This window comes from Aquincola agrisoli (genome assembly GCF_036621135.1).
Classification (GTDB): domain Bacteria; phylum Pseudomonadota; class Gammaproteobacteria; order Burkholderiales; family Burkholderiaceae_C; genus Aquincola; species Aquincola agrisoli.
Genome location: NZ_JAZIBG010000020.1, coordinates 274,210 through 331,880 on the forward strand (window position 1 = coordinate 274,210; position 57,671 = coordinate 331,880).

Here is a 57,671-nt window from a genome sequence, read left to right on the forward strand (position 1 = left end):
CGGAGCGCTGGGCGCACGTGCCGCCCCGGGCTTCTTCGCGGCTTGCCCGCTGTTGGCCGCTGCCTTGCTGCCGCGATCGCCTGCACCGGGCTGGGCGCGGTCGGCCAACTTGCGTTTCTGTTCCTCCGGCAGCGCCTGGTAGCTCTCCCAACGGGCCTGGCGTTCCGCGGCAGGGCTGAGCTGGCGCGCCTCTTGAAAGTTGACGCGGGCCTGGCCCCGTTCGCGGGGCGACAGCTTCGCCCATTCGTTCATGCGCTGCTGCATGCGCGAGCGTTCTTCCTGCGACATGCGCGGGAAGCGGGTGGCGATCTCCAGCCACTTCTGCTGCCGGGAGGCTTCGATGCCGCCCCATTCGTCGGCCAGCGGTGCCAGGGCTGCGCGCTGCGCGGGGGTCAGCCGGGACCAGGGCATGCCCTCGCCCTGGGCAGGCTGGGCGACCGCCGACGCGGCGGCAGCCAGCAGCACGGCCGCCAGCAGGCCGTGAAGGCCCTGCCGGCATGCGCGTGCAAGCAAAAGCGGTGACACCCGTGTCACTCCTGGGGCGCTTTGAGGAATTCGAGGAAACCCGGGTCGCTGTACGCGTCAGGGGGCAGGTCGTCGGACAGCAGGGCAGTGTCGACCTCGACGGCTGCTTCCAGCTGCGACTGGCTCTGCCATTCCTGTATCAGCAACAGGCCGCCGGCGAGGACAAGCACCGGAAGCGCGGACGCCATGCGCACCCACCAGCCGGAGCCGGACGTGCCATGGCCGAGCCGCAGCGTGCCCTGGCCGCCCACGGCGACGAGGGGTTCCGCGGCGACACGGGCCGCGCGTGCGCGCAGCAGCGCCTGCTCGCGGGCGAATCGCAGCCGTGCGTCGATGTCGGGCGGTGTGGCTGCGGCGGCCTCGGACAAATGCGCTGCGATCCGGCGCGCAAACCGTTCTTGCAACGATTCGGCCGAAGGGGGGGTGTTCGTCATGGTGCAATTCCCTTGGAGCGCAGGGCCTTGGCCAGTGCGTGTACGGCCCGGGAGCAGTGCGTCTTGACACTGCCCTCCGAACAACCCATCACCGACGCCGTTTCGGCCACGTCAAGTTCCTCCCAGTAACGAAGCAGGAAAGCTTCGCGTTGACGGGCCGGCAGTTCGCCGACCTGTAAATCGATCATCTGCAGGATCTGCGCCCGCGACACGCTGTCCGCCGCGCTTTCGGCCCCCAGGCTGCCGTCGGCGCCCTCGAGCGCCTCCAGCAGATCGAACTCGCCGCCCTCGTCCTCGGAGGCCTCGAACGTCGACAGGTTCCGTACGACGGCGTTGCGCACCTTTTGCCGCCGGAACCAGTCCATCGTGGCGTTGGAAAGGATGCGCGGGAACACCAGCGGCAGCTCCTCGGCCGGCCGGTCGGCATACTTTTCCGCCAGGCGGATCATGGAGTCCTGGACGATGTCGAGCGCGGCATCGTCGTCGCGCACCGCATAGACGGTGCGCTTGAACGCGCGCTTTTCGACGCTCTTCAGGAAGTCGGAGAGTTCTTTGTCTGTGGCCAAGGGCGGGCGAGAGCTGCTGCCCCATCGGAGGCGGCGCGGATTATGGCATCGCCCCTGTTGGGCTCGCCAGGCTTGCCTGGCGCCTCTGTTCGTGGTGTCATAATGTGCGGCTTCGCACATCTTGCCGGTGGGCATGCCGATCTGGCGCGTCTTCCGGCAGCACAGGCTCCACATCCACCTCACAAGGGCGTGAAGAGGGGCACCGATGGTTTTTCGTCAGAGAAATTCGCAAAGGTCAGACATGGACATCTCCCCCGCTGAAATCAAGCGCGCCGCCTCGGCGCAGCCTTCCCCCTCGCAGGCCCCCGCGGCCGATCCCAACGGATCCGAAATCCTGGTGCGCTGCCTCCAGGCCGAGGGCGTCAAGTACCTCTGGGGATACCCCGGCGGCGCCGTTCTCTACATCTACGACGCGCTGTACAAGCAGGAGACGATCCAGCACGTGCTGGTGCGGCACGAGCAGGCCGCGGTCCACGCGGCGGACGGCTACGCACGCGCCACGGGCGACGTGGGCGTCGCGCTGGTCACTTCCGGCCCTGGCGTGACCAACGCCGTGACCGGCATCGCCACGGCCTACATGGACTCCATCCCGATGGTGATCATCACCGGGCAGGTGCCGACGCCGGCCATCGGCCTGGATGCCTTCCAGGAGTGCGACACCGTCGGCATCACGCGACCGATCGTCAAGCACAACTTCCTGGTCAAGGATGTCCGCGACCTGGCGATGACGATGAAGAAGGCATTCCACATCGCGCGTACCGGGCGCCCCGGGCCGGTGGTGGTGGACATCCCGAAGGACGTCTCGCTCCATACCGCCCCGTTCGCCTATCCCGACAAAGTCGAGATGCGTTCGTACAACCCGGTGCGCAAGGGCCATGGCGGGCAGATCCGCAAGGCTGTGCAACTGCTGCTGCAGGCCAAGCGGCCCTATATCTATACGGGCGGCGGCGTGATCCTCGGCAACGCGTCGGCCGAGCTGCGCGAGTTGACCGCGCTGCTGGGCGCGCCGGTCACCAACACGTTGATGGGCCTGGGTGCCTCGGCGGCGAGCGATCCGCAGTTCCTCGGCATGCTGGGCATGCATGGCACCTACGAAGCCAACATGACCATGCAGCACTGCGACGTGCTGCTGGCCGTGGGCGCGCGCTTCGACGACCGCGTGATCGGCAACCCGAAGCACTTCGCGTCGGTCGAGCGCAAGATCATCCACGTCGATATCGATCCGTCGTCGATCTCCAAGCGCGTGCGCGTCGACATCCCCATCGTCGGCGACGTGAAGGACGTGCTGGTCGAGCTGATCGCGCAGATCAAGGAAGCCCAAGCCAAGCCGGATACGGCCTCCATGAGCGCCTGGTGGAGCCAGATCAACGAGTGGCGCAAGCGCGAGTGCCTGCGCTACAAGCCGAGCACCGAGGTCATCAAGCCGCAGTACGTCATCGAGACGCTGTGCGAGCTGACGCGCGGCCGCGACGCCTACATCACGTCGGACGTCGGCCAGCACCAGATGTGGGCCGCTCAGTACTTCCGCTTCGAGGAGCCGCGCCGCTGGATCAACTCCGGTGGCCTGGGCACGATGGGCGTGGGCCTGCCTTACGCCATGGGCATCAAGCTGGCCAAGCCCGACAGCGACGTTTTCTGCGTCACCGGCGAAGGCTCGATCCAGATGTGCATCCAGGAGCTGTCGACCTGCTTCCAGTACAAGACGCCGGTCAAGATCCTGTCGCTCAACAACCGCTACCTGGGCATGGTGCGCCAGTGGCAGCAGCTCGACTACGAGGGCCGCTACTCGCACAGCTACATGGACGCGCTGCCCGATTTCGTGAAGCTCGCCGAGGCCTATGGCCACGTCGGCCTGAAGATCGAGAACCCGGGCGACGTCGAGGGCGCGCTGCGCGAAGCGATGAGCCTGAAGGACCGCACCGTCTTCCTCGACATCCGCACCGATCCCACCGAGAACGTCTGGCCGATGGTCAAGGCCGGCAAGGGCATCAGCGAGATGCTGCTGGGGTCTGAAGACCTGTGACGGCCTGAACGCGGGGCAGGGCGGCGGCGTTACCGCGCCGCGGCCCGTGCCTCGCGGAACGGCCTGAACGGTTTCAGCCTGATCTGACCTTTTCTTCAACCTCGAACAGCGTGGCCAAGGGCCGTCGGTTACCGCCGCCGGTCTGAAGAGCGCGCAGGACGAACGCACATGAAACACGTCATTGCCCTGTTGCTCGAAAACGAGCCGGGCGCTCTTTCGCGCGTGGTGGCCCTCTTTTCCGCCCGTGGCTACAACATCGAGAGCCTCACGGTCGCCCCGACCGAAGACGCCTCGCTGTCGCGCATGACCATCGTGACCACCGGCAGCGACGAGGTGATCGAGCAGATCACCAAGCACCTGAACCGGCTGATCGAAGTGGTGAAGGTCGTCGACCTCACCGAAGGGGCCTTCACCGAGCGCGAGCTGATGCTCATCAAGGTGCGTGCCGTCGGCAAGGAACGCGAAGAGATGAAACGCATGGCCGACATCTTCCGCGGCCGCATCATCGACGTGACCGAGAAGAGCTACACGATCGAACTTACTGGCGACGCGGGCAAGCTCGATGCCTTCATCGAGGCCATAGACCGCACCGCCATTCTTGAAACCGTACGCACCGGCACCAGCGGGATCGGTCGCGGCGAGCGCATCCTGAGGGTTTGACCCACCCCTGAGCGCCCGCGGCGCTCCCTCTTCAAGGGGGCGCCTCCAGCGGCCCGGCAAAGCCGGATCCGCGGCGGCTGCTGGATACAACACCCACCCACGAACAGATTTTTCCGAAGGAGCACCTCATGAAGGTCTATTACGACAAGGACGCCGACCTCAGCCTCATCAAGGGCAAGAACGTCACCATCATCGGCTACGGTTCGCAAGGCCACGCGCACGCGCAGAACCTGACCGACAGCGGCGTGAAGGTCACCGTCGGCCTGCGCAAGGGCGGCGCTTCGTGGAGCAAGGTCGAGAAGGCCGGTCTCAAGGTGGCGGAAGTTGCCGAGGCCGTGAAGGGCGCCGATGTCGTGATGATGCTGCTGCCCGACGAGCAGATCGCCGATGTCTACAAGCGCGACGTGGAACCCAACATCAAGGAAGGCGCGTCGCTGGCCTTCGCGCACGGCTTCAACGTGCACTATGGCCAGGTGATCCCGCGCGCCGACCTCGACGTGTGGATGGTTGCGCCCAAGGCTCCCGGCCACACCGTGCGCGCCACCTACCAGCAAGGCGGCGGCGTGCCGCACCTGATCGCCGTGCACGGCGATCGCAGCGGCAAGGCGCGCGACCTGGCCCTGAGCTACGCCGTGGCCAACGGCGGCGGCAAGGCCGGCGTGATCGAGACCAACTTCCGCGAAGAAACCGAGACCGACCTGTTCGGCGAACAGGCCGTGCTGTGCGGCGGCACCGTCGAGCTGATCAAGGCCGGCTTCGAGACGCTGGTGGAAGCCGGCTATGCGCCCGAGATGGCCTACTTCGAGTGCCTGCACGAGCTGAAGCTGATCGTGGACCTGATCTACGAAGGCGGCATCGCGAACATGAACTACTCGATCTCGAACAACGCCGAGTACGGCGAGTACGTCACCGGCCCGCGCGTCGTGACGGAAGAGACCAAGAAGGCCATGAAGCAGTGCCTGAAGGACATCCAGACTGGCGAATACGCCAAGAGCTTCATCCTGGAGAACAAGGCCGGCGCGCCCACGCTGCAATCGCGCCGCCGCCTGACGGCCGAGCATGACATCGAGGTGGTCGGCGAGAAGCTGCGCGCGATGATGCCCTGGATCAAGAAGAACCGTCTGGTCGACCAGTCGAAGAACTGATCCGGCGCAGCAGCGCCTTCGGGGCCGCGGCGGCCTGGTCCTTCACGGGCCGGGCACCGCGGCTTCTTCGTTGACGGAAGGTATGCTTTCGCCCATGAACTATCAGAACAACGACGACGCGCAGGCGCTCCAGGAGCCCGACGATGTCCGCGAGCGTCCCCGCCGCAAGGGCATCTACATCCTGCCCAACCTCTTCACGCTCGCCGCGCTGTTCGGCGGCTTCTATGCGGTGGTGATGGCGATGAACGGCCGCTTCGAGCAGGCGGCCATCGGCATCTTCATGGCCGCCGTGCTCGACAGCCTGGACGGCCGTGTGGCGCGCATGACGAACACGCAGAGCGCGTTCGGCGAGCAGATGGACAGCCTGTCCGACATGGTGAGCTTCGGCGCGGCGCCCGCACTGATCGTCTATGAATGGGCCTTGAAGGGCCTGGGCAAGGCCGGATGGATCGCTGCCTTCGTCTACTGCGCCTGCGCGGCCCTGCGGCTGGCACGGTTCAACACGAACATCGGTGTCGTCGACAAGCGCTACTTCCAGGGCATGCCCAGCCCCGCCGCCGCCGCGTTGATCATCGGGTTCATCTGGGTGATGGACGACGCCGGCATGCGCGATGCCTGGGACCTGCCGTGGCTGGCCTGGTCGGCTTTCGGGGCCACGCTCTACGCCGGCCTGACCATGGTCACCAACGTCCCGTTCTACAGCTTCAAGGACATCAGCTTCAAGCGCTCGGTGCCCTTCATCGTGATCGTGCTGATCGCGCTGGGGATCGCGGTGATCAACATCCACCCGCCCATTGTGCTCTTCGCGCTGTTCTGCGTGTATGGCCTGTCCGGCTACGGGGTCTACGTGTACCGCAAGATGAAGGGCAAGCCGGTCAGCGTGATTGCCACCTCCACGGATGAGCCGGACGAAGAAGGGCTTCATCGATAGCTTTACCCTGCATTCGGGTGCTATATTTACCATCATGTCGTTCCGCACTGCGTCCCTCTCGCTGCTGCTACTAGGCGTGCTCCAGGCGCGCTGAACGATCTCGTCCTTCTTTCCCCCGGATCACGGCCCGCCTAGCGCAACGCAGCGGGCCGTTTGCTTTTTGTGGAAATCCGGCTGCGTTCCAAGACCTCGGAGATGACCATGTCGATGTTGAAGAACCCCGCCGCCAAATACCCCGTCGCCAAACGCATCGGCCTGACCGACCGCCGCTGGCCCGATGCCGTGATCCAGCGGGCGCCCGTGTGGTGCAGCGTCGATCTTCGCGACGGCAACCAGGCCTTGATCGAGCCGATGGACCCGGCCCGCAAGCTCCGTCTGTTCGAGACGCTGGTGCGCATCGGCTTCAAGGAGATCGAGGTCGGCTTCCCCTCGGCCTCGCAGGCCGACTTCGACTTCGTGCGCATGCTGATCGAGCGCGATCTCGTGCCCGACGACGTGACCATCCAGGTGTTGACGCAGGCGCGTGATCACCTCATCGACCGGACCTTTGAGTCGCTGGCCGGTGCGAAGCGGGTGGTCGTGCACCTCTACAACGCAGTCGCGCCGGTGATGCGGCGCGTGGTCCTCGGGCTCGACGAGAACGGGGTGGTCGACCTGGCCGTCCGGCATGCCCGCATGATCCGCGAGTGCGCGCAGCGTCAGCCGGACACCCAGTGGGCGTTCCAGTACTCGCCGGAGATGTTCTCCAACACCGAGCTGGCGTTCAGCAAGCGCGTCGTCGATGCGGTGACGGCCGAATGGCGTGCCACGCCGCAGCGGCCCTGCATCATCAACCTGCCGTCGACGGTGGAGTGCTGCACGCCCAACGTGTTCGCCGACATGGTCGAGTGGATGCACCGCCACCTGGAGCGGCGCGACGGCATCGTGCTGTCGGTCCATCCGCACAATGACCGGGGTACCGGCACCGCGGCCGCGGAGGTCGCGCTGATGGCGGGCGCCGACCGGCTCGAGGGCTGCCTGTTCGGCAATGGCGAGCGCACGGGCAACCTCGACATCGTCAACGTCGCGCTGAACCTCTACACCCAGGGCGTGCCGCCGGAGCTCGACTTCTCGGACATCGACGCGATTCGCCGCACCGTCGAGCATTGCAACCAGTTGCCTGTCCACCCGCGCCATCCGTATGTGGGTGATCTTGTCTATACATCCTTCTCGGGCTCGCACCAGGATGCGATCAAGAAGGCCTTTGCGGCGCGGCGCGACGGCGATGTCTGGGACATGCCCTACCTGCCCATCGATCCGATGGACCTCGGCCGCAGCTACGAGGCGGTGATCCGCGTCAACAGCCAGTCTGGCAAGGGCGGCATCTCGTTCCTGCTCGAGAGTGAATACGGCCTGGAGTTGCCGCGCCGCCTGCAGATCGAGTTCAGCCAGGCCGTACAGCGCGTCATGGACACCGAGGGCAAGGAGCTCACCGCCGCCGACCTGTGGGCGCTCTTCGAGCGCGAGTACGGCCTGACCGCGCCGCACATCGAGCACGTTCAGGTCGGGGAGCGCCCCGACGGCCAGGTGCAGGTGGTCGCCGAAGTCGTGCAAGGCAGCCAGCGGCGCCGGCTGGAGGGCAGGGGCAACGGCCCCATCGACGCCTTCGTCGATGGCCTGCAGGCGCTCGCGCCGGTGGCCGTCGAGGTGCTGGACTACCATCAGCACGCCATCGGCGGCGGTGCGCAGGCACGTGCGGCCGCGTACCTGGAACTGCGCATCGACGGCGTGACACGCTTCGGCGTGGGCATCGACGCCAATACCATGACTGCTTCGATGAAGGCGGTGCTGGGCGCCGTGCTGCGCACGACGCGCTTCGTGCCCGCCGAGGCACATGCACTCGCCTGACATCCACCGACAGCAATTCGCCATCCGAGGAGACCGCCATGGCCGACAAGCTCATCATCTTCGACACCACCCTGCGCGATGGCGAGCAATCGCCCGGCGCGTCGATGACCCGGGACGAGAAGCTGCGCATCGCACGCCAGCTCGAGCGCCTGCGCGTCGACGTGATCGAGGCGGGTTTCGCGGCCTCGAGCAATGGCGACTTCGAAGCGGTGAAGGCGATTGCCGACGCGATCAAGGAATCGACGGTGTGTTCACTGGCACGCGCCAACGATCGCGACATCGGCCGTGCCGCCGAGGCGCTGAAGGGTGCGGCACGCTCGCGCATCCACACCTTCATCGCGACGAGCGATCTCCACATGGAGAAGAAGCTGCGCATGACGCGCGAGCAGGTGCTGGAGCAGGCGAGGCTGTCGGTGCGCTTCGCGCGCAACCTGACGGGCGACGTGGAGTTCTCGCCGGAAGACGGCTACCGCTCCGATGTCGACTTCCTCTGCCGGGTGCTCGAGGCGGTGATCGACGAGGGCGCGACCACGCTGAACATCCCCGACACCGTCGGCTACGCGATCCCGGAGCTCTACGGCAACTTCATCCGCACGCTGCGCGAGCGGGTGCCCAACTCGGACAAGGCCGTGTGGTCCGTGCACTGCCACAACGACCTCGGCATGGCCGTGGCCAATTCGCTGGCGGGCGTCAAGCTCGGCGGCGCGCGCCAGATCGAGTGCACGATCAATGGCCTGGGCGAACGGGCCGGCAACTGTTCGCTCGAGGAGGTGGTGATGGCGGTGCGCACGCGCCGCGACTACTTCGGGCTGGAGCTCGGCATCGACGCGACCCAGATCGTGCCGGCCTCGCGCATGGTGAGCCAGACCACCGGCTTCGTCGTGCAGCCGAACAAGGCGGTCGTCGGGGCCAATGCGTTTGCGCATGCGTCGGGCATCCACCAGGACGGCGTGCTGAAGGCGCGCGACACCTACGAGATCATGCGTGCGGAAGACGTGGGCTGGTCGGCCAACAAGATCGTGCTCGGCAAGCTGTCGGGGCGCAACGCGTTCAAGCAGCGGCTGCAGGAGCTGGGCATCGGGCTGGAGTCCGAAGCGGAGGTGAACACGGCGTTCGCCCGCTTCAAGGACCTGGCCGACCGCAAGGCCGAGATCTTCGACGAGGACATCCTCGCGCTGGTCAGCGACGAGAGCGTCACGCCGGAGCGTGAGCATTTCAGGCTGCTGGCCTTGTCCCAGCGGTCCGAGACTGGCGAGCGTCCGCACGCGAGCGTCGCTTTTGCCGCTGGCGACGTGGAGCACCACGCTGAGAGCGACGGCAACGGCCCGGTCGACGCGAGTTTGAAGGCGATCGAGTCCAAGGTTCAAAGTGGCGCGGAGTTGCTGCTTTATTCGGTCAATGCCATCACCAGCGGCAGCACAGAATCGCAAGGCGAGGTGACAGTCCGCCTTCAACATGGCGGTCGTGTCGTCAATGGTGTGGGTGCCGATCCCGACATCGTCGTGGCATCTGCCAAGGCGTATCTGGCGGCGTTGAACAAGTTGCACAGCAAGACGGAACGCGTGGCGGCCCAAGGCTGAAGCCCTCGAAGCGCCGAAAGGCGCCACTTGAGGAACGCTGCGTAAGTTTCTGATCTTGCGTGTGTTTTTTGCTTCGCCTACACTGACTTCTTGACAGGAGCCGGGTGTGGTGCACGCACTGAAATCGTTACGTTTGTTGTGTGTCGGGGGCGCGGTGGCGCTGTCCGTCGCGCTGTTGCAGCCTTCACCCGCCGAGGCGGCATCCAAGTCCTCGAAACCCGCCAAATCCGCGACCGCCAGCAAGAAGCCGGCCAAGTCGGCGGTGGTGCGCGGCAAGTCGCTGCGGCCCACCAAGGTCGTCGCCAAGCGCAAGGCGACGGTGGTCGACGTGCAGCCGGCGCGCCTGTCGTTCGGGCAGTTGTACGGCCTGCACAAGGCGGAAGATCCGCTCGAGCTCAAGTCGAGCGTGGCGCTCGTGCTCGACCAGGACACCAACGAGGTCCTGTTCAGCAAGAACCCCCAGGCCGTGCTGCCCATCGCCTCGATCACCAAGCTGATGACTGCGCTGGTCGTCGCCGAGGCGCAACTGCCGCTCGACGAGACCCTGACCATCACGCAGGACGACGTCGACACCGAGAAGCACAGCGGCTCCCGCCTGGCCGTGGGCACGCAGCTCACGCGCGGCGAGATGCTGCACCTGGCGCTGATGTCGTCGGAGAACCGCGCCGCGCATGCGCTGGGGCGCCACTATCCGGGCGGGCTGTCGGCATTCGTGTCGGCGATGAACCTGAAGGCCCACCAGCTCGGCATGAACGACACGCGTTATGTGGAGCCGACCGGGCTGTCGAGCTCCAACCAGTCGAGCGCGCATGACCTTGCCGAACTGGTCAAGGAAGCGAGCAAGCACGATCTCATCCGCCAGCTGTCCACGTCGCCCGAGCATCAGGTGGAGGTCGGCAGCCGGCTGCTGCAGTTCCGCAACAGCAACGGGCTGGTGCGCAGCGGCTCGTGGGACATCGGCCTGCAGAAGACCGGCTACATCTCCGAAGCGGGCCGCTGCCTGGTGATGCAGGCCCAGTTCGCGGGCCGCAAGCTGATCATGGTGCTGCTGGATTCCGCCGGCAAATACTCCCGCATCGGCGACGCGGAGCGCATCCGCAAGTGGGTGAGCACCGAGGTGCCGCACCTGGCCACGGCCGTCAACGCCGTCAAGACGGGGCCTTGATACCGGCGCCCCCCGCTGGGCCGCGGTGGCCCAGCGCCGAGGAGATCTGAGCGGCCGTGTCCTTCAGGCGTTCGAGCCAGGCTTCTTCGAGCCGGTCGGCGGGCGCCGAGATCGACAGGCCCGCGATCAGCTTGTTCTGGTCGTCGAAGATGCCGGCTGCCATGCAGCGCACGCCCAACTCCAGCTCCTCGTCGTCTCTCGCGACGGTCTGATGGCGCACGCTCGTCAACTCCCGCTCGAGCCGGGCGATGTCGGTGATGCTGTTGCGGGTGTGCCCGGCCAGGCCCGTGCGCGTGGCGTAGGTACGGACGCGCTGCGGATCGTCGTGGGCCAGGAACAGCTTGCCGACCGAGGTGAGGTGCAGCGGTGCGCGGCCGCCGATGGCACGCACCACCTGCATGCCAGAGCGCTCGCTGTACGTCCGTTCGATGTAGACGATTTCGTCGCCCTGGCGCACCGACAGGTTGACCGGCTGGTGGGTCAGCTTGTGCAGTTCGCGCATCGGTGCCAGCGCGGCATCGCGTACGTCAAGGCGCGCTTTCACGAGGTTGCCCAGTTCAAGCAAACGCATGCCGAGCCGATAACTTCCCGCCTGCGGACGGTCGACCAGGCGGCCCACTGCCATGTCGTTCAAGATGCGGTGTGCGGTGGACGGGTGGAGACCGGCCCGTTCGCTGATTTCCTTCAGCGAAACCGGATCCTGATGCTCCGCCAGTACATCAAGCAGCGCAAAGGCCCGTTCCAGAACCTGGATCGTTGGCGTCTGACCATCGTTTTTTCGCATATCGACATTGTGAGGCGCTTCGCTTTTTTTTGCATGACGAAACTGCGGTCTGCATGCTGGCAAATGGCCGGCTGTCTGGCCATGGCGGCCGCAGCCCTTGCCGTTGGTGCGCAGGAGCCCGCGCCGGCCGTGCCCGCTACGGCAGCCGTGGCGCCCGCGACCAGCGCTTCGTCCGAGCGGGCCGGGCCGCAATGGCTCGGCGTGCCGCGCGTCGCAGGCCGCCTCGGCCCCGCCGACATGGGCTTGGTGATCAACACGGCAGATCCCTATTCGGTGGCGGTCGGCGAGTACTACATCGAGCGCCGCGGCCTGCGGCCGGAGCAGGTCCTGCGGGTCGAGCTGCCCGTCCGGGGCGTGTTGACGCAGGAAGAGTTCCAGGGGCTGGAGCAGCAGGTCCAGTCGCGATTCGGTGCGCAGACGCAGGCCTTGGCGCTGGCGTGGACGGCGCCGTACGCCGTCCAGTGCCAATCCATCACCGGCGTGCTCGCGCTCGGGTTCGACCCGGACTTCTGCAGGCACACCTGCGGGCGTTCACGCCTGTCGCCCTATTTCAACTCGCCGAGCAGCCGCCCCTGGCGCGACCACCAGCTGCGGCCCTCCATGCTGCTGGCCGGCCGAAGCATCGAGCAGGGCAAGCGGCTGATCGATCGCGGCGTGTCCGCCGACGCACGGCTGGGCCGCCGCTGGTCCGGCCCGGCGAACGTGCTGTTCCTGTCGACCGGGGACAGCGCACGCAATGTCCGGCACACCCTGTTCCCGCCGGCGGGCCCCGTGCGGGCGCTCGGCATCGAGGTGTTCGTGGAGCAGGCGGACCGGCCGCGGGACGTCGATCGCCTGCTCATGCTGCAGACGGGCGTGGCGCGGCTGAGCGGGCTGGAAGCCTTGTCGTGGGTCGACGGCGGCCTGGCCGACCACCTGACGTCCTTCGGTGGCCTGCTCGACAAGGTCGACGGGCAGAGCACGGCGCTCGAGTGGCTGGATTCCGGGGCCACCGCGAGCTACGGCACCGTCAGCGAACCGTGCAACCACCTGCAGAAGTTCCCGCACCCGCAGGTGCTGCTGCTGCACTACGCGCAGGGCAGCACCGCGATCGAGGCCTACTGGAAGAGCGTGGCCTGGCCGTTGCAGGGGGTCTTCGTGGGCGAGCCGCTGGCCGCGCCCTTCGCGCGCGGCGATGCGCTCGCGACGCCGCTGTTGGCCCTGCGCCGCCGCCCGTAGGCAGGCGCGGCCGCCCTCATGTCGGCCAGCCGGCGGTGACCGCGTCCACCGCGAGCCGCCCCGAGCGCACGGCACCTTCCAGGGTGGCCGGGTAGGGGCCTTCGATGTAGTCGCCTGCCGCCACCAGGCCGGGGGCGATCGCAAGGGGTGGCCGGCGCAGGCCCGGCGTGCACAGGAAGGTCGCGCGGCGCTCCGCCAAGGTCCGCAGCACCGTCGGGGGGCTGTGCCATGTGCCGGGCGCAAACGCCTGCAGCGCCTGCTGCCGCGTCGCGGCCGCGGTGGCTTCCAGGCCCTGTTCGGTCCAGCGCCTCGCGCCGCTGACCACAAACGCGAAGACGCCTGCATGGTGCCCCAGCGCCCCGAGGTCGAAGACGAACTGGGCCGGCGCGTCGCCGTCGCAGGCGAGCGCCGTCATCGGCTGCGGCAGGCGCGTGCCGGCACTCTGCAGGTAGACCGTGACGATGGGCTCGTACTCGAACGCCGCTGCGGCGGCCGCCCATGACGGCGAGGCCGCGTGGGCCAGCCGGGCGGCTTCGCGCGCTGGCGCCGCGAGGACCACCGCGTCGAAGGGTTCATCGTCAACGCACCAGCCACAGGGCGTGCCGATGGTCGACAGCCCCTTGACGCGATGCCCCAGCCGCAGCGCCGCGCCTCGCTGCGCGAGCCATGCGGCGGCCGGCGCCGGCAGCAGGGCGCCGAGGCTGGCGCGGGGCAGCAGCAGGTCGGCGCTGCCCGGGCCGCTGAACAGCGCATCGCGCAGCACCCGCAGGAACACGCGCGCATCGGCCTGCTCGGCCGGCGTGTTGAGCGCGGCCACGCACAGCGGGTCGATCAGGTCCTGCCGCACCCGCTGCGGCAACCGGCGCGTCAACTGGGCGACCGTGAGCCGCTCGTCGCAGCGGAAACGCATTGCCGCCCAGCGGGTGGCCTCGGCCAGCAAGGCCATGCGCTCGCGCCAGGCCCAGCGCCGGCAGGCGAGCACGGCGCGTGCGAACGCCGGAACGGCCGGGCCGCGGGGCAGCCGCAGCCCCTCGCCGTCGGGATAGACCAGCGCGAGCGGCAGGCGCAGCAAGGCCGCATCGGGTGATGCACCCACCGCGCGCATGAGCTCGAGCGTCTCCCGGTACGCGCCGATCAGGATGTGCTGGCCGTTGTCCAGCGCCAGGCCCTGGGCCTCGACCCCGCGGGCCCGGCCGCCGCACTGCGGCGCCATCTCGAACAGCGTCACCGCATGCCCGCGCTGCGTGGCGGCCACGGCCGCAGCCAGGCCGGCCCAGCCGCCCCCGACGACCGCGATGCGCCTGCGCATCCGCTAGCGCGCTTGCCAGTTGGTGCGCATCGCGATCCAGACCTTGCGCACCGGCGTCAGCGCGATGCGCTGGTGCAGCACCTGGAAGTCGCTGGCCTCGATCTCGCGCAGCAGGGTGCGGTAGATGTTGGCCATCATCAGCCCGGGGCGCTGTGCCCGGCGGTCCTCGGCGGGCAGCATCGCGAAGGCTTCGTCGTAGAGGCGGTGCGCCCGTTCCGCCTGGAAGCGCATCAGTGCGCTGAAGCGCTCGCTGTAGCCCCAGGGGGATTGCCGCTGCAGCAGCTCGTGGGCCTTGACGTCGAACTGCTGGAGCTCGGCGATGGGGAGGTAGATGCGGCCGCGGCGCGCATCCTCGCCGACGTCGCGGATGATGTTCGTGAGCTGCAGCGCGAGGCCGAGCTTGTGCGCATAGTCCGTCGTCCGGGCCTGCGTGCGACCGAAGATGTTGGCCGCCACCTCGCCGACGACGCCGGCCACGAGATGGCAGTAGCGCGCCAGGCCGGCGAAGTCCAGGTAGCGGCTTTGTTCGAGGTCCATCTGGCAGCCTTCGATCACGGCCATCAGGTGCTCCTGGCGGACGTCGTAGTCGGCCGCGTGCGGCATCAGGGCCTTCGTCACCGGATGCGTCGGTGCGCCGGCGAACGCCTGCCCCACCTCCTTGCGCCACCAGGCGAGCTTGGTGGCCGCGACGCTGGGGTCCTGCACCTCGTCGACGATGTCGTCGACCTCCCGGCAGAAAGCGTAGAACGCGGTGATCGCTGCGCGGCGGGGAGGCGGCAGGAACTTGAACGCGTAATAGAACGACGATCCGCTTTGCGCGGCCTTGTCCTGCACGTACTGCGCGGGTGTCATGCGGGCCTCCCGGCCGGCATCGGCGCCGGGGCCATGGTCCAGGCGCGCCACAGCAGGCGCGGCGCGTCGGCCACGCCGAGGGCCGGGCGCCGTGCCAGCGTGTCGTGTCCCTGGGCGGCGATCTTGTCGAGGATGCGCAGCCCGCCCTGCACGACGAGCCGCAGCTCCCAGCCCGCGCGGCCGGGGATGCGGTGCACCAGCGGTGAGCCCGCCAGCATCCGGTCGCGTGCCCAGCCGGTCAGTTCGGCCGTCAGCGCCCGGAAGGGGGCGCTGGCCCGGCCTTGCGCTGCCTCCCGGGCCAGCGCGGCAGGCGTCAGGCCATGGCGCCGTGCATCGGCCAGCGGGATGTAGTGGCGACCCCGAGGCAGGTCCACGCTCAGGTCCTGCCAGAAGTTGATGAGCTGCAGCGCGGTGCACACGGCGTCCGACTCCGACAACGCGGCCGGCGCGTCGATGCCGTACAGATGCAGCAGCAGCCGCCCGACCGGATTGGCGGACCGCGCGCAGTAGTCCAGCAACGTGTCGCGGTCCGGGTAGAGCGGGTTGTGCACGTCCTGCTCGAAGGCGCTGAGCAGGTCCTGCAGCGCCTTGAGCGGCAGCGCGTGGCGGCGCATCGCCTGGTGCAGCGGCCCGAACACCGGCGCCCAGCGGCCGGCGGTGTCGCCTCGGGCGGCACGTTCGAGCGCCTGGCGGTAGTCGGCGAGTTCGGCCGCGCGCTGCGCAGGCCCTGCGTCGCCTTCGTCGGCCAGGTCGTCCGCGGTTCGTGCGAACCAGTAGATGGCCTGGATTGCCGGCCGCAGGTGGGGCGGGCAGAGCCAGGAGGCCACGGGGAAGTTTTCGTAGTGATCGACGCTCACGGGGCGCGATTGTCCACGGCCTTCCCGGTCGTACCGCCGATGCCGTGCGCCGATTGACAGTGCCACGCCTCGACTTCTACATTACTGACCGGTCAGTCAGTACCAACAAGAGCCCTCAGACCTCCCAGAGGACAGGACCCATGCGCACCTCGTTTCCCCTCCTAGCCGGCATGCTGGCGTCGGCGTTGCTGGCCGGCTGTTCCCGTCCTGCGGCCGAAGCCGAGCCCGTCCGTGCGGTGCGCACCGTGGTCGTGGCGGCGCAGTCCGCCGGCGGCAGTGCCGAGTACGCCGCGGAGGTGCGCGCACGGACCGAATCGCGGCTGTCCTTCCGGGTCGGCGGCAAGATCACGCGCCGGCACGTGGACCTGGGCGACACGGTGAAGGCGGGGCAGGTGCTGGCACAGCTCGACCCGCAGGATCTGCGGCTCGGCGAGACGGCGGCGCAGGCGGCGGTGCGGGCCGCGCAGGTCAATTTCGACCTGGCCGCGGCCGACCTGAAGCGCTACCGCGAGCTGCGCGACCAGGGCTTCATCAGCGGCGCCGAGCTCGAGCGCCGCCAGACGACGATGCAGGCTGCGCAGGCGCAGCTGGAGCAGGCGCGCGCGCAGGCCGGCGTGCAGGCCAACCAGGCGGCGTACAGCAGTCTGGTGGCCGACGTGGCGGGCGTGATCACCGGCGTCGACGCGGAGCCGGGTGCCGTCGTGAGCGCCGGCACGCCGGTGCTGCGCCTGGCGCACGACGGGCCGCGCGATGTCGTGTTCACGGTGCCCGAGGACCGCCTGACCTCCGTGCGCGCGCTGTTGGGCCGCCCGGGCGCGGTGCAGGTCACGCTGTGGGGCAGCGGCGAGCAGCGCATGCCCGCGAGCGTGCGCGAGGTGGCGGCGGCAGCGGACCCGGTGACGCGCACCTTCCTGGTGAAGGCCGACGTCGGCAACGCACCCGTCAGGCTGGGCCAGACGGCCACCGCGTCCATCGCGCAGGCGCGTGTCGACAACGTGACCAAGCTGCCGCTGTCCGCCGTGTTCGAGCAGCAGGGCGCTTCCGCGGTGTGGGTTGTCGATGTGCCGACGATGACCGTGCGTGCGCAGCGCATCCAGGTGGGCGGCGCGGACGGCCGGGACATCGTCGTCACCGGCGGGCTTCAGCCGGGACAGCGCGTGGTCAGTGCCGGCGTGCATGTGCTGACGCAGGGGCAGAAGGTGAGCCTCTACGCCGAGCCTGGCAGTCCGCCGGCCACCCCCGCCTCGGCCGCGTCGACGCCGCGCTGAGCGGGAGCCCTCCATGAGCGACTCTCCCTCCAACGCCGCCGGCCCTTCGCGTTTCAACGTCTCGCGCTGGGCGCTGGAGCATCCGGCGCTGACGCGCTACCTGATGATCGTGCTGCTGGTGCTGGGCGCGGCGGCGTACTACCAGCTCGGCCAGGACGAAGACCCGCCGTTCACGTTTCGCGCGATGGTGGTGCAGGCCTACTGGCCGGGCGCCACCGCGCAGCAGGTGGCCGACCAGGTCACCGACAAGATCGAGAAGGCGCTGCAGCAGGTGCCGTACGCCGACAAGATCCGCAGCTACACCAAACCGGGCGAATCGCTGACGATCTTCCAGCTCAAGGAGAGCACCCCGCCAAAGGAGGTCACCGGCACCTGGTACCAGGTGCGCAAGAAGATCGGGGACATGCGCTCGACGTTGCCGGCGGGTGTGGTGGGGCCGGTGTTCAACGACGAGTTCGGCGACGTGTACGGAACGATCTATGCGCTGTCGGCCGACGGATTCAGCAACGAGGAACTGCGTGTCCACGCCGAGCAGGTGCGGCAGGAGCTGCTCCGGGTGCCCGACGTCGCGAAGGTGGAACTGTTCGGCGTCCAGCCGGAAAAGCTGTTCATCGAGATTTCGCAACGCCGCCTTGCACAGCTCGGCCTCGACTTCAGCCAGGTCATCAGCCAGCTCGGAGCGCAGAACGCCGTCGAGGGCGCAGGCGTGCTGAACGCCGGGACGGACAACCTGCAGGTGCGCATCGGCGGGGCCTTCGGTTCCGTCGAGGCGCTGCGGCATTTCCCGATCCGGGCGGTCAACCCGGCCACGGGCGCGGCCAGTTCGCTGCGCCTGGGCGACATCGCCGAGATCCGCCGCGACTATGCCGATCCGCCGTCGGTGATGGTCCGCCACCAGGGCCGGCAGGTCGTCGCGCTGGGCATCTCGATGGCCAAGGGGGGCGACATCATCGCCCTCGGCAAGGCGTTGAAGGTGAGGGCCGCTTCGGTCCAGCAGGCGCTGCCCGTGGGCATCGAGCTCGTGCAGGTGCAGGACCAGCCGCAGTCCGTGTCCCGGTCGGTCGGCGAGTTCGTGCACGTGCTGATCGAGGCCATCGTCGTGGTGCTGGCGGTGAGCTTCATCAGCCTGGGCCTGCACACGCGGCCGCTGCGGGTGGACGTGTGGCCGGGCCTGGTGGTGGGCATCACGATCCCGCTGGTGCTCGCGATCACGTTCGTGACGATGTACTACTGGGGCATCGGCCTGCACAAGATCTCGCTCGGCTCGCTGATCATCGCGCTCGGGCTGCTGGTCGACGACGCGATCATCGCGGTCGAGATGATGGTGCGCAAGCTGGAGGAGGGGCACGACAAATTGCGCGCCGCCACCTTCGCGTACGACGTGACGGCGATGCCGATGCTCACCGGCACGCTGATCACCGCGGCCGGCTTCCTGCCCATCGGGCTCGCGAAGTCGGTGACGGGCGAGTACACGTTCGCGATCTTCGCGGTGACCACGGCGGCGCTGCTGATCTCGTGGCTGGTGTCGGTCTACTTCGTCCCCTTTCTCGGCGCGCGGCTGCTTCACACACGCAGCCGGGTGGGGGGAGGCGAGGCGGCGCACGAGCTCTTCGATTCGCCGTTCTACTCGCGCTTTCGAGCCCTGGTCGACTGGTGTGTCGCGCATCGCTGGGTCACGATCGGGGTCACCGTGCTGACCTTCGTGCTGGGCATCGTGGGCATGGGCCGGGTGCAGCAGCAGTTCTTCCCCGATTCGAGCCGTCCGGAGATCCTGGTCGAGCTGTGGCTGCCCGAGGGGTCGACCATCCAGCACAGCGACGAGGTGGCGCGCCGCTTCGAGGCGCGCATGATGAAGGCGGCCGGCGTGCAGAGCGTCACCACGTGGATCGGGTCCGGGCTGCCGCGCTTCTACCTGCCGCTGGACCAGGTCTTTCCTCAATCGAACGTCTCGCAGGCCATCGTGCTGCCGGCCGACCTGGCGACGCGCGAGCGGCTGCGCAAGGAGTTGCCCGCGCTGCTGGCGCAGGAGTTTCCCGAGGTGCGCGGCCGGGTCAAGCTGCTGCCCAACGGGCCGCCCGTCGCCTACCCCGTGCAGTTCCGCGTGATGGGCGGCGACGTCGCGCAGGTGCGCCAGTGGGCCGATCAGGCGCGCGAGATCCTGCGCGCCAACCCGAACATGCGGGGCGTGAACGACAACTGGAACGAGTCGGTCAAGGTGCTGCGCCTGGAGATCGACCAGGACAAGGCCCGTGCGCTCGGCGTCACGAGCCAGGGCGTCGCGCAGGCATCGCGCATGCTGCTGTCGGGAACATCGGTCGGCCAATACCGCGAAGGCGACCGCTTGATCGACATCCTGCTGCGCCAGCCTGCCGACGAACGCGACGCCGTGACGGCGCTCGCGAACGCCTACCTGCCGACCTCCACCGGCCGCGTGATCCCGTTGATGCAGGTCGCGAGCATCCGGATGGATTGGGAGCCGGGCGTGATGTGGCGCGAAGGGCGGCAGTTCGCCATCACCGTGCAGGGCGATGTCGCCGAGGGCATGCAGGGCCCGACCGTCACCGCCGAGCTGTGGCCGCAGCTCGACGAGCTGCGCAAGCGCATGCCGCCGGGCTACACCATCGAGATCGCCGGGGCGGTGGAGGAGAGCAGCAAGGGGCAGGGGTCGATCGTCGCCGGGATGCCGCTCATGCTGTTCATCATCCTCACGTTGCTCATGCTGCAACTGCACAGCTTCAGCCGCGCGATGCTCGTGCTGCTGACCGGTCCGCTGGGCATCGCGGGCGTCGCGGCCGCGCTGCTGCTGCTGAACCGGCCGTTCGGATTCGTGGCCCTGCTGGGGGTGATCGCATTGATGGGGATGATCATGCGAAATTCGGTGATCCTGATAGACCAGATCGAGTCCGACCGCACGCGCGGCGTTCCGGCCTGGACGGCCATCGTCGAATCCGCGGTGCGGCGCTTCCGTCCGATCGTGCTGACGGCCGCGGCGGCCGTGCTTGCGATGATTCCGCTGTCGCGCAGCGTGTTCTGGGGCCCGATGGCGGTGGCGATCATGGGCGGGCTGATCGTTGCGACGGCGCTCACGCTGCTGGCGCTGCCTGCGATGTACGCGGCCTGGTTCCGCGTCCGCCGGCCTGGTTAGAATCCGCGGTTCACAGATTCGCCGAGGGGGCGCTTCCGCCCGGAAGCCGCCCCTTCTTTCCATTGTTCAGCGCGGGTGGCGAAATTGGTAGACGCACCAGGTTTAGGTCCTGACGCCAGCAATGGTGTGGGGGTTCGAGTCCCCCCCCGCGCACCACAACGTACTCAACAAGAGAGTCGGACATCATGACGGTCACCGTTGAAACCCTCGACAAACTGCAACGCCGCATCACGCTGACGCTGCCCGCCGAAGCCATCGCTGGCGAAGTCACGTCGCGCCTGAAGAAGCTCGCGCGCACCGTCAAGGCCGACGGCTTCCGTCCGGGCAAGGTGCCGATGAGCGTCGTCACCCAGCGCTACGGCTATTCCGTGCAGTACGAAGTGGTGAACGACAAGGTCGGCGAAGCCTTCAACAGCGCGGCCAACGAAGCCAAGCTGCGTGTGGCCGGCCAGCCCAGCATCACGCAGAAGGACGAGGCGCCCGAGGGCGCGATCGCCTTCGACGCCACCTTCGAGGTGTACCCGGAGGTGGTGATCGGCGACCTGGCCAGCGCGGAGGTCGAGCGCGTGTCGTCGGAGGTCACCGATGCGGCGATCGACAAGACGCTGGACATCCTGCGCAAGCAGCGCCGTACCTTCGCCCAGCGCCCCGCCGATGCCGGCGCCGACGAAGGCGACCGCGTGACGATCGACTTCGAAGGCAAGATCGACGGCGAGCCGTTCGCCGGCGGCAAGGCCGAAGGCTTCCAGTTCATCATCGGCGAAGGCCAGATGCTGGAGCAGTTCGACAAGGCCGTGCGCGGCATGAAGACCGGCGAGAACAAGACCTTCCCGCTGCAATTCCCCGAGGACTACCAGGGCAAGGACGTCGCAGGCAAGGAAGCCGATTTCCTGGTCACGATGAAGAAGATCGAGTCGCAGGTGCTGCCGGAAGTCGACGAGGCCTTCGCCAAGTCGCTCGGCATCTCGGACGGTACCGTCGAAGCGCTGCGCGCGGACATCAAGAAGAACCTCGAGCGCGAGGTCAAGTTCCGCGTGCTGGCCCGCAACAAAGGCGCGGTGATGGACGCGCTGGTGTCCGTCGCGCAGCTCGACGTTCCGCAGGCGCTGGTGAAGAGTGAGACCGATCGCATGGTCGAGTCGGCGCGCGCCGACCTGAAGCAGCGCGGCATCAAGGATGCCGACAAGGCCCCGATCCCGGCCGAACTGTTCACCCCCCAGGCCGAGAAGCGCGTGCGCCTGGGCCTGGTGGTGGCGGAACTGGTGCGGGCCAACGGTTTGCAGGCCAAGCCGGACCAACTCCAGGCCCACATCGAGGAAATGAGCCAGAGCTACGAGAAGCCGGCGGAAGTGGTGCGCTGGTACCTCAGCGACCGCCAGCGCATGAGCGAGGTGGAAGCCGTGGTGATCGAGAACAACGTGACCGAATTCGTGCTCGCCCGTGCCAAGGTCACCGACAAGCAGCTGCCGTTCGACGAGCTGATGACGGCCTGATCTCCATCGGTCGGCACGAGGGGCGCCGCGCCGCGAGGCCGGCGCCTTTTCCATTCTTCGAGCGTGCTCTTGCAGGCCCATAATCGACCCGCATGTTCGACGCTATGTATTCTTCCAAGGACAACTCCATGAGCGCGCTTGAAACCACCGGCCTGGGCATGGTGCCCGTGGTCATCGAACAGTCGGGCCGCGGTGAACGCGCCTACGACATCTACAGCCGCCTGCTGCGCGAGCGGCTGATCTTCCTCGTCGGTCCGGTGAACGACCAGACCGCCAACCTCGTCGTGGCGCAGATGCTGTTCCTCGAGAGCGAAAACCCGGACAAGGACATCCACCTGTACATCAACTCGCCCGGCGGCAGCGTCAGTGCCGGCCTGTCGATCTTCGACACCATGCAGTTCATCAAGCCCGACGTCTCCACGCTGTGCATGGGCATCGCGGCGAGCATGGGTTCGTTCCTGCTGATGGCCGGCGCCAAGGGCAAGCGCTTCGCGCTGCCGAACTCGCGCGTGATGATCCACCAGCCCTCCGGCGGTGCGCAGGGCCAGGCCACCGACATCGAGATCCACGCCCGCGAGATCCTCAAGACGCGCGAGCAGCTCAACAAGATCTACGCCGAGCGCACCGGGCAGTCGATCGAGAAGATCCGTGCCGACATGGAGCGCGATTTCTTCCTGGATCCTCACGAATCCAAGGCCTATGGACTCATCGACCAGGTGCTCGACAAGCGCCCGTAAGCCCACGCCGTCCGCCCCCGGTCCCGCGCGAAATGAGGCCCCGAGGGGGGCTTTGTTTCCGCGCTGAGCGCCCGGTGGGCTTGGACTATCATTACCCTGCATCGACCCTTGCGTCGGTGAACCCTGCATACCCATGGCCGAGAAAAAAGGCGCTTCGAGCGAAAAGGTTCTGTACTGCTCCTTCTGCGGCAAGAGCCAGCACGAGGTGAAGAAGCTCATCGCCGGTCCGTCGGTGTTCATCTGCGACGAGTGCATCGAGCTGTGCAACGACATCATCCGCGATGAAGTGCCGGCCGATGGCGCCGCGGCCAAGACTGCCAAGTCGGACCTGCCGACCCCGGCAGAAATCAAGTCCAGCCTGGACCAGTACGTGATCGGCCAGGAAGTGGCCAAGCGCACGCTGTCGGTCGCGGTCTACAACCACTACAAGCGCCTGAAGCACATGGGTGCCGGCAACAGCAAGGATGAGGTCGAGCTCAGCAAGAGCAACATCCTGCTGATCGGCCCGACCGGCTCGGGCAAGACGCTGCTGGCGCAGACGCTCGCACGGCTGCTCAACGTGCCCTTCGTGATCGCCGACGCCACCACGCTCACCGAAGCCGGCTACGTGGGCGAGGACGTCGAGAACATCATCCAGAAGCTCCTGCAGAACTGCAACTACGATGTCGAGCGCGCGCAGCGCGGCATCGTCTACATCGACGAGATCGACAAGATCAGCCGCAAGGCCGACAACCCGTCGATCACGCGGGACGTGTCGGGCGAGGGGGTCCAGCAGGCCCTGCTCAAGCTGGTCGAGGGCACGATGGCCAGCGTGCCGCCGCAGGGCGGCCGCAAGCATCCGAATCAGGATTTCCTGCAGATCGACACGACCAACATCCTGTTCATCTGCGGAGGTGCATTCGACGGCCTGGAGAAGGTCATCCAGAACCGCACCGAGAAGTCGGGCATCGGCTTCGGCGCCACCGTGCACAGCAAGAGCGAGAAGCGGGTGTCGGAGGTGTTCCGTGCGACGGAACCGGAAGACCTGATCAAGTTCGGCTTGATTCCCGAGCTGGTCGGGCGCCTGCCCGTGGTGGCCACACTTGGCGAGCTGACGGAAGAAGCCCTGGTGCAGATCCTGACCGAGCCGAAGAACGCCCTGCTCAAGCAGTACCAGCGCCTGTTCGGGATGGACGGCGTGGAGCTGGAGATCCGCACCTCCGCGCTGCAGGCCATTTCGCGCAAGGCCCTTGCGCGCAAGACGGGTGCCCGGGGCCTGCGCTCGATCATGGAGCATGCGCTGATCGACACGATGTTCGACCTCCCCAACCTCGACGGCGTGGCCAAGGTGGTGGTCGACGAGCACAACATCGAAGAGGGCTCGAAGCCCCTGCTGGTCTACCACGAGGCCAAGGCGAGTGCCTGAGCTGCCTGCTGCACGCGCCGGCGGCGGCTGCGGCCTCCCTGGAAGCTTCTCATGCGGCCGGCAGCCCGGCCGCCTTGCAATCCATCGCTCGAGCCCCAGATCGGCTTGAGAAAGAGAGGTTTCTAAATGTCCGGACATCCCGTTCTGCCCGCGGACCCGATCACGCTGCCGCTGCTGCCGTTGCGCGACGTGGTGGTGTTCCCGCACATGGTGATCCCGCTGTTCGTGGGACGCCCGAAATCGATCAAGGCGCTGGAAGCCGCAATGGAAGCCGGCCGCCAGATCATGCTGGTGGCGCAGAAGGCCGCCGGCAAGGACGAGCCCAAGGCCGACGACATGTTCGACGTCGGCTGCGTCTCGAGCATCCTGCAGATGCTGAAGCTGCCCGACGGCACCGTGAAGGTGCTCGTCGAGGGAACGCAACGCGCCAACACGCTGTCCATCACCGAGAACGGCGAGCACTTCGTCTCTGAGGTCTCCCCGATTCCGCCGGCGGTCGACACCAAGCCGGAGATCGAGGCGCTGCGCCGTGCGGTCACCCAGCAGTTCGACCAGTACGTCAAGCTCAACAAGAAGATCCCGCCCGAGATCCTGACGTCCATCGCCGGCATCGACGATGCGGGCCGCCTGGCCGACACCATCGCGGCGCACCTGCCGCTGAAGCTCGAGGCCAAGCAATCGGTGCTCGACCTGTTCGAGGTCGACAAGCGCCTTGAAAAGCTGCTCGAACTGCTCGAGCACGAAGTCGACATCCTGCAGGTCGAAAAGCGCATCCGTGGCCGCGTGAAGCGGCAGATGGAGAAGAGCCAGCGCGAGTACTACCTGAACGAGCAGGTCAAGGCCATCCAGAAGGAACTGGGCGACGGCGAAGAGGGCGCGGATCTCGAGGAGCTCGAGAAGAAGATCGCCGCGGCCAAGATGACCAAGGAAGCGCGCAAGAAGGCCGAGAACGAGCTGAAGAAGCTCAAGCTGATGTCGCCGATGTCGGCCGAAGCCACGGTCGTGCGCAACTACATCGACACGCTGGTCGCGCTCCCCTGGGCGAAGAAGACCAAGATCAAGCACGACCTCGCCAATGCCGAAGAAGTGCTGAACGAGGACCACTACGGCCTCGACAAGGTCAAGGATCGCATCCTCGAATACCTCGCGGTGCAGCAGCGCGTCGACAAGGTCAAGGCACCGATCCTGTGCCTGGTCGGGCCCCCGGGCGTCGGCAAGACCTCGCTGGGCCAGAGCGTGGCCCGCGCCACGGGCCGCAAGTTCGTGCGCATGGCGCTGGGCGGTATGCGCGACGAGGCCGAGATCCGTGGCCACCGCCGCACCTACATCGGCTCGATGCCGGGCAAGGTGCTGCAGAGCCTGAGCAAGGTCGGCACGCGCAACCCGCTGTTCCTTCTCGACGAGATCGACAAGCTGGGCATGGACTTCCGCGGCGATCCGTCCTCGGCGCTGCTGGAAGTGCTCGACCCCGAGCAGAACCACACCTTCAGCGACCACTACGTCGAGGTCGACTTCGACCTGTCGGACGTGATGTTCGTGGCGACCTCGAACTCGATGAACATCCCGCCGGCCCTGCTGGACCGGATGGAAGTGATCCGCTTGTCGGGTTACACCGAGGACGAGAAGCTCAACATCGCCCAGCGCTACCTGCTGCCCAAGCAGGCCAAGAACAATGGCGTGCGCGACGACGAGATGGACGTGACCGAGAGCGCGCTGCGGGGCATCATCCGCTACTACACGCGGGAAGCCGGCGTGCGCTCGCTGGAACGCGAGATCTCGAAGATCTGCCGCAAGGTCGTCAAGGGCATCCAGCTCAAGAAGTACGAAGGGCAGGTCGTCATCACCGACGAGAACCTGCACGAGTTCCTGGGCGTGCGCAAGTACGACTACGGCCGTGCCGAGAAGAAGAACCAGGTGGGCCAGGTGTCCGGCCTGGCATGGACCGAGGTCGGTGGCGACTTGCTGACGATCGAGTCCGCCGTGATGCCGGGCAAAGGCAACATCATCCGAACCGGCTCGCTCGGCGACGTCATGAAGGAGTCGGTGGAAGCGGCGCGCTCGGTGGTGCGTTCTCGGTCGCGGCGCCTGGGCATCAAGGACGAGCTCTTCGAGAAGCGCGATGTGCACATCCACGTGCCCGACGGCGCGACGCCCAAGGACGGCCCCAGCGCGGGCATCGCGATGACGACGGCGTTCGTGTCGGCCCTGACCGGCATCCCGGTCAAGGCGGACGTCGCGATGACCGGCGAGATCACCTTGCGCGGCGAGGTCACGGCGATCGGCGGCTTGAAGGAGAAGCTGCTGGCGGCCCACCGCGGCGGCATCAAGACGGTCATCATTCCGGAAGAGAACGTCAAGGACCTGCAGGAGATCCCCGAGAACGTGAAGAACAATCTCGAGATCGTGCCGGTCAAGTGGATCGACCGCGTCCTCGAAGTGGCACTCGAGACCGTGCCGCAGCCGTTGCCTGAGGAAGAGCCGGTCCAGGAAACGAAGCCGGCGGCTGCCGCTGCGCCGGCCGATGCGGGTTCGACGTCGGAGGCCATCAAACACTGAGCGGCTTGCTCAGGAAATGGCTTGCGTGGATTCAGCGTGCCGAGTAGACTGCGAGGCTCGCTGATTCACCAAGTCAGCGGCACTGAAGCAGCAATGCCGAAGTGCGAAATCGGAATCCAAGCGGGAATAGCTCAGTTGGTAGAGCGCAACCTTGCCAAGGTTGAGGTCGCGAGTTCGAGCCTCGTTTCCCGCTCCAGATGAAGTTGATGCGGTTCGATGTCGGTCCGTGTCGGCACCCCGCGGGAATAGCTCAGTTGGTAGAGCGCAACCTTGCCAAGGTTGAGGTCGCGAGTTCGAGCCTCGTTTCCCGCTCCAGAGTTTCGAGAAAGGGAGGCGACCGCTTCCCTTTTTCATGTCCTGACCCTATCGTTGGGCAGTGCGGCGCGATAGCAAAGCGGTTATGCAACGGATTGCAAATCCGTCTAGTCCGGTTCGACTCCGGATCGCGCCTCCAAACACCCCCGGTCCGCCTGAACGTGAAGCCTCGCATCGCCGAGGCTTTTTTGCGTCAGGACGGGGCGGCCGGATCGAACCCGTCGGCCAGGGCTTGCCGCAGGTAGGCCACCACTTCACGTACGGCGCGGGGCGTTTGTGGGCTCCACGGGCGGATCGCATAGATCGCATCACCGAAGAAGCCGACCGGACGCCAGCCCGGCAGCACCTCGCGCAACTTTCCGGCGCGCAAGGCCGACGTCGCGCTGAAGTCGGGCACCAGCGCAATGCCCAGGCCCGACAGCGCCGCATCACGCAGCAACTCGGAGTTGTTGGCGCGCAGCGGCCCCTGAACCGCCACGCTGACACGCTCGGGCTCCGCGCCGGGCGCGGTATCGGGCTCGTCCGGTGACGAGCGCTCGAACTGCCACAGCGCCGGCCCGCTGCGCAGGTAGGCGAGGCAGTCGTGGCTGGACAGCGCCGCCGGATGCTGGGGCGTGCCCCGCTTGCGCAGGTAGCCCGCGCTGGCGACGAGCAGCGTGCGCGAAGGGCACAGCCGCCAGGCGACGTGGCTGTCGGGCGGCACGCTGGTGTGGCGCACCGCCAGGTCGAAGCCTTCGCGTGCCAGCGGCACGAGCCGGTCCGACAGTTCCAGGTCCACGCGCACGTCGGGGAAAGCCCGGTAGAAGCCCTCCAGTGCCGGCGCCACGTGTTGCCGGCCCAGCGCCACCGGCGCGGTGATGCGCAGCACCCCCCGCGGCGTGGCCGCCAGGTCGCGCACGCCCGCGAAGCTGCGCTCGATCTGCTCGAAGGCGGCGCGCGTGTGGTCCACCAGCTGCTGGCCGGCTGGCGTCAGGCGCACGCTGCGCGTCGTGCGCTGCACCAGCGGCACGCCGGCGGCCCGCTCCAGCTCGGTGATGCGCTGGCTGACCGCTGCCTTGCTGACCGCCAGCCGCTGTGCCGCGGCGGTGTAGCTGCCGGCCTCCGCGAGCGTGCCGAGCCAGTGCACATGGGACCACAGGGCTTCGATGCGGCGGTCGGGCTGCGTGGAGGGATCCATGCCTTGCATTGTTCAGCTCCGTGAACAATGCGTCCACCTGCCGTGGCTTTGCGCCGGGCCCTGCCGCTCCTAGACTGGCGGCCTTCCCCCGAAGCTCACACACCGGAGACCAGCCATGGGCGCACCCGAAGCCTTCACCCGCACCACCGACGTCGGCCACTGGATCGGCGGGCAGCCCGTTGCCGGTTCCGGCGGCCGCAGCCAGGCGGTCTACAACCCGGCCACGGGTGCCGTGGCACGCCAGGTGCTGCTGGGCAGCGTGGCCGACGTGGACGCCGCCGTCGCCGCGGCCGCCGCTGCCTTCCCCGCCTGGGCCGACACCCCGCCGATCCGGCGCGCCCGGGTGCTCAACACGTTCCTCGCGCTGATGAACCAGCACCGCGACACCCTGGCCGCGATGATCACCGCCGAACACGGCAAGGTGTTCACCGACGCCCAGGGCGAAGTGACACGCGGCATCGAGATCGTCGAGTTCGCCTGCGGCATCCCGCAGCTGCTGAAGGGCGGCTTCACCGACCAGGTCTCGACCGGCATCGACAACTGGACGCTGCGCCAGCCGCTGGGCGTGGTGGCCGGCATCACGCCGTTCAACTTCCCGTGCATGGTGCCGGCGTGGATGTTCCCGGTGGCGCTGGCCTGCGGCAACACCTTCGTGCTGAAGCCCAGCGAGCGCGACCCGTCGCCCAGCCTCTTCATGGCCGAACTGCTGAGGCAGGCCGGCCTGCCCGACGGCGTGTTCAACGTCGTGCAGGGCGACAAGACGGTGGTCGACGCGCTGCTGTCGCACCCCGACGTGAAGGCGCTGAGTTTCGTCGGCTCCACGCCCATCGCCCAGTACATCTACGAGACCGGCGCGCACCACGGCAAGCGCGTGCAGGCGCTCGGCGGCGCCAAGAACCACATGGTGGTGATGCCCGACGCCGACATCGAGCAGACCGTCGATGCGCTGATCGGCGCGGCCTACGGCTCCGCCGGCGAGCGCTGCATGGCGATCAGCGTGGCGGTGCTGGTGGGCGACGTGGCCGACCAGATCGTGCCGCTGCTGGCCGAGCGTGCCCGGGCGCTCAAGATCAGGAACGGCATGGAGCTCGATGCCGAGATGGGCCCCATTGTCACGAAGCAGGCGCTGGAACGCATCGAGGGCTACATCGCGCTGGGCGTGGAAGAGGGCGCAAGACTCGTGGTCGACGGGCGGGGCTTCAAGGTGCCGGGCCACGAGCAGGGCTTCTTCACCGGCGGCACGCTGTTCGACCACGTGACGCCGCAGATGCGCATCTACAAGGAAGAGATCTTCGGCCCGGTGCTGGCCTGCGTGCGCGCGAAGGACTTCGCCGAGGCGGTGCAGCTCGTCAACGACCACGAGTTCGGCAACGGCGTCGCCTGCTACACCCGCGACGGCAACGTTGCCCGCGAGTTCGCGCGACGCATCCAGGTCGGCATGGTCGGCATCAACGTGCCGATCCCGGTGCCGATGGCCTGGCACGGCTTTGGTGGCTGGAAGCGCAGCTTGTTTGGCGACGTGCATGCCTATGGCGAAGAGGGCGTGCGCTTCTATACCAAGCAGAAGTCGATCATGCAGCGCTGGCCCGCGAGCACGCCCAAGGGCGCCGAGTTCGCGATGCCGACCGCCAAGTGACGCGGGCGGTCCGCGAGGCCGCACGCCGCTGGCAGCGGGCCCCCGGCTCGCTGACGCAGCGGCTTTTTGCGTGGGGCGGCGAGGTGCGCGTGCAGCGGCTCGTGCAGGCCGTGCAGCCGCTGCTGCCCGGCGAGGCGGCCGATCTGGGCGTGGCGCCCGGCACGCGCTGCCTCGTGCGCGAGGTGGTGCTGCGCGTGGGCGACGCACCGGTGGTGTGGGCACGCAGCGTGGCACCGGCGTCGTCGCTCCAGGGGCCGTGGAAGGCCCTGGCCGGGCTGGGCCAGCGCCCGCTGGCCGCGCTGCTGTTCGTCGACCCGCGCGTGAGCCGCACGCCGTTGGCAGCGCATTGGCATGGCCGTGGCAGCGTGTGGCACCACCGCGCCGACGAGGCCTGGCGGGCCGCCGCCGGCCAACCCTGGCCCGCCAACGTGGTGGCGGCCCGCAGTTCGGTCTTCACCCGCGGCGGCGTGCCACTGCGGGTGTTCGAGGCGTTCGTGCCAGGCATCAGCGGCCCGCTGATGCGTTGAGGGGCGATCCCCTGGCTCGTCGCTGCGACGGTGCGGCGCGGCCCGGGCGGCCCACCGCGGGCTCAGCCCAGCGTGATCTCCAGTTCGAGCCGCCCGCCCGCGGCCGCCGCCAGGCCGCGCAGCGTGTCGAGCGCCAGCACCGCCGCGCCGGTGCGATAGGGGTGCGGGGCGCGCGTGAACCGCTGCACCTGCATCTGCCCTTGCACGTTCACGCCCACTGCCCGCACGCCGCAACCCTGTGGCCCGACGCGGTAGCGGATGCGTGCAGGGCGGCCTGCCACCTCCACCTCGGCCTCCAGCCCGTCCAGCGCCGGTGGCATCACCGGGTCGAGCAGCACGTGCCTGGCCTCGTGCCGCACCCCGAGGAAGTGCCCCACCACCAGGCCCAGCGCGATGCCCGGCCCGCTGGAGTACACGCGCCAGCCGCCGTCCAGCGCGACACGGCCGTCCGCGATGCGGTCGTAGCCGGCCGCGGCCCGGTAGCGGTCGCCGAACGCGGCGTCGGAGCTGGAGTAGTAGCAGTTGGCCTGCCGCAGGCTGGCCGAAGGCACCCGCTGCGCGAGCCCGATCGGGTGCGCCAGGTTCAGCGCCGCGAAGAAGGCGTCCGCCAGACCCAGGCAGGCCAACGTCTCGGCATACCGCAGGTGCGCGTGCATGTACATCACGCCGATTTCGCGGCCGAAGAAGGCGCTGGTTTCCGCGCGCTGGAAGAGCTGCGCCGGGCCGCCGCGGTACGGCAGCGGGCGGTCGAAGAGCCGGGCGCCGTCGGGCGCCATGAGGTGCCGGTGGATGGCCGCGAGTTGCGCATGCGCCATCGACGGCGACAGCAGCCCGGCCAGCACGGCATGCATCATCGGCAGCAGGCTGTAGTGCACGCCGGTGCGCTGGTCCTGGGGGTGCAGCAGCAGCTCGGGCGATGGCTGAGTGGGCTCGAAGAGCGCATAGCCAGCCACGATGCCGTCCTGCACCAGCAGCCGGTGGAAGTCGCGTTCGATCGCCGGCAGCGCCTCACGCAGGTGCGCCGCGTCGGCGTGCAGCTCCAACCGTTCCAGCGCCTCGGCCAGCGTCGAGATCGACTGGTAATGCAGCGTCACCGTCCAGGCGCTGCACAGGTGCTCGCGCAGGCGCGGGTCGGCGGGCTGCAGCGAATCGTTCCAGTCGCCATGGCCGTAGGCGGCCAGTGCGGTGCCGGGAATGCGCCGCGCATGGATCACGGCGAGTGCGCGCTCCACGTGCTGCCACAGCGTGCCTTCACCGTCCGGCGTGCCGTCGGCGCGGCGGTAGGGCAGCGGCTCGTCGAGCAGCGAGGCGTCGTCGGTGGACAGCAGGTAGCGCGCCAGCGCCAGCAGTGGCCAGAACACGATGTCGCCGTGCGAGTCGCCGGCGCGGATGGCCCGGTCGCGCTCGAAAAACATGAACCACTGCGGCCAGTCGCCGTCGGTGTTCTGCGCGCCGAACACCGTGCACAGCAGCTGCCGCACCGGTGCCGGCCGGTTGAGGGCCAGCAGCATTTCCAGCGGCCCCTGGCAGACGTCGCGCACGCCCCAGCCGCCGCCGGTGTATTGCTCCAGCCCGCGCGGTGACAGGTAGTGCACCAGCGCGTTGTGCTCGTACCAGGGGACGATGTCGGCCAGCGCGGCCGAATCGCCCGCCAGCGGGCTGCCGGCCGGGGCGGTCCATCGCGGTCGGAGCCACGCCGGGTGCTGCGCCGGCGGGGCGGCAGCGAGCAGGTCGGCCGACAGGCGCAGTGACAGCTCGCTGCAGGGCCGCGTCTGCACGCACAACCAAGGCAGGCCGCGGCGTCGGCCGTCGGCGAACAGGGCTTCATCACCGCCGACCCGCAGCAGTGCACCGGGTTGCGCCGCGGTGATCGAGAAGCTGCCGCCGGGCAGGCGCTCGGCCAGTGCGCTGCCGGCCGGCACGGCCACGCGGACGACGCCGCACTCGTGCGTCCAGGCCGCCGGAGCATCGGTTTGACCGTCCTGCCCGTCGAGTGCGATGTGATGCGTCACCAGCCAGCGCAGCGGTTCGCCTTCGCGCACGTGGAGCGACAGGTGCACGGCCGCGGGCGCGTCGCCGGCCGTGCTTTCGACCTCCAGCAGGCCCGCGGCGTGCCGGTAGAACCAGCGGCAGCGGCGCGCCTGGATCGCGAATGCCGACGGCACGCCAAGCTGCTGCCACGCGCCGCCCAGCTCGACGAACACCCGCAGCCCCTGCGAGCGGTACAGGCCCCAGCTGCTGCGCACCGCCGACAGCATGCGGTTGATGCTGGCGTGGCCCTGCGTGAGCATCGAGTGGAAGACGCCGCTCATCCACACGGTGGAGGTCAGCGCCCGTTCGTCGGGGACCTGGTGCACGCCGGCGCGCAGCAGGTGGCCGTGCGGGCGCTGCACGGCCAGTTCCTTGGCACGCAGCACCACGTGCGTGGCTTCGCCGCAGTGGAAGGACAGCAGGCGGCGGGCGACGTCGTGCTCGGCGTGCCGCAGCACGGGCCCGAAGTGCGCGGTGATCTCATCAGCGGTGAGGTCACGTGCCGCCAGCCAGGGCGCCGACGCGAACAGGCTGCGGTCGCCCGATGCCGGCGCGGCAGGAGTGGCTGCGCTCGTTGCCTCCGGTGCGGTGCTCGAGACAGCCATCGACGCCGCGGTCGATGACGACACCCGCTCGGCCCATGCCAGCAGCGGGTCGAGCCGGCCGAGATCGGCTGCCGACGTGGCCGCCGGATGATCGGCCGCATGCAGCAGGACGAACCCGGCGGAGGCCGTGTGCCCGGGCGCGATCGTCAGCCGCTCGTCCTGCAGCGCGATCAGCGCGTGTTCATGCTGCTTGACCGTGCCGGGCAGCCCGTCGCGCACGCCGGCCGGTGCAACACCGCTGGCACGCCAGCCCGCTCCGAAGACCTGCAGCGCATCGGTTGCGTACGAAACGGCCCGCCGCAGCGAAGCAGCCGCCAGCCAGGGGTGGCGGCCTTGCACCGGCTGGTTCTGCCGGGCGGCCAGCACCGCGCCGCGCCGCGGGTGCTGCAGCGCCGCCAGGTCGATGTAGTGGCTGACGTAGTACTCGTTGGTGCGGATCGCGCCTTCATCGGCCAGGCCCACGTCCTGCAGCAGCACGAGGTCGACCTCGGCTGCGTCAGCTGCATCGGCCGTCGCAGCCAGCCCGACGTGCCAACACCAGGCTGCGTCCACTGCATGCAGCTGGAGCCGCAGGCGGACCTGCAGCCCCTGCCACATGCCGGCCCATTCCGCATGGCGCGGGCCGTCGCCGGCCGGCGCCAGCGGCGAATCCGGGCCCGTGAGCGGCATGGCCTGCACGCCGCCATCGGCGGCGTGGCGGCGCAGCCAGAGGCCGCCGGGGCCGGCCTCCATGGCCGTCGCGGGAAACAGGTTCAGCATCACGCCGCGGCAATGGGCCTCGCGCAGCGCGCCTTCCGGCGTCAGGCGCAGGGCCAGGCCGGCGTCGTTGGCCAGCGCGCGGGCTGGCGGGGGCAGGGTCTGGTTCATCGGGTCAGGGCAGGTGCCGGCGCCTCGGGGCGCGCGCCGGTATTGGTCAGGGTGAGCCGCCGCGTGCCGTCGGGCAGCCGCAGTTCGCGGCCCGCCCAGCGCAGTGCCGTCTCGCCGGCATCGGCTTGCGGCAGCGGACCGGTACCGGGCCACACGAGGCGCACGCCGCCCGTGGGCGGCCGGGCCAGCGGCGAGAGGTCGAACGTCCAGCCGGCTGCGGTGGGTGCCAGCCGGTAGGTGAGATCACCGTGCGCGGTGGACAGGCCGCTGACCGCCACGCCGCCGGGATGGCGCAGCCAGCCGGCCGCCCAGCCGGCGCCGATGACGAGCGTGTCGTCGGGCTCGCGCTCGAAGGCCAGCATGTCCAGCACCGAGCGGATGTGATCCGACGACACCCATGCGTGTGGCATGTCGCCCAGGAAGCGGGGCTCGCGGTAGGCCGGCAGCACGACCTCGGCCCACTGGTTCCAGCCGGCGGGGCGGCGGTCTGCCATGAAGAAGCGTGTCATCGCATGCGCGCGTTCGGCCTGGCCCAGGCGCAGCAGCGCACCGACGGTGCGCCATTCGTAGGGGGTGTAGTCCTTCCACGGCGTGCGGCCTTGCGCGCGGTCGTCGGCCTGCTGCCAGTACTGCTCGAACGTGGCTTCGAGCAGGCCGGCCGGCAGCGCGGCCTGCGCCTGCGCGGGGTTCAGCGCCATCGTGGTGGAGGTGGCATCGAAGTCGCCACGGTCGGCCGCGCCCACCGCGTAGGGCACGCCGTAGCGGCGGGCGCTGGCCTGCAGCGAGGCGGCGAGCTCGTGCTCGAACTCGTCGCGCCCGCGGGCCCAGGCGGCCGCACGGCCCGTCTCACCCAGTGCCCGGGCGATGAGCACCGCGTCCTTCAGGCCGCGCAGCGTCCAGAAGTCGTCCCAGTACGAATAGGCGGCCTTGTCGGCGTAGCCCTCGTGGCTGATCGACGGCGGCATCAGGCCGAAGAGGTGGGCGCGCTCCGGCGTGCGGAACCCGGCGCCGCGTGTCTGCTGGCGCTGCTGCTCGATCCAGCCGGTCACGCGCCGCACGGTGGGCCAGTGGCGCTGCAGCAGCGCGTGGTCGTGCGTGTGGCGCCACAGCTCGGCCACCGCGTAGAGGTACTGGCCGTGGCTGTCGTTCTCCACCACCGGGTCGGCGCCGCGGCGGTCGACGCAGCAGGGCACCTTGCCCGACGCGAACACATGGCCGGCGTACCAGTCGACGAAGGCTTGGGCGGCGTCGCGCTCGCCCATGCGCAGCAGCGCGGCGACCATCATCGCGCCGTCGCGCACCCAGCTGCGTGCGTACGAGCGCGTGCCGGGCTGCAGCCGCGGGCCGTCGCGCGACATCAGCATGTGCGCCAGCGACGTGCGCAGCGTGTCGGCCAGCGGCTGCGCATCGGGCGGCAGCGCCAGGCGCACGCGGTTCAGGCGCTCGTGCCAGCGGGCGGCCGCGGCGTCGAAGCGGGCGTCGAGGTCGCGCATCGAGGCGATGGGCCGAGCGTTCGTCGCAGCGCCCAGCGGTGCCGTCCAGCCCACGGTGCGCGTGGCGCCGGCCGGCAGCGTGACGTCGAAGCGCATCAGCGCGCTGGCCAGGCCTTCGGGGTCCGTCAAGGTGCTCCGCAGCGCTGCGGCAGCGCCCAGTGCCTGCAGCGACAGGCCCTGGTCGAACGGGGCCGCCTGCACGGCCTGCGGCGCCTGCGTGGGCGCGGGGCCGGCGGCACCGTTCACCCACAACCGGCCGGCGCGCCAGGCGAGCGATGCGACCCGGCTTTCGCCACCCGGTGTGGTGAGGAACTGCTGCGGCGGGTTCACCTGCCACGGCCGCAGCGCGAGCCAGAGCTGCACCGTGCGTTCGGCCGGGCCGGGGTTGTGCAGCCGGTAGCGCGCCAGCAGCGTGGGCTGGCGGGCCGTGCCGTCGGCCGCGGTCTCGATGTCGAGGCGCAGCGCCGGGTGCCGCCATTGCAGCGCCGGCATCGGCAGGTGGCCTTGCGGCAGGTGGTGGTGGATCTCGACGTTCGACGCATCGAGCCGCGTGCCGTCGTCGAGCAGCACGGTGGGCTCGATGCTGTAGCCGCCGCGGCCGACCTCGATCGCGCCGTCTTCGCTGACGAGGCCCGAGCGTTCGCCGCCGCCATCCACGCCCACCAGCGCCCAGTAGTTCTGCTCGCCGTGGAAAGCGCGCGGCAGGTCGCCGCGGAGCAGGGCGCGCGCCTGTTCGGCCAGCAGCGCATTGCGGTTGGGCCAGGCCTGCGCATTGCGCAGCGACCAGGTGGGCGCACCGATGCCCGGCGGCCAGCGCAGGCGCAGGTGGCGTGTTTCGCTTTCCGGCAGCCACAGCGTGTGCAGGCCGGTGCCGCTGCCCTTGAGCTCGCGCAGCGTCTGCCAGCGCAGCCCGTCGGCGCTGGCTTCCACGCGGTAGTCGCCCGGCGCCGCGGGCCACTGCAAGGCCAGGCCGTTGAATTCGCGCGGCTGGCCGAAGTCGATCTGCAGCCGGCCGTCGCCCTGCTGCACCACCGGCTGCGGCGCGGGCCCGGGGGCCGGCAGGTCGACGCGGGAGAAGCCGGCCACGCACAGCGTGCCACGACCACCGTCACGGCCGGCGGACACCACCCATTCGGCCTCGGCGGTGTCGAGCAGGCGGCGGTCGGTGCGGGTGCCCCACGCGAACTCGATGTGCCGCGGCTTGATGACCATCGCCTTCGGTGCGGCGGGCGGCTGCGTGTCGGGCCGGTTGACCCACCAGACGTTGTCGCCGCTGGCATCGGCGAGCTTGAACTGCAGGTCGTTACGGCCGCCGGTGCCGTGCACGTGGGCGCGGATCTCGAACGTGCGCGACGCGTCCTGCGGCCACTGCTGCGGCCAGGCGCGCCGCATCACCGCGTAGCCCGACACGCCCGCGAAGTCGTAGTGCAGGCAGGCGCTGCCCTTGGGGCCTGCACGCACTGAGGCGCGCACCTGGTCGGAGGCGGACGCGGTCCAGCCGTCGACGGCGGGCGCCGCCTGGGCTGCGGCCGCCACCACGAGCGCGATGCCTGCCCCCATGGCGGCTGCGATGCAGGCGGCCCTCATTCCTTCACGCTCCCCATCGTCAGCCCCTGCAGGTAGTAGCGCTGCAGCGCGATGAACAGCAGCAGCACCGGCAGCACGGTCACCACCGCGCCGGCCATCATCAGTTCACTGTCCTGCACGTGCTCGCGCGCCAGCGAGGCCAGCGCCACCGGCATCGTGTGCAGGTCGCCGTCGGTCAGCACGATCAGCGGCCACATGAAATCGTTCCAGCTGCCGAGGAAGCCGAACACTGCCAGCGTGACCAGCACCGGCTTCAGTAGCGGCAGCACGATGTACAGGAAGATCGTCCACTCGCCAGCGCCGTCCATGCGGGCCGCCTCGATCAGCGCGTCGGGCACGTTGCGCGCGTACTGCCGCACCAGGAAGATGCCGAAGATGCCCGCCAGCCCGGGGATCAGGACGCCCGCGTAGGTGTTCACCAGGCCCATGCCCTTCAGCATCAGGAAGAGCGGCAGCATCGCCACCTGCCCGGGGATCACCAGCGCCGCGATCAGCAGCGCGAAGGCGCGGTCGCGGCCCGCGAAATGCAGCTTGGCGAAGGCATAACCCGCCAGCGTGTTGAAGACCGTGGAGAGCACCGTGCTGGCCACCGACAGGCCCAGGCTGTTGACGAAGGCACGCGCCATGTGGCCGTCGGCCAGCAACTGGCGGTAGTGCTCGAGCGTGGGCGCCTCGGGCCAGAGCGGCGGCGGCAGCGTGCTGGAGGCACCCGTGGCCATCAGCGACACGGCCACCATCCACAGCAGCGGCGCGATGGCCACCAGCGCCATCAGCGCCAGCGCAGCATTGACGGCGAGCGTGGCCAGCGGCCGGCGGACGATGGCTGCGTTCATCGCGCACCCCGCTGCTGCCAGCGTGCGGCCAGGGCCGGCACGCCGCGGGTGATGAGCACGATCAGCGCGAACAGCACGAAGGCCACCGCCGAGGCGGCGCCCAGGTTCCACCACTTGAAGCCTTCGTCGTACATCAGGTAGAGCACGCTGACGGTGCTTTGCAGCGGGCCGCCCTGTGTCATCACGTAGGGCTCGGCAAAGAGCTGGAAGTAGCCGGCCGTGGTGAGGATGCTCACCAGGCCCAGCGTGGGCGCGATCGACGGCAGCGTGATGTGGCGGAACTGCGCCCAGGGGCCGGCGCCGTCGATCTCGGCGGCTTCGTAGATGTCCTGCGGCACGGCCTGCAGCGCGGCCATGAAGATGATCATGTTGGCGCCGAAGTTCTTCCACACCGCGAAGAGGATGATGGTGGGCATGGCCCACGCCGGGTCGCCCAGCCAGTCGACCGGGTTCAGGCCCAGCGCCAGCAGGCCCTGGTTGACCAGGCCGTACTTCACATGGAAGAGGTGGCGCCAGATCACCGCCACCGCCACCAGCGTGGTGACCACCGGTGCGAAGAGCGCGGTGCGCACCAGCGGCCGGAACACGGCCACCTTCGACTGCAGCAGCACCGCGGCACCGAGCGACACGCCGATCGACAGCGGCACGCCCACGGCGACGAAGTAGGCGGTGTTGCCCAGCGCCTTCCAGAAGAGCGGGAGCTGCAGCAGGTGCAGGTACTGGTCGGCGCCCACGAAGCGCAGGTTGCGCAGGTCGGCGAGCGCGTAGATGTCGAAGTCGGTGAGGCTGAGCGCGAGCCCGGCAGCGACCGGCACGCCGAAGAAGAGCCCGATGACGATGAGCGCCGGCGCGGCGAAGCTCCAGCCCACCCAGTCGCGATGGTCGACGAACCGCTTCACGGCCGGGCTCCGGAGGCCGCCGTGGCCTGGCGATCGAGCATCCAGCGCCGCTTCTCGAGGATGCGGTCGACACGTTCGTCCAACTCGGCGACGACGATGTCGATGCTGCTGCGGCGGTGGATCGCGCGTTCGGCGGCGAACTGCATCTCCTGCGCGATGCGCTCCCACTCAGGCACGGCCGGCGCCGGGCGCACACGCTCCAGCTGCTGGGCGAAGGCGCGTGCATAGGGGTCGTCGGCCAGCGCCGGGCCGTCGGCATCGTGCAGCGCCCAGGTGCTGCGGCGCGGCGGCAGGTTGCCGGTGAGGCGGTAGAAGCGGTGCTGCACGGCGGGGCGCGACAGGTATTCGATCAGCTGCCAGGCCAGCGGCTTCATGCGGGAGCGGCGGAACATCACCAGGCTCGAGCCGCCCGCGGTGGAGGCGCCCGGCCCGTGCGGCCCGGGCAGCGGCGCCGTGCCCCAGCGGCCTTGCACCGAGGCCGGCAGCCGTCGCTTGAACTCGCCGATGTTCCAGGGCCCGGAGATGTAGAACGCGAAGCTGCCGCGGCCGAATTCCTGCCAGACGCTGGCCACCTCGTTGTTGCTGACGCCCGGCGCATAGCCGCGTTCGAAGAGCGACAGGTAGAAGCCCAGCGCCCGCCGGAAGCCTTCGCCCGAGAAGTTGCCCCGCCGGCCGCCGTCGCGAAGCAGCGTGCCTTCCTGCTGCAAGGCCAGCGCCAGCAGCGGCTCGAATTCGTTGGTCGGCAGCAGGATGGGCGCGGGCACCGGGCCGGCGTGCAGGCGCCGCATCGCGTCGGCCCAGGCGCCCCAGTTGGTGGGCAGGGTGGCGATGCCGGCACGCTGCAGCAGGTCGCGGCGGTAGAAGAGCAGGCGCGTGTCGACGTACCACGGCAGCCCCAGTTGCACGCCATCGATGGTGTTGGTCTGCCAGATGCCTTCGAAGTGGTCGGCCGCGGAGATCGCGGGCGTCTGCGCCATCCACGGCGCCAGCGGCTCGAGCGCATCGAGCGCCGCCATCTCGGGCAGCCAGGTGTTGCCCATCTGAGCCACGTCCGGCGTGGCGTCGCCGGCGAAGGCGGTGAGCAGCTTTTCGTGCGCGGCGCTCCACGGCAGTTGCTCGACGCGCAACCGCAGGCCTGGGTGCTCGCGCTCGAAGCCGTCGAGCAGCTGCACTGCGACCTCGCCCTCGCGCCCCATGGCCCAGAAGCGCAGGGTGCCGTCGTCGCGGCGCGCGCACCCGGGCAGCGCCAGGCTGCCTGCGGCCGCGAGCCAGCTGCGCCTTCGCAGGGTCATCCCAGCCAGCCTCCCCGGAAGCCAGCGCGCAGCAGCCCCAGGCGCAGCGCCGGGTGCTTTCGCATCGTGCGCCAGATCAGTTCGCCCCGATGGTTGCCCAGCATCGCGAAGAACGGCCCCTGGTCGATGCCGAGGTAGTCCGACGCCACCCAGCCGAAGCCGGGAATGACGCGGCCGTGCAGCAGCGGCACGTCCTCGAACGTGAAGCTGAGGTTGAAGGCGTCGTAGAAGCCGTAACGGCCGATGAGGTGCTCGCCGTACCGGTCGTGCAACGCCTTCAGCGTCGGGACGACGATGTCGGGCGCGAACACGATCGAGGCGCCTGCGCCATAGGGCGCGATGGTGCCGTCGTCGCCGGTGTGCGGGCCGCCCATGCCGCGGCCGGCGTAGCTGATGAACTGCCGCAGCGCATCGCCGAACGGGCGCTCCACGTTGGCAGGGCCGTCGCTGGCGGTCACGCCCCATACCTCCGCCCCGTAGCCGGCCCAGCCGTTGGGATTGGCCACCGCGTAGGCCTGCTGCGCCAGTGTCGCGCGGCGCGAGTTCTCGAAGTAGTCGATGCCCTGCTCGCGCATGTAGGCGTCCTGCAGGCCCCGGAAGTCGACCCAGCAGTGGGTGAACTGGTGGCCGAACAGCGGCGGGAACCGCAGGTAGGTCTGGCCGTGCTCGGTGCCCCAGTCGCGCGGGCAGGTGCTGAGCCACTCGCTCCACGCCGCGGGCTCCACCGGAAAAGTGGGCGACCCCAGGGCCAGCAGGTAGACGATCATGGCCTCGTTGTAGCCCTTCCAGTCGGAGCTGAGGAAGCCGATCTCCGGTTGCCAGCCGTGGCTGATGGACGGTGGTCGCACCTGCGCCCAGCGCCAGTCGACCCGCTCGTAGAGCGCCTGGGCCAGGTCGCGGATGCGGCGCTCCACCGGGTCGGCGCGGTCGAAGTGCTGCTGACAGTGCAGCGCCCCCGCCAGCAGCAGCGCGGTGTCGACGGTGGACAGCTCGCAGGCGCCGGTGCGCAGGCCCGTGCGCATGTCGAGGAAGTGGTAGAAGAAGCCCTTGTAGCCGGCCTTGCCTTCGGGCTGCGGGCCCTGCGGCAGGTCGTGCAGGGTCTGCAGCGTGGTGCGCACGCGCGCGGCCGCAGCCTCGCGCGTGACGAAGCCGCGCTCGATGCCGACGGCATAGGCGCTGAGCGCAAAGCCCATCGCCGCCACACTGCACGGGCCGGGGCCCGGCCAGCGGTCGGGCGTGAGGCCCGTGGCGGCGTCGGTGGTCTCCCAGAAGAAGCGGAAGGTGCGGGCCTCGAGCTCGTCGAGCCAGCCGAGGTCGTCAGCATCGGCTGTCGCGGGCGCTGCCGTGCCGTGCGCGAGGCCCAGGGTCGAGGCGGCGAGGCCGGCACCGGCCTGGGCCAGCCAGCGGCGGCGGGTCAGGCTGGGATGTGAAGGGGATGAGGAGCCAGAAACTGCAGAGGCCCCCGCCGTGGGATGAGCGGGTGTGGGCATTGACGAGCGATGAGGCGGCGCGGCCCCGTACGACGGTGCGCTGCGCCGGGTAGGTGGCGGATCAGAACCGGTAGGCCAGCGTCACCTTGACGGTGCGCATCGGGCCGCGCATGCCGTTGGGCTTGCCGACGTTGAGGTTGTCGCCGCCGTACCGGTTGGCCGGGTTGCCGGCGGCTGGTGCCCTGCCGATCCAGTCGTCGAAGCCGCCGTAGTTGGCGGTGTTGAACAGGTTCAGCACGTCGGCGCGCAGCACCGCGGTGTTGCTGCCCAGCTTGAAGTTCTTCAGCAGGCTCACGTCGACCTGCCGGAAGCTCGGCGAATCGGCTTCGCGGTACACGCATTTCGCGTCGACGCCCGTGCAGTCGGTGAGCTTGCGCGGCAGGCCGCTGGCCCAGCTGGCCTTGGCCGAGAACTGCAGGCCCCAGGGCAGCCCGTCCCAGACGCCGGCGGCGACGATGCGGTGCTTGTCGACGTCCGTCGACGGGTTCCAGCCGCGGCCGCTGCGGCCGTAGGTCCAGTCGTAGAGCAGGTTGCTGCTCCACTCCTTGTTGGTGGTCGAGGCGTCGGTGTAGGTGTAGGCGAGCGCGAAGCCCCAGCCGGCATCGCGGGTGTAGGGCCGCTCGGCTTTCAGGAAGAGGGAGTTGGTCTTGTTCTCGCCGACGAAATCGCCCAGCACGAGGTTGCCGTAGCCGGGGGCTCCGCCCCACAGCGGGTCGATGGTCGAAGCCGAGCCGTAGCCCCCGTTCGGGTCGCGGTTGCCTCTGAACCACATGAACTGGTTCTTCGCGCGCACGCTGCTGAGGATGGCTTCCGTGTTCCAGGCCCCCAGGGCCTGCCGCAGGCCGAGGCTCCACTGGTCCGCGTAGGGCATCCTGCCCTTGTTGCGGATCAGCCAGGTCTCGCCGTTGGCCACCGCGTTCTTCTGCTTCTCGTCGAGGGCGTTGTTGGCCATCGTGCGGTCGTAGCTGCGGCCCCAGCCGCCGAAGATGACCGTGGCCTTGTCGCCGAACACGTCGTACGAGGACCCCAGGCGCGGCGCGAAGGCGCCCTTGAACTTCCTGCGCGACTTGCCGTCCGCGATGTAGTCCGCGATGTGGATGCCGCCCTTGGCCAGGGATTCGGCATAGGTCTGGCCCGGTTCAGGGGTGATGTCGGAACGGGTCGTGTCGAGGCTGTAGAGCGCTGCCACGCGATCGGCCGGCGTGACGTACCGGTTGTTCAGCATGTTGGTCTCGTAGTCGTACCGCACGCCCAGGTTGAGCTCGAGCTTCTTCGTCACGGACCAGTCGTCCTGGAAGTACAGGCCGAACTGCTGGTTGTTGAACCTTGCCGAGGCACCCGCCAGCGCGCGGTCGATGTGGCACATCTTGCCCAGGGCGCTGGTGTCGTTGTCACCGGTGACCGCGCCGTTGCGATCCAGGCAGTTGCTGCCGTCGAAGTAGGGCTCGCCCGTGGTGCTGTCGATCAGCGTGCGCACGATGTCGACGCTGCGGGAGGTGCCCGAGAGGCTGTAGCGCATGTCTTTGAACCGCGCGCCCATCTTGAAGACGTGGCCGGCCACGCCGGTGTACGTGAGATCCTGGGCCAGCGTCAGGCCGGTCTGCTCCCGGTGCTGCGCGTCGGACGAGCCCCCGACGAACAGCACGTCCTGCGACGAGTCGAGGCTTTGCAGCGCCGACGTGGAGGCGGTGTACTTGATGAACGGCCGGTGGCTGGACGACCGCGGGTTGTAGACGGTGTTCTCGTAGCCGACGCGCGTTTCGCTGAGCCAGGCACCCAGGTTCCATTCGTGCACCAGGTCGACGCGGGTCTCGTCGTTGACACGGTCCTTGCTGTTGCCGGGCGCGCTCAGGTCGCGGTCCTCGGGCACGGTGTCGTTCTCGCGGCGGATCTTGGTGGACAGCGACAGCCTGCGGTTGTCGCTGAGCTGCGCATCCAGCTTGCCGAAGAAGAGGTGCTCGGTGAATCGGTCGACCGCCGAACCCTGCGCCTCCCGCAGGGAGGGCACGATCCCCGCGTCGGCCGGCAGCAGGTCGAGCCGCCGCGGGGTGACCTGGCGGGAGTCGTTGATGCGCTTGCCGTCGTAGGCGACGAAGTAGTGCAGCACGTCCTCCTTGATCGCGCCCCCGACGCTGGCGCCGAACTCGTTCTTGCTGGACGGCGGCAGCTTGACGCCCTGCGCCCGCCGCTCCTTCTCGAACGGGGACTTCGCGCGCCAGTTGGTGCCGGTGCGGTCGGCGTAGATCTCGCCGTGCGTCTCGTTGCCGCCCGACTTCGTGATCGCCGTGATCGCGGCGCCGCTGACCTGGTCGAACTCGGCCTTGTAGTTCTGCGTCAGCACCTTGTATTCGGCGATGGCCGACTGCGGGAACGGGTTGCCGCGGCTCGAGTCCTGCCCGCTGATGCCGCCGCGCAGGATGTTGTTCTTCTGGCTCACGCCATCGATGAACACGTTGACGTTGTCGATGTTCTGCGCGCCGGACTGGATGCGCGTGTTGCCCGACGCTTCCTCGACGAACCTCACCCCCGGCGCCATGTCCGCCGCCGCCAGGAAGTTGCGCGTGCTCTGCGGCGTGGCCTCGATCAGCTTGCGCGAGATCGTCGTGCCGACCTGTGACTCCTTCACGCCTTGCCGCTGGGCGGAACCGACGATGGTCACACGCTCCGCGCCGCCAGTGCCGGCCGCCGCGGCCAGTGCGAGGTCCAGCGATGCGGTCTCGCCCACCTGCAGCTCGACCTGCCCGCCCTCCGTGCCCTCCGCGCCCACGCGCACGAGGTAGCGGCCCGGGGCCAGCCCGGCCAGCACGTAGCTGCCGTCCGTGCGTGTCTCGGTGCGGTAGGTGTTGCCGTTGTCGCGGTTGACGGCCGTCACCGGCACGCCGGCCCGGGCGGCCGTGCCGGTGGCGCCGACCTGGCCTTTCAGCGTGGATGTCGATACCTGCGCATGCGCGGCCAGGTTGCCCAGCGCCAGCAGCGCCGCGGTGGCGACGGCGGTCAGCGTGGCGGGGTACGGTCTTCTTTTCATCTCTGTCTCCTCGGGTCTCCAGGGCGGGCGGTGGCGGTTCAGCCGGCGGGCAGGGCAGTGGAACGGCGATGCAGCAGTTCCACCGGCAGCACGGACGGCGTGAAGGCGCCGGGGGGCGAAGCGGCCTCTTGCTGCGGGCCGTTTTCGATGCGTTGCACGAGCGCGTGCGTGGCCGCGGTGCCCAACTCGACGATGGGCACGCGGATCGTGGTGAGCGCGGGGCTGAGGTAGCGCGCAATCGGCACGTCGTCGAAGCCTCCGAGGGCGATGTCTTCCGGCACGCGCAGGCCCGCGGCCGTGAGCGCGGCCAGCACGCCGACGGCCGTCATGTCGTTGGCCGCGAACACGGCCTGTGGACGCGGCAGCTTCGGCCGGGCCGCCCGCAGGCGCTCGGCGATGCGCCGGCCTGCGGCCTGGCCGGCGGCTTCGGTGAAGTCGCCCTCGAGTTCCCAAGGCTTGGGCGCGCCGGCGGCGGCCAGCGCCTCCAGGCAGCCGCGGCGGCGCTCGGTGGCCTCATGGTTGTGCCTGGGGCCACCGACGAACACGAGGTGCTGGCGGCCGGTGGCCAGCAGGTGCTCGACCATCGCTCGGGCGCCGCCCAGGTTGTCGACCACGAAGCTGGGCAGCCGCCGCGATGCGTCGGGTGTGTTGACGAGCACGGTGGGCAGCCCGCAGGCCATGCTGCCGAGTGCGTCGACCACCGACCCGCCTTCGCTGACCTGCGGCGACATCACCAGCACGCCGTCGACCCGTCCGCGCATGGCGCCGAAGGCAGCCGCCGCCTGCTGGGCGTGGCCGTGCGCGCTCGACACCAGCAGGTGCAGGCCGTGCGATCGCGCGGCCTGGTCCATGCCCCGGATCAGTTCGGAGAAGTACTCCCCGTGCAGGTCCGGCAGCAGCGCACCGATCGTGTCGGTGCGCCGCGTGATCAAGCTGCGCGCGGCAGCCGATGGTGCGAAGCCGAGTTGGCGGGCCGCTTCCTCGACGTGCCGCCGGGTGGCGGGCAGCACGTTGCTGAAGCCGTTGAGGACACGCGACACGGTGGCGACCGACACACCGGCCACACGTGCCACGTCCTTGATCGTGGCGGGCATGGAGCGGCCTTCAGTCGGCCGCGCCGTGCCTGCGAATGATCTCGCGGTAGGCTTGCGCGCTCGCCTTCGGCGTGCGCTGCTGGCTCTCGAAGTCGACGTGCACCAGGCCGAAGCGCTTGCTGAAGCCGTGTGCCCATTCGAGGTTGTCGAGCAGCGACCATGCGTAGTAGCCGCGCACGTCGGCGCCCTGTGCGATGGCCTCGTGCACCGCCGCCACGTGGCTGTGCAGGTACTGCACGCGCAGCGGGTCGTCGATGCGGCCCGCAGTGGCCCGCGGCGGGTCGTAAAAGGCGGCGCCGTTCTCGGTGACGTAGAGCGGCAGCTGGCCGTAGCGCTGGTGCATCCACACCAGGGTATCGGTCAGGCCGGCGGGGTACAGCTCCCAGCCGGTCTCGGTACAGGTGGCGCCGGCTTGCCGCACCGGCGCCGCGGGCACCGGCCAGTGCGCTGGATCGTGCCGGACCACGCTGCGGGTGTAGTAGTTGAGCCCGAGGAAATCGATCGGCACCTTCAGCGCCTCGACCTCGGCATCCGGCCAGGCGGGCCACGCATCACCGAACACCTCGCGCAGTTCGTCGGGGTAGCGGCCCAGCAGGGCGGGGTCGAGGTACTGCCGGTTCATGTAGGCGTCGGCCAGCGTCTGCGCGTGGCGGTCGGCCTCGGTCGCGCCGGGCGCCACGTGCTTGGGCTCGATGTTGACCACCAGGCCGATCTGGTGCCTGCCTTCTGCGCGGTAGGCCTGCACGCCCGTGGCATGGGCCTGCATCAGGCGGTGGGCGGCGATGGCGGCCTCGTTCGCGCTGCGATGGCCCGGGGCCAGCACCCCGTGCATGTAGCCGCCGTCGGCCACCACCCAGGGCTCGTTCAGCGTGACCCAGTACTTCACGCGGTCGTCGAGCGCGCGGAACACGGTCTGCGCGTACTCGCCGAACCAGCCGGCGATGTCGGGATTGAGCCAGCCGCCGCGGTCGTCGAGCGCAGCCGGCAGATCCCAGTGGTAGAGCGTGGCCATCGGTGCGATGCCGTGGCGCAGCAACTCGTCGACCAGCCGCTCGTAGAAGCCGAGGCCGGCCGGGTTCACGCGGCCGCGGCCTTCGGGCAGCACGCGGCCCCAGGCGAGGCTGAAGCGGTAGGAGGTGAGGCCCAGGTCGCGCATCAGCGCCACGTCTTCGCGCCAGCGGCGGAAGTGGTCGCAGGCGATGTCACCGGTGTCGCCGTTGGCGATGCGCCCGGGTGTTTGCGCGAACCGCTGCCAGATGCTGGGACCGGCGCCGTCGGCCAGCGGCGAGCCTTCGATCTGGTACGCCGAGGTGGCGCAGCCCCACAGGAAGCCGGGCGGGAAAGGGGTGGTGCTCATGGATGCAGGTCGCTGGCCGCCGAACTGCACACGGCTTAAATGATGGGGATGTAAACGTTTACATGATATTAGTTTTTGGAAACGGGATTCGTCAACAGTGAAAACCTTAGATCTGCCGTTTCTATGTGATCGATACGGTTGCTGCGCACGATGCGATGCCGGCGCCTCCCCTGGGCGCCAACGTAGCAGCGGTGTGGCCGCCGCGAATCAGTGGACGATGTCGACCGAGAAGCGCGCGGCGCCGTAGGCGCCGCAGTCGTCGCCCTGGCAGCCGGCCGCCGTGCCGGCGAAGGTGGAGCCCGGGCCGGTGTGCCGGGCAGCCACGGCCGCGGCGCGGTCGCCGGTGGGCAGGAAGAGGAAGGTGTCCTGCCGGGTGCCGCCGAGCTGGTCGAAGCTGCGGGGCGAGGCCGACACGATCACCACGAAGTCCTCCCGGCCCGTGGGTTCGGAGGTGTCCAGCGGCGATTGCGGCGGCGGCAGCGTGAGCTTCTGGCCCGCCTTGATCCGCAGGGTGCGCGCATTGCTGTTGGGCAGCAGCAGCACCAGCGAGCCATCCGGCCCGGCGACCAGCACGTAGACATAGCCGTCTCGCGCCGAGGTGACGTCGAACTTCAGCCGGTCGCGGCCGATGCGCAGCTGCGGCCGGTAGTCCGACACCTCGACGCCGAAGCCTGGGCTCTGGCCTTCGAGGATCCGGTTGAACTCGCTGTCGAGCGTGAACGGCGCCGGCGCGGGGGCCGCAGGGGGCGGTGGCACCGGCTCGGGCTCGGCGGCCGGCGCGGGCGCCGGCGGGACCACGGCCGCCACCGGCGCCGGCGGCGGGGGAGCGCCCGGCGTCAGCGCGAGGAAGGCGCCGATGCCACCCAGCACCAGCGCACCCGCACCCAACCCGATCCACAGGCCGGACCGGCCCTTGCCCGACGACGCCGCGACCGGCGGGGCAGGCTGGGAGCGTGGCGGCCGGCCCACAGGCGCGGCAGGCGGGGCGAGGGCGTCGCCATGCAGCACCGTCTGCACGTCCGGCACCGTGCCGGGCGCCAGGCCCAGGTCCGCGCGGAAGGCGTCGATCGACGGCGTGCGCTCCTCCGGCTTCACGCGCAGCGCCTTGTCCACCGCGGCGAGGAAGCCGGCGCTGTAGAGCCCGCGTGCCGACTCGGCCAGCGCCACGTAGCTGTCGCCCATCATCCGGCCCACCGACACCGGCGGCGTGCGGCCCTGGATGGCGAAATACACCACCGCGGCCAGCGCGTAGACGTCGGTCCACGGGCCCTGCTTCATGCTGGGCACCTCGGCGTACTGCTCCAGCGGCGCGTAGCCGGGCTTCAGGATGACCGTCAGCGCCTGCGTCATGTCGCCGATCACGCGGCGCGCAGCGCCAAAGTCGAGCAGCAGCGGCTTGCCGCTGCCGGCCAGCAGGATGATGTTGTCGGGCGCGATGTCGCGGTGGTAGCAGTGCTCGGCGTGGATCACCGCCAGCGCCTCGGTCAGCGGCGCCAGCAGCCCGCGCAGCCAGGCCTCGTCCGGGGCCGAGCCCATCTCGCGCAGCTTGTCCTTCAGCGTCATGCCCTCGTAGAAGGGCATCACCATGTACGCGGTGCCGTTGGCTTCCCAGAAGCGGTAGACCTTCACCAGCGACGGGTGGTCGAACTGGGCCAGCAGCCGGGCCTCGTTGACGAAGCTCTTCAGCCCGGCCTCGAAGGTCTCGCGGTGGCGCTCGCTCTTCACCGACACCTGCGTGCCGCCCTTGCGCGCGGCCAGCGCCGAGGGCATGTATTCCTTCAGCGCGACGCGGCGGTGCAGCGAGTGGTCCTGCGCCAGGTAGACGATGCCGAAGCCGCCTTCGCCGAGCACGCGCGTCAGTTCGAACTCGCCCAGCCGCGTACCCACCGGCAGCGCGTTGCCGTCGTCGTCGGACGCGGACGGGCCCCTCGCGGCGGGCGGGGCCGGGCCGTCCGTGCGCGGCGCGATGACGGTGCGATCGTCGTCCTGCGGCACGGGGAGGGCGCCGTCGTCCGGGCCGGCCGGGGGCGGCGTGGCGGGCGCGTTGGCGCCCCCGGGCGGGCGGATCAGGGTGCGATCGTCGTCGTCGGAAGAACTCATCGTGGTGCGCTGCGGCGGGGCGTCAACTCAGGGCCCCGCCGGGCGATTGTCGTTCACGGGTGGTGCCTCGCCGGCCGCCGCTCCGAAGAGCCGCCGGGGCAGGGCCTGCAGATCGAGCCCGGCCGACTGCAGCAGCTGCGGCGCGGCAAGGTCGGCATCCGCATACCAGTAGGCGGTGCCCTGCGCCTGCCTGGGCCAGCTGGCGGCGGCCAGCGCTGCCAGCGCCGATGCCGCATGGCGGTGCCCCGCCAGCGGCAGTGCCTGCACACCGGCCGGAGGCGCCGCAGGGGGCGGTACGGCCACCGTGTAGAGCGGCAGGCCGATGCGCCCGAGCTCGGCTTCCAGCGTGTCGAGCGACCAGTCCTCATGCAGCGCATCGGCGGCGGCTTCGTCGAGGCGCAGCAGCCAGCGCCACAGCGCCTCGGCCCCTTCGCCGTCGGCCGGCAGGCCTGGCAGCGGCTGGGCGATCGTCAGCGGGTAGTAGCGGCCCACGCGGTCGACCGAGGGCATCAGCACGCCGGCCCACAGATGGTCGTCGACCACGCCCGGCATCAGCAGGAAGCGCCAGCTCGGGCTCGCGAGGTAGCCGTCGAGCCAGCCCGGCGCCTGCTGCAGCGAGGCCAGGCCTTCTGACAGCCAGGCGTCCCAGCGCTGGATGAAGCCAGCATCCAGCCGCCGGCTCGCGAAGTCGCCCAGCGTCGGCAGCTTGCCGTGCCAGCCTGCCGCCGTCACCCGCGGCCCCACCGGCGTTGCGCTGCGTCACTCCCCCCAGCCTGCCGACTGGACCCCGCAAACGCCGGGGATCCGGCTTGGCCGGTCCCAGGGCGTTGCCCCCTCGAGGGGGCGGCCGAAGGCCGTAGGGGGTGGGCCATCAGAGCGCGCCCGGGCAGCGGAACTGCTGGATCTCCCGCATGCGGAACGGGTTCAGCACGCTGTTGGCCGTCACGTCGAAGCGCACGCGCTGGCCTTCGAGCTGCATCACCACGCTGAACTTCTCCGGCTGCGGGCCGGGCTGCACCTCGAAGCGGTCGAACATGCGGAAGAGGGCCCACGGGCCTTCGAACGTGAGCGGCGCGCTGCCCGGCGTGCCGCTCAGCCTGACGGTCGAGGCCACGCGCTGGCTCGGCCAGCTCACGGTCGCGGCCGCGCCGCTGCCGGGCGCGAACTTGACGACCTGCCCGTCGATGTCGAGCGCCACCTCCTGCAGCGTGCCCATCTCGGCCGCGCGCAGGTCGAGCCTGAAGCCGGGCGTGCGGCCGCCGCCGCGGAAGAAGGCTTCCTTGATCTTCGCCGCGCGCTGGAACTCGGCCAGCGCCGCGGGCGCGGCCGGCCGGCTGCCGTCGGCCAGCGGCTTGTAGGTCCAGGTGGCGCCGCTGGTGTCGACCAGCGTGGCCAGCCGCTGCTGGTAGAAGTTGTCGAGCATGCCGCCCGGCCCGAAGAGCTGGCCGAAGTCTTCCGGCAGCACGTCGGCCCGCGAGCTGGGCGCGAACGGGTAGCGGTTGGCGACGGCCCGGCTGCAGAAGTCGAAGATCGGTTTCAGCTCGCCGGTCATCACGTCGCGCTCGGCCACCCGCCCCTGGCGCGCGCTCACGTCGGCCAGCGCCTCCAGCATCGAGCGCACCGGCTCGGGTTGCTGCGCGGCCACCAGCTTGGCGGCCCCGCCGCCGCCGGGCGGGGGCGGCGACTTGCTTTTCTGCGCGGCGTCCACCGCCTGCAGCTGCGCGAACACCTCGCCGAACGCCTTGGTGGTGTCGTCGATCGGCGCCGGCTGGCCCTGCACCTGCCGGCGGATCGCGGCGAAGTGGTCGTCGACCATCTTCTCGACCGGCCCGGCGGCGGCCGCCACGGCCGGGCCGCCACCGGCCAGCTTGGCCAGGTCGGCCTTGGCCTGGTTGGCGGCCTGCGCCGCCTTGTCGAGCGCGGTGGGCGCAGCGGCCGGCGGCACCAGCGTGGTCTCCGCCGCCACCGCGGTCATGTAGAGCTTCAGCGGCGAATCGACGCCCGACAGCAGCCGGGCCACCTCCATGCTGCGGTCGAGGCTGGTGAGCTTGACCAGCCGCACGTCGGCGAGGAAGGCATCCCAGGTCTTGATGTAGTCCTGCAGGTACAGGCGCCGCACGCGGTCGGCCAGCTCGTTGCCCAGCAGCGCGCCGGCCGCCTGCTGCGCGCCGCCGCGGCGGCCGAACACCCACTGCTCCTCGGCCGCCAGCTGCGCGGCCGACAGGGCCACGCTGCCCTGGAAGGCCTTGACGTAGCCCTCCCGCGTGTAGAAGCCCGGCACGCCGCGCGACAGCGGCTCGCCGCTCGCGCGCTCGAACACCTTGTCGGCCTGCGGGCCGGCCTTGGCGGCCACCGAGAACTCCGGCAGGTCGCCGCGGAAGCGGCGCTTCAGCCGGCTGTAGATGCGGTACTCGATCGGGAACGAGGCCAGCATGTCGCGCACGCTGGTCACCAGCGCGGTGTCGATCGGCCTCGCGCTCTGCGGCGCGCCCTGGGCCAGCAGCGCGTCCAGGTGCGCGTCGAGCGCGGCGCGCTGCTCGGGGGGCAGGTTGCGGAACTGGGCGTCCCAGTCGATGCCGATCCAGGCCTTCAGCGTCTCGGCGTCGAACTCGTCGGGCGTGTAGAGCATCAGGTAGGCCTTCAGCGCTTCGTAGGCCTGCTCCAGGTTGTCGCGGTTGGCGGCGCGCAGGCGCTCTTCCAGGCGCTGCGCGACGCGCGGCAGCAGCGCGTGCTCGAGCAGGCGGCGGTAGCCCAGGCGCGCGCCGGCGTCGAGCTTCTCGCCCTGGTAGAGGCCCAGCGTGTCGAGCAGCGGCGGGTCGTCGGGCGCGAAGCGTTCGCTGTGCGCGGCGTTGCGCACGGCGGTGAGCGTGGGCGCCAGCGGCGCGGGGTCGGCGCTGGTGGCGGGCGGCAGCGCGTCCACCGCCTGCTGGATCGCGGGCAGCTTGGCGGCCACTTCCTGGTCGTAGGCCTGGTTGCGCACGTAGCTCACGGCCCAGCCCACCAGCAGGGCCGTGGCGGCGAGGGCGATCGACGCGAAGCCCGCCATCCGCAGCGCGAAGCGGCGCCGTTCGGCCTGCGGGTTGGCGGAGACGAGGTGCGCCTCGGCGAACACCACGTCCTGCAGCAGCCGGCGCAGGAAGAAGCTCTTGCCGCGGCCGCCGGCCGTGGCCGCGGCGGCCCGGCGGTCGAGCCCGAACGAGCGCGACAGCGTGCCCATCACGCGGTCGATCGGGGTGCCTTCCTGCGTGCCGCTGGTGAAGTACACGCCGCGCAGGTTCACGCGGTCCTGCAGCGCAGGGGCGGGCCCGAACACCTGCTGCAGGAAGCCGGCGAGCACCGGCTTCAGGCTCGCGAACTCCTGCGGGAAGGCGAACATCGCGGCGCGCTTGCTCACGTCGCGCTCGGCCTGCAGGCGGTCGACGAGGCCGGCCGCGAGGCGCGCTTCCAGCGCCATGAACTGGGCGTCGAACTCGGCCAGCGGGTTCTCGGGCAGTTCGGCCTGCGCGGGGAAGGTGAAGCCCCAGACCTGATCGCGCTCCTCCTTGCCGAGCGCGTCGAAGCTCTCCATGAAGCCGGCGATCAGGTCGGCCTTGGTCACCATCACATAGACGGGCGGGCGCACGCCGAGCTTGCCTTGCAGCTCGTGCAGGCGCGCGCGCAGCTTGGCGGCGTGCTCCTGGCGCTCGGTGGCGCCCTGCTGCAGCAGGTCCTGCACGTTCACCGTCAGCAGCACGCCGTTGATCGGGCGACGCGGGCGCGATTGGCGCAGCAGGTTCAGGAAGTTGTCCCACGCGCTGGCGTCCACCTGTTGGTCGGATTCCTGCAGCGCGTAGCGGCCGGCGGTGTCGATCAGCACCGCATCGCTGGTGAACCACCAGTCGCAGTGCCGCGTGCCGCCCACGCCCTTGACGGCCGCGCCGCCCTTGTCGTCGGCACCGACGAAGTCGAGCCCCGCGTGCAGCAGCGCCGTGGTCTTGCCCGAGCCGGGCGCGCCGACGAACACGTACCACGGCATCTCGTAGAGCGCGTCGGAGCCGCTGAGCCAGCGCTTGCCGCCGGGGCCGGCCTTGAGCTTGGCCACCGCGTCGCGGAAGCGCTGGTCGAGCGCCTGCGCTTCCTGGTCGGCCGCGCTGGGCCCGGGCGCGATGCCCTTCAGCAGCTCGGCATTGGTGCGCTTGCGCCGCCAGCCTGCATAGACAAGATGGCCGATCCACGCCAGCCACATCAGGCCGATGACCACGGCCCGCGCCGTCACGCCGCCCAGCGGCCGAGAGACGTCGCCCGCCGCATCGGCGCCGAAGGCCAGCAGCGGCCCCAGCCACCAGACGATGGCGCTCAGCGCCAGCACCGCCAGGCTGCCCAGCACGGCCTTGCCGAGCAACACGTTCAACACTCGTTTCATGGACTGCTTGCTCCGGGGCGGCGGCTCAGTTCTTCGGGCTGGCGGGGGTGGGCGCGGCGCCCGACAGGCCCGGGCCGTCGGCCGGCGGCGGCGCGGCCAGCGTGATCTCGACGCGCCGGTTCTTCGCGCGGCCGGCCGGCGTGGCGTTGCTGTCGACCGCCTCGCTGTCGGCGCGGCCCTCGGCCTTCAGCCGCTGTGCGGGCAGCGTGGCGCCCAGCAGCGCCTTCACGCTGTCGGCGCGTTCCTGCGACAGGTGCCAGTTCGACGGGTAGCGCACCGAGCGGATCGGCTGGTTGTCGGTGTGGCCGGTGACGAGCACCGGGCCGGGCAGCTGCTTCAGCGCCTCGGCGATGCGGCCGATCAGCGGCTTCACGCGGTCGGCCACGTCGGCGCTGCCGGGCTCGAAGAAGCCGTCGCCGCGGATCACGATCACCGAACGGTCGGCGAAGTCACGCACCTCCACCAGGCCGGCCTGGATGTCGGGCGCCAGCAGCCCGGCCAGCCGCGGCTTCTCGGCCGGCAGCGGCGGCGGCGCGGGCGGCGGGGCCTTCACGTCGAGCGCCTGCAGCGCGCTGAAGGTGGGGTCGGTGCGCGCGTTGATCGCGAGCCGCAGCGCGACGAACACGATCGCCAGCAGCAGCGCCGTGGCCGCGGCCACCACCCACACCGGGATGCCGTCGCGCAGCCGCGCATCGGCGCGGCGCACGCCGGCCCAGGCGGGCGAGAGCTCCTTGTCGACGGCCGGCGTGTGCTGCTTCAGCATCTGCGCCAGCCGCTCGCGCACGGTCTCGAGCTGCGCGCGGCCGTTGTCGATGACGCGGTAGCGGCCCTCGAAGCCCAGCGCCAGCGCCATGTACATCAGCTCCAGCAGGTTGCGGTTGGCCGGCACGTTCTCGGCCAGCTTGCCCATCAGCTGGAAGACCTTCTCGCCGCCCGACACCTCGTTGTGGAACAGCACCAGCAGGCTCTGCGAGCCCCACGCGCCCGAGCCGCCCCAGGGCGTGCTGGAGGCGCATTCGTCGATGAAGGTGCACAGCACGTAGCGGCCAGCGATCACCTGCTCGTTCGGCAGGCCCTGCGCGCGCGTGGTCGATTCGAACTGCTTGACGCCTTCGGCCAGCGCGGCGCGCAAGGCGGCCGGGTTCGGGTGCTGCGGCATCGTGCGCAGCCGGGCGGCCGTGCCCAGCAGCGGCGAGGCGGCCTGCAGCAGGGGGTTGAAGCCGGCGACGCCGGGCAGCTCGGGCAGCGGCGCGGCGTCGAGCGCCGGCATGCCGACGGCGGGCGCCGGGATCGGCTGCGCGGGCGCGGCACCGGGGCGTGCACCCCGGCCCGCGCTGGGTTTGATCACCGTCCGGTCGGACTCGAACGCTGAGAAGGGATCGTCATTGCTCATGATGGGGACTGCCTGCTCTCAACGTTGGCGCATCACGGCCGGATGGCCCAGAACTGGAGCTCAATGCCGGGGAAGTCGCCCGAGAGGTGCATCGCGAGGCCGGCGGAACGTTCCAGTTCGCGCCACAGCTCGCTGCCGCGGGTCTCCAGCTCGAAATAGCTGAAGCCGCCGTGGTACGGGATCTGCCGCGGCGCCACCGGCATCGGCTTCACCGCGACGCCCGGCAGCGCCAGGTTCACCAGGTCGCGGATCTTCTCGGCCGGGCCGATCTTGACCTGCGACGGGAAGCGCGCGCGCAGCGCCTCGCTGGGCATCTGCGCGTTCACCGCCAGCACGAACTGCGCGCGGCGCTGCAGGTCGACGTCCGGGATGATGGCCACGCGCACGCCGTGCTGGCGCTGCTGCAGCTCGATCGGGATCGCGGTCTGCTCCAGCACCATCGACAGCGACTGCCGAAGGTCGCCCATCACCGCGCGGAAGCAGGTGGCGAGGTCGTCGTGGCGGTAGGGCGGGTAGTCGACCGGGCGCTTGCGTTCGCGGAAGGTCGACAGCTCACCGGCCAGCTGCAACAGCGTGGCATAAAGCCGCTCGGGCGCCAGCACCGGCAGCTGCGGCAGGTGCGCCAGCAGCGGCTCGGTGCGGTTGAGCGTCTGCAGGAACACGAAGTCGGCGATCTCGCCCACCCCCGCCCGGCCCGGCTGCGCCAGCCGCCCGGCCAGCGCCTCGCCGCGCTGCCGGACCATGCCCAGCACCTCGCGCAGGAAGCCTTCCAGCAGCAGGTTGCCCGCGACGTGCAGCGTGGGCGGGATGTACTGCGCATCGAGCACCAGCCGGCCGTCGGCACGCTTCTCGACGATGCGCGCCACGCCCAGCTGCGCGAAGCCTTCGTTGGCATCGCGGGCCAGCATCAGCCGCAGGTTGAGCCGGCCGATCTGCACCGGCACCTGGCGCAGGCTCACCGCATGGCTGTCGGCCACCTCGACATCGCTGGCCAGGAAGCGCGGCGGCATGGTGGGCGCGCTGTCCTCCACGTCGCTCTCGGCGACCCCGGGACGGGCCAGCGCCGCGACCAGCAGCACGGGCTCGTCGCGCACGTCGGCCGGGATGTCCAGCGCCGGCGGCGCGGCGTCGTGCGAGGGCACCGCGAACGGCGTGCCGTCGGGCAGCACGCCCGTGGCGGCCGTCAGCGCCAGCTGGCCCTGCAGCAGGGCGGCCTCGTCGATGGCCAAGCCCGTGAAGCCCCAGTAGTGCGGCGTTACCGCGTTGACACGTGCATCCACCAGGCGCGAGACGAAGCGGTCCTGCTGCTGGAAATGCTGCGGCTGGAGGAACATGCCCTCCGTCCACATCACTTTGTTCTGCCAGGTCATGAAGTGTTGTGTTGTGTGGCTTGGCGGGCTGCGGCCCGGGAGGGCGGGCGGCAGGCGGGGCGGCCAGCACCCCACATGCGTGCCTGCCCCGCAAAACGAGGTGGCAACGATACACGCCGGCGCTTGCATCGTCACGCGCCGCGGAGTAGTGAAAAGGACCGCTATCGGACGGGGGTGTGGGATGTTCCGCACAGTTCGGGCACTATGATTTGCATTCCGTCACGAGTGCAGCGAGGCGCGGCCGCCAGGCCGGGGCGCAGCACGCCAGTCGTCAGTTGGGGATACGAACCATGAAGCGCTCACCCACCGTCTTGCAGCTCGGCCGCGCCGTGGCCGCAGCGGCAGGCCTGGCGACCCTGCTCCACGCCCATGCCGCCGATGCGCTCGACGTCGGCGACCAGGTGCCCGAGGCGTCCGCGGTCAAGGAAGGCCTGTTTCCGGAAGACGCCTGCAAGGAGCTGGAAGCCGCCGGCTTCAAGTGCATGGGCTTCAAGCCCGCGGTGCGCTACTCGCTGCCCGCGGCGTCGTTCAAGGTCGGTTCGGCCGACCTGCCCGAGGTGCTGCGCCGCCAGCTCGACGTGTTCGCCGAGGTGCTGCGTGGCCGCAGGGACACCGGGCGCGCCGTGCGCATCGAAGGCCATGCGGACGCTTCCGGCACGCCCGAGGCCAACCAGGCGCTCTCGCAACGCCGCGCCGATGCGGTCAAGCGCTACCTGGTCGACAAGGGGGCGGACGGCGGGATGCTGGAAGCCGTCGGGCTGGGCGCCACGTCGCCGAAGGTGGGCAACGATCCGTTTGCCGCGGCCAACCGGCGCGTCGAGATCGGCCGCGCGAAGCCCTGAGGGCACGCCGGCACGCGGCCCGGTTCAGGGAATCTGGTGCGTGGCCTGGCCGGCCTGCACGAACTCGATCACGCCGCCGTAGACGCACATCAGCTTGCAGGTGTCGTCCAGCGCCGGCGCGTTGCACAGCATCACCGTCGGCGCGCCGGGCACCCACGGCGCCGGCGTCGCGGGCACGCAGGGCATCGGGGTCAGCACGCCCATCGCCGCGGCGGTGGCCGCGGCCACCGTCGGGTTGGCCGGCGACTGGCACATCCCGAACGGCATCACGTTCATCATCGGCACGTGGTCGAGGATGTTGGCGGCGACCATGTTGCTGGTCATGACCGTCTTCGGCGTCGGCATGAAGCTGCTCGGCGCCATGCCGAAGCTGCACTTCAGCAGGCCGCCCATGCAGGTCTGGTTGGGCATCGCTCGAACTCCTAGGCCGGCACCGGCGCCGTCCACACGGTCAGGGCGGTGAAGTTGTCGTGGCTCGTCTTCTGCCGCGTGGCGGCGGTGATCTCGCGCTCGAGCGCCGCCAGCCAGGCCGAGGGGGAGGGCGAGTCCGCCAGCGTCGACTCCAGCACGGCGTCGGGCACGTGCTCCCACAGGCCGTCGGTGCAGAGCAGGAACACGTCGCCGGCCTCGACGACACGCGGCTCGCCGCTGTCGCTGACCTCCAGCACGTCGGAGGCCGTGCCCAGCGCCGAGCGCAGCTCGCTGCGCTGCGGATGGTGGCGGGCCTGGTCGGGCGGCAGCAGGCCGGCATCGACCAGCGACTGCACGAGGCTGTGGTCGCGCGTGCGGGTGTGCA

General features: G+C 69.8%; 41 protein-coding genes and 4 tRNA genes (2 of these 45 only partly in view). 21 read left to right on the forward strand and 24 right to left on the reverse strand.

Features of this window, described 5'->3' with window-relative positions; translation table 11 throughout:
- The 3 genes in view from V4F39_RS09220 to V4F39_RS09230 are tightly spaced (at most 5 nt apart) and all read right to left on the reverse strand, a layout consistent with a single transcriptional unit that may run on beyond the window.
- Window positions 1-525, reverse strand: partial view of a DUF3106 domain-containing protein gene (locus tag V4F39_RS09220; protein ID WP_332289026.1) — the 5' portion only. 210 nt of this gene lie to the left of the window's left edge; the window shows 525 of its 735 coding nt (coding positions 1-525); it begins with the start codon at window positions 523-525; its stop codon lies off the left edge, out of view.
- Between the two features lie 5 nt (window positions 526-530).
- Entirely contained in the window at window positions 531-959 is a 429-nt protein-coding gene (locus V4F39_RS09225; protein ID WP_332289027.1) for a DUF3619 family protein, read from the reverse strand.
- Window positions 956-1,525, reverse strand: a complete 570-nt coding sequence (locus V4F39_RS09230) for an RNA polymerase sigma factor (protein WP_332289028.1) — start codon at window positions 1,523-1,525, stop codon at window positions 956-958. The genes V4F39_RS09225 and V4F39_RS09230 overlap by 4 nt, the downstream gene beginning before the upstream one ends.
- Window positions 1,526-1,766: 241 nt before the next feature.
- On the opposite strand from V4F39_RS09230, the gene V4F39_RS09235 reads away from it, so the two are divergent.
- The 7 genes from V4F39_RS09235 (at window position 1,767) to pbpG (ending at window position 10,916) form a co-directional block, all read left to right on the forward strand.
- Complete coding sequence (locus V4F39_RS09235) at window positions 1,767-3,548, forward strand: acetolactate synthase 3 catalytic subunit (protein ID WP_332289029.1); 1,782 nt, start codon at window positions 1,767-1,769, stop codon at window positions 3,546-3,548.
- Window positions 3,549-3,716: 168 nt separating this feature from the next.
- Window positions 3,717-4,208, forward strand: a complete 492-nt coding sequence (ilvN, locus tag V4F39_RS09240; RefSeq protein ID WP_332289030.1) for an acetolactate synthase small subunit — start codon at window positions 3,717-3,719, stop codon at window positions 4,206-4,208.
- Window positions 4,209-4,336: 128 nt separating this feature from the next.
- Complete coding sequence (ilvC, locus tag V4F39_RS09245) at window positions 4,337-5,353, forward strand: ketol-acid reductoisomerase (RefSeq protein WP_332289031.1); 1,017 nt, start codon at window positions 4,337-4,339, stop codon at window positions 5,351-5,353.
- Window positions 5,354-5,447: 94 nt separating this feature from the next.
- Entirely contained in the window at window positions 5,448-6,284 is an 837-nt protein-coding gene (gene pssA / locus V4F39_RS09250) for a CDP-diacylglycerol--serine O-phosphatidyltransferase (protein ID WP_332289032.1), read from the forward strand.
- 207 nt (window positions 6,285-6,491) lie between these two features.
- Entirely contained in the window at window positions 6,492-8,171 is a 1,680-nt protein-coding gene (gene leuA / locus V4F39_RS09255; RefSeq protein WP_332289118.1) for a 2-isopropylmalate synthase, read from the forward strand.
- A 38-nt stretch (window positions 8,172-8,209) separates the two neighbouring features.
- On the forward strand, window positions 8,210-9,751 hold the full coding sequence (locus tag V4F39_RS09260; RefSeq protein ID WP_332289033.1) for a 2-isopropylmalate synthase: 1,542 nt from the start codon (window positions 8,210-8,212) through the stop codon (window positions 9,749-9,751).
- A gap of 109 nt (window positions 9,752-9,860) precedes the next feature.
- Window positions 9,861-10,916, forward strand: coding sequence for a D-alanyl-D-alanine endopeptidase (gene pbpG, locus V4F39_RS09265; protein ID WP_378235056.1), 1,056 nt, complete (start codon window positions 9,861-9,863; stop codon window positions 10,914-10,916).
- Here pbpG and V4F39_RS09270 read toward each other — a convergent pair.
- Complete coding sequence (locus V4F39_RS09270) at window positions 10,900-11,700, reverse strand: IclR family transcriptional regulator (RefSeq protein WP_332289034.1); 801 nt, start codon at window positions 11,698-11,700, stop codon at window positions 10,900-10,902. The genes pbpG and V4F39_RS09270 overlap by 17 nt on opposite strands.
- A gap of 129 nt (window positions 11,701-11,829) precedes the next feature.
- Between V4F39_RS09270 and V4F39_RS09275 the strand changes: the two genes are divergently transcribed.
- Entirely contained in the window at window positions 11,830-12,918 is a 1,089-nt protein-coding gene (locus V4F39_RS09275) for a TIGR03790 family protein (RefSeq protein WP_332289035.1), read from the forward strand.
- Between the two features lie 16 nt (window positions 12,919-12,934).
- Here V4F39_RS09275 and hpnE read toward each other — a convergent pair whose 3' ends face one another.
- The 3 genes from hpnE to hpnC are packed head-to-tail and all read right to left on the reverse strand — an operon-like array spanning window position 12,935 to window position 15,936.
- Window positions 12,935-14,227, reverse strand: coding sequence for a hydroxysqualene dehydroxylase HpnE (gene hpnE, locus V4F39_RS09280; protein ID WP_332289036.1), 1,293 nt, complete (start codon window positions 14,225-14,227; stop codon window positions 12,935-12,937).
- A 3-nt stretch (window positions 14,228-14,230) separates the two neighbouring features.
- Window positions 14,231-15,079, reverse strand: coding sequence for a presqualene diphosphate synthase HpnD (gene hpnD, locus V4F39_RS09285; RefSeq protein WP_332289037.1), 849 nt, complete (start codon window positions 15,077-15,079; stop codon window positions 14,231-14,233).
- The gene (gene hpnC, locus V4F39_RS09290) at window positions 15,076-15,936 is read right to left on the reverse strand and encodes a squalene synthase HpnC (RefSeq protein ID WP_332289038.1); all 861 of its coding nucleotides are present in this window, start codon (window positions 15,934-15,936) and stop codon (window positions 15,076-15,078) included. The genes hpnD and hpnC overlap by 4 nt, the downstream gene beginning before the upstream one ends.
- 140 nt (window positions 15,937-16,076) lie before the next feature.
- Here hpnC and V4F39_RS09295 point away from each other — a divergent pair, with 140 nt between their 5' ends.
- The 10 genes from V4F39_RS09295 to V4F39_RS09340 all read left to right on the forward strand — a co-directional run bounded on the left by V4F39_RS09295 (window position 16,077) and on the right by V4F39_RS09340 (window position 26,994).
- Window positions 16,077-17,204, forward strand: coding sequence for an efflux RND transporter periplasmic adaptor subunit (locus V4F39_RS09295; protein WP_332289039.1), 1,128 nt, complete (start codon window positions 16,077-16,079; stop codon window positions 17,202-17,204).
- A 13-nt stretch (window positions 17,205-17,217) separates the two neighbouring features.
- Window positions 17,218-20,349, forward strand: a complete 3,132-nt coding sequence (locus V4F39_RS09300) for an efflux RND transporter permease subunit (protein WP_332289040.1) — start codon at window positions 17,218-17,220, stop codon at window positions 20,347-20,349.
- 69 nt (window positions 20,350-20,418) lie between these two features.
- Window positions 20,419-20,505 (forward strand) — tRNA-Leu (locus V4F39_RS09305).
- A 29-nt stretch (window positions 20,506-20,534) separates the two neighbouring features.
- Window positions 20,535-21,842, forward strand: coding sequence for a trigger factor (gene tig / locus V4F39_RS09310; protein ID WP_332289041.1), 1,308 nt, complete (start codon window positions 20,535-20,537; stop codon window positions 21,840-21,842).
- Window positions 21,843-21,970: 128 nt separating this feature from the next.
- Window positions 21,971-22,579: an ATP-dependent Clp endopeptidase proteolytic subunit ClpP gene (gene clpP / locus V4F39_RS09315; protein WP_332289042.1), complete on the forward strand. Its 609-nt coding sequence runs from the start codon at window positions 21,971-21,973 to the stop codon at window positions 22,577-22,579.
- Between the two features lie 133 nt (window positions 22,580-22,712).
- Window positions 22,713-23,984 (forward strand): ATP-dependent Clp protease ATP-binding subunit ClpX, encoded by a 1,272-nt coding sequence (gene clpX / locus V4F39_RS09320; RefSeq protein WP_332289043.1) that lies wholly within the window; start codon window positions 22,713-22,715, stop codon window positions 23,982-23,984.
- Between the two features lie 126 nt (window positions 23,985-24,110).
- Entirely contained in the window at window positions 24,111-26,540 is a 2,430-nt protein-coding gene (lon, locus tag V4F39_RS09325; protein WP_332289044.1) for an endopeptidase La, read from the forward strand.
- A 120-nt stretch (window positions 26,541-26,660) separates the two neighbouring features.
- A tRNA-Gly gene (locus tag V4F39_RS09330) sits at window positions 26,661-26,736 on the forward strand.
- Window positions 26,737-26,779: 43 nt separating this feature from the next.
- Window positions 26,780-26,855, forward strand: a tRNA-Gly gene (locus V4F39_RS09335).
- 65 nt (window positions 26,856-26,920) lie between these two features.
- A tRNA-Cys gene (locus V4F39_RS09340) sits at window positions 26,921-26,994 on the forward strand.
- A gap of 54 nt (window positions 26,995-27,048) precedes the next feature.
- On the opposite strand, the gene V4F39_RS09345 is transcribed toward V4F39_RS09340, so the two are convergent.
- Window positions 27,049-28,032, reverse strand: coding sequence for a LysR family transcriptional regulator (locus tag V4F39_RS09345; RefSeq protein WP_332289045.1), 984 nt, complete (start codon window positions 28,030-28,032; stop codon window positions 27,049-27,051).
- Window positions 28,033-28,147: 115 nt separating this feature from the next.
- Here V4F39_RS09345 and V4F39_RS09350 point away from each other — a divergent pair, with 115 nt between their 5' ends.
- Window positions 28,148-29,668 carry a CoA-acylating methylmalonate-semialdehyde dehydrogenase gene (locus V4F39_RS09350; protein ID WP_332289046.1) on the forward strand — a complete coding sequence of 507 codons (1,521 nt, stop codon included), beginning with the start codon at window positions 28,148-28,150 and terminating at the stop codon, window positions 29,666-29,668.
- Complete coding sequence (locus V4F39_RS09355) at window positions 29,665-30,195, forward strand: chorismate--pyruvate lyase family protein (protein ID WP_332289047.1); 531 nt, start codon at window positions 29,665-29,667, stop codon at window positions 30,193-30,195. The genes V4F39_RS09350 and V4F39_RS09355 overlap by 4 nt, the downstream gene beginning before the upstream one ends.
- 62 nt (window positions 30,196-30,257) lie before the next feature.
- Here V4F39_RS09355 and V4F39_RS09360 read toward each other — a convergent pair whose 3' ends face one another.
- From V4F39_RS09360 to tssK, 14 genes are all read right to left on the reverse strand, one after another.
- Window positions 30,258-33,698: a GH36-type glycosyl hydrolase domain-containing protein gene (locus V4F39_RS09360; protein ID WP_332289048.1), complete on the reverse strand. Its 3,441-nt coding sequence runs from the start codon at window positions 33,696-33,698 to the stop codon at window positions 30,258-30,260.
- Entirely contained in the window at window positions 33,695-36,751 is a 3,057-nt protein-coding gene (locus V4F39_RS09365; RefSeq protein WP_332289049.1) for a discoidin domain-containing protein, read from the reverse strand. The genes V4F39_RS09360 and V4F39_RS09365 overlap by 4 nt, the downstream gene beginning before the upstream one ends.
- 23 nt (window positions 36,752-36,774) lie before the next feature.
- A complete protein-coding gene (locus V4F39_RS09370; RefSeq protein ID WP_332289050.1) occupies window positions 36,775-37,611 on the reverse strand; it encodes a carbohydrate ABC transporter permease in 837 nt (278 codons plus the stop codon).
- A complete protein-coding gene (locus V4F39_RS09375; RefSeq protein ID WP_332289051.1) occupies window positions 37,608-38,510 on the reverse strand; it encodes a carbohydrate ABC transporter permease in 903 nt (300 codons plus the stop codon). Before V4F39_RS09375 ends, V4F39_RS09370 begins: the two co-directional genes overlap by 4 nt.
- Window positions 38,507-39,802 carry a sugar ABC transporter substrate-binding protein gene (locus V4F39_RS09380; RefSeq protein WP_332289052.1) on the reverse strand — a complete coding sequence of 432 codons (1,296 nt, stop codon included), beginning with the start codon at window positions 39,800-39,802 and terminating at the stop codon, window positions 38,507-38,509. Before V4F39_RS09380 ends, V4F39_RS09375 begins: the two co-directional genes overlap by 4 nt.
- The gene (locus V4F39_RS09385) at window positions 39,799-41,292 is read right to left on the reverse strand and encodes a glucoamylase family protein (protein WP_332289053.1); all 1,494 of its coding nucleotides are present in this window, start codon (window positions 41,290-41,292) and stop codon (window positions 39,799-39,801) included. Before V4F39_RS09385 ends, V4F39_RS09380 begins: the two co-directional genes overlap by 4 nt.
- 61 nt (window positions 41,293-41,353) lie before the next feature.
- Window positions 41,354-44,317, reverse strand: a complete 2,964-nt coding sequence (locus V4F39_RS09390; protein ID WP_332289054.1) for a TonB-dependent receptor — start codon at window positions 44,315-44,317, stop codon at window positions 41,354-41,356.
- Between the two features lie 38 nt (window positions 44,318-44,355).
- Entirely contained in the window at window positions 44,356-45,411 is a 1,056-nt protein-coding gene (locus tag V4F39_RS09395; protein ID WP_332289055.1) for a LacI family DNA-binding transcriptional regulator, read from the reverse strand.
- A gap of 10 nt (window positions 45,412-45,421) precedes the next feature.
- A complete protein-coding gene (locus tag V4F39_RS09400) occupies window positions 45,422-46,768 on the reverse strand; it encodes a GH1 family beta-glucosidase (RefSeq protein WP_332289057.1) in 1,347 nt (448 codons plus the stop codon).
- 207 nt (window positions 46,769-46,975) lie between these two features.
- Window positions 46,976-48,868 carry a serine/threonine protein kinase gene (locus V4F39_RS09405; RefSeq protein WP_332289058.1) on the reverse strand — a complete coding sequence of 631 codons (1,893 nt, stop codon included), beginning with the start codon at window positions 48,866-48,868 and terminating at the stop codon, window positions 46,976-46,978.
- Between the two features lie 27 nt (window positions 48,869-48,895).
- Window positions 48,896-49,612: a type VI secretion system-associated protein TagF gene (gene tagF / locus V4F39_RS09410; RefSeq protein WP_332289059.1), complete on the reverse strand. Its 717-nt coding sequence runs from the start codon at window positions 49,610-49,612 to the stop codon at window positions 48,896-48,898.
- Between the two features lie 127 nt (window positions 49,613-49,739).
- On the reverse strand, window positions 49,740-53,270 hold the full coding sequence (tssM, locus tag V4F39_RS09415) for a type VI secretion system membrane subunit TssM (RefSeq protein ID WP_332289060.1): 3,531 nt from the start codon (window positions 53,268-53,270) through the stop codon (window positions 49,740-49,742).
- Window positions 53,271-53,295: 25 nt separating this feature from the next.
- Window positions 53,296-54,663, reverse strand: coding sequence for a type VI secretion system protein TssL, long form (gene tssL, locus V4F39_RS09420; RefSeq protein WP_332289061.1), 1,368 nt, complete (start codon window positions 54,661-54,663; stop codon window positions 53,296-53,298).
- A 32-nt stretch (window positions 54,664-54,695) separates the two neighbouring features.
- Window positions 54,696-56,033 (reverse strand): type VI secretion system baseplate subunit TssK, encoded by a 1,338-nt coding sequence (tssK, locus tag V4F39_RS09425; RefSeq protein ID WP_332289063.1) that lies wholly within the window; start codon window positions 56,031-56,033, stop codon window positions 54,696-54,698.
- Between the two features lie 290 nt (window positions 56,034-56,323).
- On the opposite strand from tssK, the gene V4F39_RS09430 reads away from it, so the two are divergent.
- Window positions 56,324-56,875: an OmpA family protein gene (locus V4F39_RS09430; protein ID WP_332289064.1), complete on the forward strand. Its 552-nt coding sequence runs from the start codon at window positions 56,324-56,326 to the stop codon at window positions 56,873-56,875.
- A gap of 24 nt (window positions 56,876-56,899) precedes the next feature.
- Here the strand turns inward: V4F39_RS09430 and V4F39_RS09435 are convergent, their stop codons facing one another.
- Window positions 56,900-57,286 (reverse strand): DUF4280 domain-containing protein, encoded by a 387-nt coding sequence (locus tag V4F39_RS09435; protein ID WP_332289065.1) that lies wholly within the window; start codon window positions 57,284-57,286, stop codon window positions 56,900-56,902.
- An 11-nt stretch (window positions 57,287-57,297) separates the two neighbouring features.
- A protein-coding gene (locus V4F39_RS09440) for a PP2C family protein-serine/threonine phosphatase (RefSeq protein ID WP_332289066.1) crosses the window boundary here: on the reverse strand, window positions 57,298-57,671 show its end. 385 nt of this gene lie beyond the right edge of the window; 374 of the gene's 759 nt are visible here — the last part of the coding sequence; the start codon falls outside the window, past its right edge; it ends in the stop codon at window positions 57,298-57,300.

Excerpts from the sequence above, each read along its gene's own strand:
- V4F39_RS09225 (WP_332289027.1), bottom strand. The coding sequence starts at position 959 with ATGACGAACACCCCCCCTTCGGCCGAATCGTTGCAAGAACGGTTTGCG.
- V4F39_RS09235 (WP_332289029.1), top strand. The coding sequence starts at position 1,767 with ATGGACATCTCCCCCGCTGAAATCAAGCGCGCCGCCTCGGCGCAGCCT.
- ilvN (WP_332289030.1), top strand. The coding sequence starts at position 3,717 with ATGAAACACGTCATTGCCCTGTTGCTCGAAAACGAGCCGGGCGCTCTT.
- ilvC (WP_332289031.1), top strand. The coding sequence starts at position 4,337 with ATGAAGGTCTATTACGACAAGGACGCCGACCTCAGCCTCATCAAGGGC.
- pssA (WP_332289032.1), top strand. The coding sequence starts at position 5,448 with ATGAACTATCAGAACAACGACGACGCGCAGGCGCTCCAGGAGCCCGAC.
- leuA (WP_332289118.1), top strand. The coding sequence starts at position 6,492 with ATGTTGAAGAACCCCGCCGCCAAATACCCCGTCGCCAAACGCATCGGC.
- V4F39_RS09260 (WP_332289033.1), top strand. The coding sequence starts at position 8,210 with ATGGCCGACAAGCTCATCATCTTCGACACCACCCTGCGCGATGGCGAG.
- V4F39_RS09270 (WP_332289034.1), bottom strand. The coding sequence starts at position 11,700 with ATGCGAAAAAACGATGGTCAGACGCCAACGATCCAGGTTCTGGAACGG.
- hpnE (WP_332289036.1), bottom strand. The coding sequence starts at position 14,227 with ATGCGCAGGCGCATCGCGGTCGTCGGGGGCGGCTGGGCCGGCCTGGCT.
- hpnD (WP_332289037.1), bottom strand. The coding sequence starts at position 15,079 with ATGACACCCGCGCAGTACGTGCAGGACAAGGCCGCGCAAAGCGGATCG.
- V4F39_RS09295 (WP_332289039.1), top strand. The coding sequence starts at position 16,077 with ATGCGCACCTCGTTTCCCCTCCTAGCCGGCATGCTGGCGTCGGCGTTG.
- V4F39_RS09300 (WP_332289040.1), top strand. The coding sequence starts at position 17,218 with ATGAGCGACTCTCCCTCCAACGCCGCCGGCCCTTCGCGTTTCAACGTC.
- tig (WP_332289041.1), top strand. The coding sequence starts at position 20,535 with ATGACGGTCACCGTTGAAACCCTCGACAAACTGCAACGCCGCATCACG.
- clpP (WP_332289042.1), top strand. The coding sequence starts at position 21,971 with ATGAGCGCGCTTGAAACCACCGGCCTGGGCATGGTGCCCGTGGTCATC.
- clpX (WP_332289043.1), top strand. The coding sequence starts at position 22,713 with ATGGCCGAGAAAAAAGGCGCTTCGAGCGAAAAGGTTCTGTACTGCTCC.
- lon (WP_332289044.1), top strand. The coding sequence starts at position 24,111 with ATGTCCGGACATCCCGTTCTGCCCGCGGACCCGATCACGCTGCCGCTG.
- V4F39_RS09345 (WP_332289045.1), bottom strand. The coding sequence starts at position 28,032 with ATGGATCCCTCCACGCAGCCCGACCGCCGCATCGAAGCCCTGTGGTCC.
- V4F39_RS09350 (WP_332289046.1), top strand. The coding sequence starts at position 28,148 with ATGGGCGCACCCGAAGCCTTCACCCGCACCACCGACGTCGGCCACTGG.
- V4F39_RS09360 (WP_332289048.1), bottom strand. The coding sequence starts at position 33,698 with ATGAACCAGACCCTGCCCCCGCCAGCCCGCGCGCTGGCCAACGACGCC.
- V4F39_RS09365 (WP_332289049.1), bottom strand. The coding sequence starts at position 36,751 with ATGGGGGCAGGCATCGCGCTCGTGGTGGCGGCCGCAGCCCAGGCGGCG.
- V4F39_RS09370 (WP_332289050.1), bottom strand. The coding sequence starts at position 37,611 with ATGAACGCAGCCATCGTCCGCCGGCCGCTGGCCACGCTCGCCGTCAAT.
- V4F39_RS09380 (WP_332289052.1), bottom strand. The coding sequence starts at position 39,802 with ATGACCCTGCGAAGGCGCAGCTGGCTCGCGGCCGCAGGCAGCCTGGCG.
- V4F39_RS09385 (WP_332289053.1), bottom strand. The coding sequence starts at position 41,292 with ATGCCCACACCCGCTCATCCCACGGCGGGGGCCTCTGCAGTTTCTGGC.
- V4F39_RS09390 (WP_332289054.1), bottom strand. The coding sequence starts at position 44,317 with ATGAAAAGAAGACCGTACCCCGCCACGCTGACCGCCGTCGCCACCGCG.
- V4F39_RS09395 (WP_332289055.1), bottom strand. The coding sequence starts at position 45,411 with ATGCCCGCCACGATCAAGGACGTGGCACGTGTGGCCGGTGTGTCGGTC.
- V4F39_RS09400 (WP_332289057.1), bottom strand. The coding sequence starts at position 46,768 with ATGAGCACCACCCCTTTCCCGCCCGGCTTCCTGTGGGGCTGCGCCACC.
- V4F39_RS09405 (WP_332289058.1), bottom strand. The coding sequence starts at position 48,868 with ATGAGTTCTTCCGACGACGACGATCGCACCCTGATCCGCCCGCCCGGG.
- tssM (WP_332289060.1), bottom strand. The coding sequence starts at position 53,270 with ATGAAACGAGTGTTGAACGTGTTGCTCGGCAAGGCCGTGCTGGGCAGC.
- tssL (WP_332289061.1), bottom strand. The coding sequence starts at position 54,663 with ATGAGCAATGACGATCCCTTCTCAGCGTTCGAGTCCGACCGGACGGTG.
- tssK (WP_332289063.1), bottom strand. The coding sequence starts at position 56,033 with ATGACCTGGCAGAACAAAGTGATGTGGACGGAGGGCATGTTCCTCCAG.
- V4F39_RS09430 (WP_332289064.1), top strand. The coding sequence starts at position 56,324 with ATGAAGCGCTCACCCACCGTCTTGCAGCTCGGCCGCGCCGTGGCCGCA.
- V4F39_RS09435 (WP_332289065.1), bottom strand. The coding sequence starts at position 57,286 with ATGCCCAACCAGACCTGCATGGGCGGCCTGCTGAAGTGCAGCTTCGGC.